The sequence below is a fragment of the Streptomyces kaniharaensis genome (genome assembly GCF_009569385.1).
Lineage (GTDB): Bacteria > Actinomycetota > Actinomycetes > Streptomycetales > Streptomycetaceae > Kitasatospora > Kitasatospora kaniharaensis.
This window is the reverse complement of record NZ_WBOF01000001.1, coordinates 4382844-4439248: the sequence shown is the minus strand read 5'-3', so window position 1 is coordinate 4439248 and position 56405 is coordinate 4382844. Positions and strand designations below refer to the sequence as shown.

The 56405-nt window shown below is 71.7% G+C and carries 55 protein-coding genes and 1 pseudogene (2 of these 56 cut by a window edge); 19 read left to right on the top strand and 37 right to left on the bottom strand.

What is annotated here, in order from left to right; translation table 11 throughout:
• A protein-coding gene (locus F7Q99_RS19900) for a hypothetical protein (RefSeq protein WP_326846907.1) crosses the window boundary here: on the bottom strand, positions 1–393 show its start. It extends 1296 nt beyond the left edge of the window; only the first 393 of its 1689 coding nucleotides appear in the window; its start codon is at positions 391–393; its stop codon lies off the left edge, out of view.
• A 289-nt stretch (positions 394–682) separates the two neighbouring features.
• Here F7Q99_RS19900 and F7Q99_RS19895 point away from each other — a divergent pair, with 289 nt between their 5' ends.
• Positions 683–2014: an MFS transporter gene (locus F7Q99_RS19895; protein ID WP_153463220.1), complete on the top strand. Its 1332-nt coding sequence runs from the start codon at positions 683–685 to the stop codon at positions 2012–2014.
• Between the two features lie 68 nt (positions 2015–2082).
• Here the strand turns inward: F7Q99_RS19895 and F7Q99_RS19890 are convergent, their stop codons facing one another.
• From F7Q99_RS19890 to F7Q99_RS19850, 9 genes are all read right to left on the bottom strand, one after another.
• Positions 2083–2739, bottom strand: a complete 657-nt coding sequence (locus F7Q99_RS19890) for a Uma2 family endonuclease (RefSeq protein ID WP_153463218.1) — start codon at positions 2737–2739, stop codon at positions 2083–2085.
• 122 nt (positions 2740–2861) lie between these two features.
• A complete protein-coding gene (locus F7Q99_RS19885; RefSeq protein WP_268267552.1) occupies positions 2862–3245 on the bottom strand; it encodes a metal-sulfur cluster assembly factor in 384 nt (127 codons plus the stop codon).
• Positions 3246–3266: 21 nt separating this feature from the next.
• The gene (gene sufU, locus F7Q99_RS19880) at positions 3267–3719 is read right to left on the bottom strand and encodes a Fe-S cluster assembly sulfur transfer protein SufU (protein ID WP_153463216.1); all 453 of its coding nucleotides are present in this window, start codon (positions 3717–3719) and stop codon (positions 3267–3269) included.
• 15 nt (positions 3720–3734) lie between these two features.
• Positions 3735–4997, bottom strand: coding sequence for a cysteine desulfurase (locus tag F7Q99_RS19875; RefSeq protein WP_326846906.1), 1263 nt, complete (start codon positions 4995–4997; stop codon positions 3735–3737).
• Entirely contained in the window at positions 4994–5758 is a 765-nt protein-coding gene (gene sufC / locus F7Q99_RS19870) for a Fe-S cluster assembly ATPase SufC (protein WP_153463214.1), read from the bottom strand. The genes F7Q99_RS19875 and sufC overlap by 4 nt, the downstream gene beginning before the upstream one ends.
• 6 nt (positions 5759–5764) lie before the next feature.
• Positions 5765–6082 (bottom strand): bifunctional 3-phenylpropionate/cinnamic acid dioxygenase ferredoxin subunit, encoded by a 318-nt coding sequence (locus F7Q99_RS19865; protein ID WP_153463212.1) that lies wholly within the window; start codon positions 6080–6082, stop codon positions 5765–5767.
• 5 nt (positions 6083–6087) lie between these two features.
• Positions 6088–7335 (bottom strand): Fe-S cluster assembly protein SufD, encoded by a 1248-nt coding sequence (gene sufD, locus F7Q99_RS19860; protein WP_153463210.1) that lies wholly within the window; start codon positions 7333–7335, stop codon positions 6088–6090.
• A 55-nt stretch (positions 7336–7390) separates the two neighbouring features.
• The gene (gene sufB / locus F7Q99_RS19855; RefSeq protein WP_153463208.1) at positions 7391–8806 is read right to left on the bottom strand and encodes a Fe-S cluster assembly protein SufB; all 1416 of its coding nucleotides are present in this window, start codon (positions 8804–8806) and stop codon (positions 7391–7393) included.
• A 9-nt stretch (positions 8807–8815) separates the two neighbouring features.
• A complete protein-coding gene (locus F7Q99_RS19850; RefSeq protein ID WP_407697809.1) occupies positions 8816–9667 on the bottom strand; it encodes a helix-turn-helix transcriptional regulator in 852 nt (283 codons plus the stop codon).
• A gap of 155 nt (positions 9668–9822) precedes the next feature.
• Between F7Q99_RS19850 and F7Q99_RS19845 the strand changes: the two genes are divergently transcribed.
• On the top strand, positions 9823–10749 hold the full coding sequence (locus tag F7Q99_RS19845; RefSeq protein ID WP_153463204.1) for an ABC transporter ATP-binding protein: 927 nt from the start codon (positions 9823–9825) through the stop codon (positions 10747–10749).
• A 77-nt stretch (positions 10750–10826) separates the two neighbouring features.
• On the top strand, positions 10827–11546 hold the full coding sequence (locus F7Q99_RS19840) for an ABC transporter permease (protein WP_153466424.1): 720 nt from the start codon (positions 10827–10829) through the stop codon (positions 11544–11546).
• Between the two features lie 72 nt (positions 11547–11618).
• Here F7Q99_RS19840 and F7Q99_RS19835 read toward each other — a convergent pair whose 3' ends face one another.
• A complete protein-coding gene (locus F7Q99_RS19835) occupies positions 11619–12326 on the bottom strand; it encodes an LAETG motif-containing sortase-dependent surface protein (RefSeq protein ID WP_153463202.1) in 708 nt (235 codons plus the stop codon).
• Positions 12327–12687: 361 nt separating this feature from the next.
• Between F7Q99_RS19835 and F7Q99_RS19830 the strand changes: the two genes are divergently transcribed.
• Entirely contained in the window at positions 12688–13659 is a 972-nt protein-coding gene (locus F7Q99_RS19830; RefSeq protein WP_326846905.1) for a COX15/CtaA family protein, read from the top strand.
• Positions 13660–13741: 82 nt separating this feature from the next.
• Here the strand turns inward: F7Q99_RS19830 and F7Q99_RS19825 are convergent, their stop codons facing one another.
• Entirely contained in the window at positions 13742–14080 is a 339-nt protein-coding gene (locus F7Q99_RS19825) for a hypothetical protein (RefSeq protein WP_153463200.1), read from the bottom strand.
• 72 nt (positions 14081–14152) lie between these two features.
• On the opposite strand from F7Q99_RS19825, the gene F7Q99_RS19820 reads away from it, so the two are divergent.
• Positions 14153–14794, top strand: a complete 642-nt coding sequence (locus tag F7Q99_RS19820; RefSeq protein ID WP_326846904.1) for a DUF2461 domain-containing protein — start codon at positions 14153–14155, stop codon at positions 14792–14794.
• A 54-nt stretch (positions 14795–14848) separates the two neighbouring features.
• Here F7Q99_RS19820 and F7Q99_RS19815 read toward each other — a convergent pair whose 3' ends face one another.
• On the bottom strand, positions 14849–15796 hold the full coding sequence (locus F7Q99_RS19815; RefSeq protein ID WP_326846903.1) for a heme o synthase: 948 nt from the start codon (positions 15794–15796) through the stop codon (positions 14849–14851).
• Between the two features lie 449 nt (positions 15797–16245).
• Between F7Q99_RS19815 and tkt the strand changes: the two genes are divergently transcribed.
• From tkt to pgl, 5 genes are all read left to right on the top strand, one after another.
• Positions 16246–18345 (top strand): transketolase, encoded by a 2100-nt coding sequence (gene tkt / locus F7Q99_RS19810; RefSeq protein ID WP_326846902.1) that lies wholly within the window; start codon positions 16246–16248, stop codon positions 18343–18345.
• A gap of 97 nt (positions 18346–18442) precedes the next feature.
• Entirely contained in the window at positions 18443–19579 is a 1137-nt protein-coding gene (tal, locus tag F7Q99_RS19805) for a transaldolase (RefSeq protein ID WP_153463194.1), read from the top strand.
• Between the two features lie 61 nt (positions 19580–19640).
• Positions 19641–21197 (top strand): glucose-6-phosphate dehydrogenase, encoded by a 1557-nt coding sequence (gene zwf / locus F7Q99_RS19800; RefSeq protein ID WP_153466421.1) that lies wholly within the window; start codon positions 19641–19643, stop codon positions 21195–21197.
• Entirely contained in the window at positions 21194–22270 is a 1077-nt protein-coding gene (gene opcA, locus F7Q99_RS19795) for a glucose-6-phosphate dehydrogenase assembly protein OpcA (protein ID WP_153463192.1), read from the top strand. Before zwf ends, opcA begins: the two co-directional genes overlap by 4 nt.
• The gene (pgl, locus tag F7Q99_RS19790) at positions 22267–23055 is read left to right on the top strand and encodes a 6-phosphogluconolactonase (RefSeq protein WP_153463190.1); all 789 of its coding nucleotides are present in this window, start codon (positions 22267–22269) and stop codon (positions 23053–23055) included. The genes opcA and pgl overlap by 4 nt, the downstream gene beginning before the upstream one ends.
• 71 nt (positions 23056–23126) lie before the next feature.
• On the opposite strand, the gene F7Q99_RS19785 is transcribed toward pgl, so the two are convergent.
• The 11 genes from F7Q99_RS19785 to uvrA form a co-directional block, all read right to left on the bottom strand.
• Positions 23127–23414 carry an RNA polymerase-binding protein RbpA gene (locus F7Q99_RS19785; protein WP_030308030.1) on the bottom strand — a complete coding sequence of 96 codons (288 nt, stop codon included), beginning with the start codon at positions 23412–23414 and terminating at the stop codon, positions 23127–23129.
• A 249-nt stretch (positions 23415–23663) separates the two neighbouring features.
• Entirely contained in the window at positions 23664–23900 is a 237-nt protein-coding gene (gene secG, locus F7Q99_RS19780; protein WP_326846901.1) for a preprotein translocase subunit SecG, read from the bottom strand.
• 87 nt (positions 23901–23987) lie between these two features.
• Positions 23988–24773 carry a triose-phosphate isomerase gene (gene tpiA / locus F7Q99_RS19775; RefSeq protein ID WP_153463188.1) on the bottom strand — a complete coding sequence of 262 codons (786 nt, stop codon included), beginning with the start codon at positions 24771–24773 and terminating at the stop codon, positions 23988–23990.
• A gap of 5 nt (positions 24774–24778) precedes the next feature.
• Positions 24779–25981 carry a phosphoglycerate kinase gene (locus F7Q99_RS19770; RefSeq protein WP_326846900.1) on the bottom strand — a complete coding sequence of 401 codons (1203 nt, stop codon included), beginning with the start codon at positions 25979–25981 and terminating at the stop codon, positions 24779–24781.
• 152 nt (positions 25982–26133) lie between these two features.
• The gene (gene gap, locus F7Q99_RS19765) at positions 26134–27138 is read right to left on the bottom strand and encodes a type I glyceraldehyde-3-phosphate dehydrogenase (RefSeq protein WP_326846899.1); all 1005 of its coding nucleotides are present in this window, start codon (positions 27136–27138) and stop codon (positions 26134–26136) included.
• Positions 27139–27447: 309 nt separating this feature from the next.
• On the bottom strand, positions 27448–28428 hold the full coding sequence (whiA, locus tag F7Q99_RS19760) for a DNA-binding protein WhiA (protein WP_153463186.1): 981 nt from the start codon (positions 28426–28428) through the stop codon (positions 27448–27450).
• A complete protein-coding gene (locus F7Q99_RS19755) occupies positions 28419–29519 on the bottom strand; it encodes a gluconeogenesis factor YvcK family protein (RefSeq protein ID WP_407697866.1) in 1101 nt (366 codons plus the stop codon). Before F7Q99_RS19755 ends, whiA begins: the two co-directional genes overlap by 10 nt.
• Positions 29520–29583: 64 nt before the next feature.
• A complete protein-coding gene (rapZ, locus tag F7Q99_RS19750) occupies positions 29584–30468 on the bottom strand; it encodes an RNase adapter RapZ (protein WP_195911269.1) in 885 nt (294 codons plus the stop codon).
• Positions 30469–30553: 85 nt separating this feature from the next.
• Positions 30554–32626, bottom strand: coding sequence for an excinuclease ABC subunit UvrC (uvrC, locus tag F7Q99_RS19745; RefSeq protein ID WP_153463182.1), 2073 nt, complete (start codon positions 32624–32626; stop codon positions 30554–30556).
• A 66-nt stretch (positions 32627–32692) separates the two neighbouring features.
• Positions 32693–33148: a Rieske (2Fe-2S) protein gene (locus tag F7Q99_RS19740; RefSeq protein ID WP_230210267.1), complete on the bottom strand. Its 456-nt coding sequence runs from the start codon at positions 33146–33148 to the stop codon at positions 32693–32695.
• Between the two features lie 100 nt (positions 33149–33248).
• Positions 33249–36170 (bottom strand): excinuclease ABC subunit UvrA, encoded by a 2922-nt coding sequence (gene uvrA, locus F7Q99_RS19735; RefSeq protein WP_326846898.1) that lies wholly within the window; start codon positions 36168–36170, stop codon positions 33249–33251.
• A gap of 267 nt (positions 36171–36437) precedes the next feature.
• Between uvrA and F7Q99_RS19730 the strand changes: the two genes are divergently transcribed.
• Together F7Q99_RS19730 and F7Q99_RS19725 are read left to right on the top strand one after the other, a co-directional pair.
• Positions 36438–37172: a maleylpyruvate isomerase family mycothiol-dependent enzyme gene (locus tag F7Q99_RS19730; protein ID WP_153463180.1), complete on the top strand. Its 735-nt coding sequence runs from the start codon at positions 36438–36440 to the stop codon at positions 37170–37172.
• A gap of 45 nt (positions 37173–37217) precedes the next feature.
• The gene (locus F7Q99_RS19725) at positions 37218–37871 is read left to right on the top strand and encodes an MBL fold metallo-hydrolase (protein WP_153463178.1); all 654 of its coding nucleotides are present in this window, start codon (positions 37218–37220) and stop codon (positions 37869–37871) included.
• A 63-nt stretch (positions 37872–37934) separates the two neighbouring features.
• Here F7Q99_RS19725 and F7Q99_RS19720 read toward each other — a convergent pair whose 3' ends face one another.
• On the bottom strand, positions 37935–38147 hold the full coding sequence (locus F7Q99_RS19720) for a hypothetical protein (protein WP_153463176.1): 213 nt from the start codon (positions 38145–38147) through the stop codon (positions 37935–37937).
• The gene (locus F7Q99_RS19715) at positions 38144–38314 is read right to left on the bottom strand and encodes a hypothetical protein (RefSeq protein WP_153463174.1); all 171 of its coding nucleotides are present in this window, start codon (positions 38312–38314) and stop codon (positions 38144–38146) included. Before F7Q99_RS19715 ends, F7Q99_RS19720 begins: the two co-directional genes overlap by 4 nt.
• A gap of 153 nt (positions 38315–38467) precedes the next feature.
• On the opposite strand from F7Q99_RS19715, the gene F7Q99_RS19710 reads away from it, so the two are divergent.
• The gene (locus F7Q99_RS19710; protein ID WP_326846897.1) at positions 38468–39259 is read left to right on the top strand and encodes a GntR family transcriptional regulator; all 792 of its coding nucleotides are present in this window, start codon (positions 38468–38470) and stop codon (positions 39257–39259) included.
• Positions 39260–39320: 61 nt separating this feature from the next.
• Here the strand turns inward: F7Q99_RS19710 and F7Q99_RS19705 are convergent, their stop codons facing one another.
• The 4 genes from F7Q99_RS19705 to zapE form a co-directional block, all read right to left on the bottom strand.
• Complete coding sequence (locus F7Q99_RS19705; protein ID WP_326846896.1) at positions 39321–40304, bottom strand: TerC family protein; 984 nt, start codon at positions 40302–40304, stop codon at positions 39321–39323.
• A gap of 207 nt (positions 40305–40511) precedes the next feature.
• The gene (locus tag F7Q99_RS19700; protein ID WP_326846895.1) at positions 40512–41090 is read right to left on the bottom strand and encodes a TerD family protein; all 579 of its coding nucleotides are present in this window, start codon (positions 41088–41090) and stop codon (positions 40512–40514) included.
• A gap of 289 nt (positions 41091–41379) precedes the next feature.
• The gene (uvrB, locus tag F7Q99_RS19695) at positions 41380–43476 is read right to left on the bottom strand and encodes an excinuclease ABC subunit UvrB (protein ID WP_326846894.1); all 2097 of its coding nucleotides are present in this window, start codon (positions 43474–43476) and stop codon (positions 41380–41382) included.
• A 36-nt stretch (positions 43477–43512) separates the two neighbouring features.
• Positions 43513–44595: a cell division protein ZapE gene (zapE, locus tag F7Q99_RS19690; protein ID WP_407697808.1), complete on the bottom strand. Its 1083-nt coding sequence runs from the start codon at positions 44593–44595 to the stop codon at positions 43513–43515.
• A gap of 78 nt (positions 44596–44673) precedes the next feature.
• Between zapE and F7Q99_RS19685 the strand changes: the two genes are divergently transcribed.
• From F7Q99_RS19685 to msrB, 4 genes are all read left to right on the top strand, one after another.
• Positions 44674–45465, top strand: coding sequence for a pyrimidine reductase family protein (locus tag F7Q99_RS19685; protein ID WP_153463170.1), 792 nt, complete (start codon positions 44674–44676; stop codon positions 45463–45465).
• Positions 45466–45592: 127 nt separating this feature from the next.
• Positions 45593–46054, top strand: coding sequence for an indole-3-glycerol phosphate synthase (locus tag F7Q99_RS19680; protein WP_326846893.1), 462 nt, complete (start codon positions 45593–45595; stop codon positions 46052–46054).
• Between the two features lie 154 nt (positions 46055–46208).
• Entirely contained in the window at positions 46209–47591 is a 1383-nt protein-coding gene (gene murC / locus F7Q99_RS19675; protein ID WP_153466416.1) for a UDP-N-acetylmuramate--L-alanine ligase, read from the top strand.
• 22 nt (positions 47592–47613) lie between these two features.
• Complete coding sequence (msrB, locus tag F7Q99_RS19670; RefSeq protein ID WP_153463166.1) at positions 47614–48024, top strand: peptide-methionine (R)-S-oxide reductase MsrB; 411 nt, start codon at positions 47614–47616, stop codon at positions 48022–48024.
• 61 nt (positions 48025–48085) lie between these two features.
• On the opposite strand, the gene F7Q99_RS19665 is transcribed toward msrB, so the two are convergent.
• The 7 genes from F7Q99_RS19665 to F7Q99_RS19635 form a co-directional block, all read right to left on the bottom strand.
• Positions 48086–49279: a cytochrome P450 gene (locus tag F7Q99_RS19665; RefSeq protein WP_195911117.1), complete on the bottom strand. Its 1194-nt coding sequence runs from the start codon at positions 49277–49279 to the stop codon at positions 48086–48088.
• The gene (locus tag F7Q99_RS19660) at positions 49276–49971 is read right to left on the bottom strand and encodes a GTP-binding protein (RefSeq protein WP_407697807.1); all 696 of its coding nucleotides are present in this window, start codon (positions 49969–49971) and stop codon (positions 49276–49278) included. The genes F7Q99_RS19665 and F7Q99_RS19660 overlap by 4 nt, the downstream gene beginning before the upstream one ends.
• The gene (locus F7Q99_RS19655) at positions 49949–50302 is read right to left on the bottom strand and encodes a DUF742 domain-containing protein (protein WP_153463164.1); all 354 of its coding nucleotides are present in this window, start codon (positions 50300–50302) and stop codon (positions 49949–49951) included. The genes F7Q99_RS19660 and F7Q99_RS19655 overlap by 23 nt, the downstream gene beginning before the upstream one ends.
• Positions 50299–50730, bottom strand: a complete 432-nt coding sequence (locus F7Q99_RS19650; RefSeq protein WP_326846892.1) for a roadblock/LC7 domain-containing protein — start codon at positions 50728–50730, stop codon at positions 50299–50301. The genes F7Q99_RS19655 and F7Q99_RS19650 overlap by 4 nt, the downstream gene beginning before the upstream one ends.
• A complete protein-coding gene (locus tag F7Q99_RS19645; protein WP_153463162.1) occupies positions 50727–52523 on the bottom strand; it encodes an ATP-binding protein in 1797 nt (598 codons plus the stop codon). Before F7Q99_RS19645 ends, F7Q99_RS19650 begins: the two co-directional genes overlap by 4 nt.
• A gap of 81 nt (positions 52524–52604) precedes the next feature.
• Positions 52605–53624, bottom strand: a complete 1020-nt coding sequence (locus F7Q99_RS19640) for an MBL fold metallo-hydrolase (protein ID WP_153463160.1) — start codon at positions 53622–53624, stop codon at positions 52605–52607.
• Positions 53625–53804: 180 nt separating this feature from the next.
• Positions 53805–54731, bottom strand: coding sequence for a GNAT family N-acetyltransferase (locus F7Q99_RS19635; RefSeq protein WP_153463158.1), 927 nt, complete (start codon positions 54729–54731; stop codon positions 53805–53807).
• A gap of 281 nt (positions 54732–55012) precedes the next feature.
• On the opposite strand from F7Q99_RS19635, the pseudogene F7Q99_RS19630 reads away from it, so the two are divergent.
• Positions 55013–56331 (top strand): annotated as a pseudogene (locus F7Q99_RS19630) (DUF692 domain-containing protein).
• 23 nt (positions 56332–56354) lie between these two features.
• Positions 56355–56405, top strand: partial view of a TIGR04222 domain-containing membrane protein gene (locus tag F7Q99_RS19625; RefSeq protein WP_153463156.1) — the 5' portion only. 1011 nt of this gene lie beyond the right edge of the window; the window shows 51 of its 1062 coding nt (coding positions 1–51); its start codon is at positions 56355–56357; its stop codon lies off the right edge, out of view.

The following is a 56405-nucleotide window of genomic DNA, read 5'->3' as shown; positions in this document are numbered from 1 at the left end:
CTCGGCCGGGGCGAGGCCGAGCAGCTGCGCCGCCGGGGCCCGGTCCGGGACGGTCAGGTCCCCGAACTCGTCCACCGCCCGGTGCGGGGCGGCCCACCGGGCAAGCTTCAGCGCGTACCCGAGCATCGGGACGGCCTTCGCCTGCTCGGCCAGCTCCCGCTCCGCGGGCAGCTTCACCGGCGGCACCAGGACCGCCGCGTCGTCCAGGTCCTCGTCGTCCAGTCCGTGCGCGGCGAACGCCCCGTAGAGGTCCTGGAGCTCCAGGTCGGCGGGCAGGACCGCGTCGGCCGCGCCCTCACCCGAAGCCCCTGCCTTCTTCCGACGTCGTCCGGCCATCGTTGCGCGCTCTCCCTCAGCCAGCGGTCCGCCCATCAGCTCCGCGTACCGATCCACGACCTCAGCGTATAGGCCGGGCACCCCCGATGCCCGGCCTCGAGGGGGCGCGCGCCGCAACCGTGCGCCCACCCCTTATCCTTCGCATTGGCGCCGTGCACACCCCGCGCGGGCCACCGGGCAACGAAGCCCCTCCCTCCTTGCCCTCCCGAGCGGCCAGGAGGGGCCCAAGAACACTCACCCGCTCCATCAGGGAGCCCGCACCGCGGCCACCACCACAGCGCCTCAGGACGGGCGCGCCGGCACACCCAGCCGCCCCGGTGGGGCCCAGCCACAGGAGACCCCTGAAATGGCGGACCTCTCCCCCGCCGGCCCCGGCCTGCGCACCGCGCAGCTCGACGGACGCCGACTGTCGGAGGCCCTGCTTCCCCTGGAGCTCGCGCCGCGCGCCCAGCTCCAGCTCTCCGCGATCAGCCGCTGGAACGCGATGCGCGGAGTCCGCGTCGGCCTGGTCGCCACCGCCCTGCTGCTCATGCTGATCGGTGCCAACCTGGCGACGCCGATCTACCCGCTGATCCAGCAGCGCCTGGCGCTGACCGCGATCGACACGTCGATCCTCTTCACGATCTACATCTTCGCGCTGGTCCCGGTGCTCGCCGTGGTCGGCCACTGGTCCGACCACCTCGGCCGGCGCGCCATGATCCTGCCCGCCGTGGCACTGGCTGCCGCCGGCGACGTCGTGTTCGCCACCGCCGGCAGCTTCTGGCAGCTCGCCGCCGGCCGGGCCGTCCAGGGCATCGCGGTCGGCCTGTCCACCGGCGCCGCCGGGGCCGCCCTCGGCGACCTGCTGCCGGACCACCCGACGCTGGCCGCCAAGCTCACCCTGGCCTGTTCCGCAGGCGGGGTCGCGCTCGGCCCGGTGGTCGGCGCCCTGCTGTCCGGCGGCTCCGACCCGCTGCTGACGCCGTTCCTGCTGCACGCCATCGCTCTGCTGGTGCTCTGCGTGCCGCTCGCCGTCGTCCACCCCCGGATGCCCGGCCGCAACCGTCCGCCGGCCTCGCCGCCGCGCATCACCACCCCGGCCCACCTGCGCCCGCAGCGCCTGGCCCTGCCGGTGACCGGCCGCCGCGAGTTCCTGCTCTCCTCGGCTGCCGGCTTCATCTCGTACGCGGTGTTCGGCGTCTACCTCAGCCTGGCCCCGGCCTTCAGCGCCAAGCTGCTGCACACCAGCTCCCACCTGACCGGCGCCGTCGTGGCGGCCCTGCTGCTCGGCTCCTCCGCGATCGCCCAGCTGCTCGTCCCGCCGACCTCCGACCGTCTGGTCATCGCCCTCGGCATGACGGGCCTCGCCAGCGGCCTGGGCCTGGTGGTCGCCGCCCAGTACACCGGCACGCCCGCCCTGCTGTTCATCGGCAGCGTCCTCGGCGGCGCCTGCCAGGGCGTCGCCTTCCGCTCGCTCTTCACCACCGCCGTCGCCGCGATGAACCCGGAGCGCCGGGGCTCGGAGCTCTCCTCGCTCTGGATCATCGTCTACCTGGGGAGCTCCCTCCCCATCGTGGGCGTCGGCGCCCTCGTCCAGCGCTACGGCCTCCTGCCCGCCGTCAGCGGCTTCGCGAGCCTCGCCGCCGTCCTCTGCGCCGCCCTGGCGGTCGCCGTGGCCCGCAAGCCCCGGACGGCCTGACCGGCACGAAGAACGCCGCGGCCCGGGACGGAGGTTTCCGTCCCGGGCCGCGGCGCATTCACCACGCTCTACGCCCACGGCTTCCATTTGTCGGTGCCGATCTCGACGTCGAAAGGCTTCGGCAACCGGACGGATTCGCCGAACTTCCATTCGCCCAGCACCTCGTAGGTACCCTCGCCCCGGTCCGGCTCGCCGAACAGGGTGACTCCGGGCTGCCGCGGGTCGCGGTCCACCAGCAGGTAGTACGGCACCCCGGTCCGCGCGCAGCCACTCCACTTGGTGGGCTTGACCTGTCGACCGAACATGGGGCGACGGTCGTGACGGGCGTTGGACGCCGAGGTCACCTCGACCACCATTCCGACGTCGTGCGGGTACAGGCGAGCAACATCCCCAGCCAGCGCCCGCTCTTCCACCTCGGCATCCACGATGACGAGATCCGGAACGTACGCGTCTCCGATCTCCACCAGGTCCAGATTGACCGTCTGAAGTGCCCGCCACGGGAAGGCCGGATCCGAGCCGCTGGCGAGGGTGAACCCTCGCTCGATGTGTGAGAGGAAGACCGCATGGGTAACTACCGGCGCCGGTGACACGACGATCTCCCCTCCGATCACCTCAACCCGCGTGCCGTCGTCCGGGAGCCGGAGATACTCCTCCAGTTCACCCCTGACCCACATGGCGTACGGCGAGTCAGGCAGGAGCAACTGCGCGAACGCAACTACCGACATGACTTCGCTCCCTCCGAGGTCGAGGCTCCAGCCTGGCCGCCTGCTCGCAGATATACCACTGCCGCGCGAACCTTTCCCCGAAGGAGCGGTTTGCGCGGCAGCAGGTTGACGGGTGACGTCCGTCAGACGTTGAAGCCGAGGGCGCGGAGCTGCTCGCGGCCGTCGTCGGTGATCTTGTCGGGGCCCCACGGCGGCATCCAGACCCAGTTGATGCGCAGGTCCTTCACCAGGCCGTCGGTGGCGGTCTTGGCCTGGTCCTCGATGACGTCGGTCAGCGGGCAGGCCGCCGAGGTGAGCGTCATGTCGATGGTGGCCACGTCCGACTCGTCGATGTGGATGCCATAGATCAGGCCGAGGTTGACGACGTCGATGCCCAGTTCGGGGTCGACGACGTCCATCAGGGCCTCGGTCAGGTCCTCGACCGAGACGGTGCCGGCCGTGGTGCCGACGATGCCGATCTGGCCGTCCTCCGCCGGGGCGGACGCGGGCTCGGTGGTGTCACTCATGGTCTGTCCTCCTCCGGGGGGTCAGTCGTTGACGGCGGGCTGCTGGGCCAGCGCCTGGGCGGTGGCGTCCTTCCAGGCCATCCAGCTGAGCAGGGCGCACTTGACCCGGGCCGGGTACTTGGAGACGCCGGCGAACGCGACCGCGTCCTCCAGCACCTCCTCGTCGCCCTCGGCCTGGCCCTTGCTCTGCATCAGCTCCAGGAAGGCCTCCTGGACGGCCTGTGCCTCACCCACGGTCCTGCCGACGACCAGGTCGTTCAGCACCGAGGCGCTGGCCTGGCTGATCGAGCAGCCCTGGGACTCGTACGACACGTCGGCGACCGTCGCGCCGTCGAGCTTCACCCGCAGGGTGATCTCGTCGCCGCAGGTCGGGTTGACGTGGTGCACCTCGGCGTCGCCGTCCCGCAGCCCCTTGCCGTGGGGGTTGCGGTAGTGGTCCAGGATGATGTCCTGGTACATCGAGTCGAGCTTCATGTCCTGCGCGTCCCGTCAGCCGAAGAAGTTCCGGACGTGGTGCAGGCCGTTGATCAGAGCGTCGACCTCGCCCGGCGTCGAGTACAGATAGAACGACGCCCGCGTGGTCGCCGGAATTCCGTACCGCAGGCAGACCGGCCGCGCGCAGTGGTGGCCGACGCGCACGGCGATGCCCTGCTCGTCCAGCACCTGGCCCACGTCGTGCGGGTGGATGTCGCCGAGGGTGAAGGAGATCGCGGCGCCGCGGTCGACGGCCGTGCGCGGGCCGATGATCCGCAGGTCCGGGACCTCCAGCAGGCGCTCGATGGCGTACGCGGTGATCGCGTGCTCGTGCGCGGCGATCTTCTCCATGCCGACGCCCTGCAGGTAGTCGATGGCCGCGCCGAGCCCGACCGCCTGGGCGATCGGCGGGGTGCCGGCCTCGAACTTGTGCGGCGCCGGGGCGTAGGTGGACGAGCCCATGGTGACGGTCTCGATCATCTCGCCGCCGCCCAGGAACGGCGGGAGGTCCTCCAGCAGCTCGTGGCGGCCCCAGAGCACGCCGATGCCGGTCGGGGCCAGCATCTTGTGGCCGGTGAAGGCGACGAAGTCGGCCTCCAGCGCCTGCACGTCCAGCACCATGTGCGGGGCGGCCTGCGAGGCGTCGATGACGACCAGCGCGCCGACGGACTGCGCCTTGCGGACGATCGCCTCGACCGGGTTGATGGTGCCCATCAGGTTCGAGACCAGGGTGAAGGAGACCACCTTGGTCTTCTCGGTGATCAGCTCGTCGATGTCGGAGAGGTCGAGCCGGCCCTCGTCGGTCAGCCCGAACCACTTCAGCTTCGCGCCGGTGCGCTGCGACAGCAGCTGCCACGGGACGATGTTGGAGTGGTGCTCCATCTCCGTGATGACGATCTCGGAGTCGGCGTCCACCCGGTACGGCTCGTCGGCCCAACCGAGCATGTTGGCCACGAGGTTGAGCGACTCCGAGGCGTTCTTGGTGAAGATCACCTCGTTGCGGCTCGGCGCGTTGATGAACGCCGCGACCTTGTCACGGGCGCCCTCGTAGAGGGCCGTGGCCTCCTCGGCGAGCACGTGCACGCCGCGGTGGACGTTGGCGTTGTGCCGCTCGTAGTAGGCGTTCAGGGCCTCCAGCACCTGGCGCGGCTTCTGCGAGGTGGCCGCGTTGTCCAGGTAGACGAGCGGCTTCTCCTCGTGCAGCAGGCGCTGCAGGACCGGGAAGTCCTTGCGGATCGTGTCGGTGTCGAGCAGGCCGGACAGCGGAGTGTGGGTCACTCGGAAGCGCCCCCCTTCACGTACGACTCGTAGCCCTCTGCCTCCAGCTTGTCGGCCAGCTCGGCACCGCCGGACTCGACGATGCGGCCGCCCGCGAAGACGTGGACGTAGTCGGGCTTGATGTACCGCAGGATGCGGGTGTAGTGGGTCACCAGCAGGGTGCCGACCTCGCCGGTCGAGCGGACCCGGTTGATGCCCTCGGAGACGATCCGCAGCGCGTCGACGTCCAGGCCGGAGTCGGTCTCGTCGAGGATCGCGATCTTCGGCTTGAGGAGCTCCAGCTGGAGGATCTCGTGGCGCTTCTTCTCACCGCCGGAGAAGCCCTCGTTGACGTTGCGCTCGGCGAAGGCCGGGTCCATCTGGAGGGCGGCCATCGCCTCCTTGACCTCCTTCACCCACAGGCGCAGCTTCGGGGCCTCGCCGCGGACGGCGGTGGCGGCGGTGCGCAGGAAGTTGCTCACCGAGACGCCCGGGACCTCGACCGGGTACTGCATGGCCAGGAAGACGCCGGCCTTGGCACGCTCGTCGACGGACATCTCCAGGACGTCCTCGCCGTCCAGCAGCACCGAGCCGCCGGTGACGGTGTACTTGGGGTGGCCGGCCAGCGAGTAGGCCAGGGTGGACTTGCCGGAGCCGTTCGGACCCATGATGGCGTGGGTCTCGCCCTGCTTCACGGTCAGGTCGACGCCCTTCAGGATCTCGCGCGGGCCGTTCTCGGCCTCGACGGAGACGTGCAGGTCGCGGATTTCAAGGGTTGCCATGTGTACTCAGGACTCCTGGTTGACGGAGACGAGCACATCGTCCCCTTCGATCTTTACGGGGTAGACAGCGACCGGCTTGGTGGCGGGCAGGCCGGACGGCTTGCCGGTGCGCAGGTCGAAGCTGGAGCCGTGCAGCCAGCACTCGATCATGCAGTCCTCGACCTCGCCCTCCGAGAGCGAGACGTTCGCGTGCGAGCAGATGTCGTTGATCGCGAACACCCCCTCGTCGGTGCGGACGACGGAGACCGGCACGCCGTTGAGGTCCACGCGCTTGGGCACGTCCTCCTGGAGGTCGCTCAGCGCGCAGGCACGGAGAAACGTCATCGGGATCAGACCGCCGCTTCCAGCTCGGCCTCGATCTTCTCCATGAGCTGGTCCTGGACCTCGGCCACGCCGATCTGCTGGAGCAGTTCGGCGAAGAAGCCGCGGACCACCAGGCGGCGGGCCTCGTCGGCCGGGATGCCGCGGGCCATCAGGTAGAACAGCTGCTCGTCGTCGAAGCGGCCGGTCGCCGAGGCGTGGCCGGCGCCGACGATCTCGCCGGTCTCGATCTCCAGGTTCGGGATCGAGTCGACCCGGGCGCCGTCGGTGAGCACCAGGTTCCGGTTGAGCTCGTAGGTGTCGGTGCCCACGGCGGCGGCGCGGATCAGCGCGTCGCCGACCCAGACCGCGTGCGCGTCCTGGCCCTGGAGGGCGCCCTTGTAGGCCACGTTCGACCGGCAGTGCGGCGTGTCGTGGTCGATCACCAGGCGGTGCTCCAGGTGCTGGCCGGCGTCGGCGAAGTAGAGGCCGAACATCTCGGCCTCGCCGCCGGGGCCCGCGTAGTTGACCCGCGGGTGGATGCGGACCACGTCGCCGCCGAAGGTGACGACGACGGACTTGAACGAGGCGTCCCGGCCGACCAGCGCGTTGTGCTGCGCGGCGTGCACGGCGTCGCGGTCCCAGTCCTGGACGGAGACGAAGGTGAGCTTGGCGCCGTCGCCGACGAGCAGTTCGACGTTGGCGGCGCGGGTGCCGGTGCCGGCGTGGTTCAGCACCACGACGGCCTCGGCGAACGGCTTGACGTCGATCACCACGTGGGCGAAGCGGACCCCGCCCTCGGCGCGCACGTCGATCTTGACGGGCTCGGTGAGCACCGCGTCCTTGGGCACGGTGACCACGAGGGCCTGCTCGAAGGCGCTGAACGCCTGGGCGGCGACCCGGTCGACCGGCTTACCGGCCTTGCCCAGGCGGGCGTCGTCGCGGCCGACGGTCTCGGCGGTGACGCCGTCCGGCAGCGTGAACTCGACCTTGTCCTCACCCCGTTCGCCCTGGGCGGCGGTGCCGTCGTGCAGCCCGCCGAGGCGGTGCAGCGGCGTGAAGCGCCAGTCCTCCTCGCGGCCGTGCGGCACCGGGAAGTCGTTCACGTCGTAGGACGGCTTGACCGCCACGCGCGCGTCGATCGGCTGCTGGACCGTGGCCCGGCCGGTGCCGGGCCCGGCGAGCTGCGCGCCCGCGCCGGCGGTGCCGACCTCGATCGAACCGGCGGTCGTGGAGCCGGTGGTGTTCACAGGGACATTAGAAGCCGTGTCAGCCATGGCTGTCGGGTAGCTCTCTTCCTCGAAAAGTCGGTGGGCGGTGGGTGGCCGGGGGTCAGCCGACCGCGCCCTCCATCTGCAGCTCGATCAGCCGGTTGAGCTCCAGCGCGTACTCCATCGGCAGCTCACGCGCGATCGGCTCGACGAAACCGCGGACGATCATCGCCATGGCCTCGGTCTCGGTCAGGCCGCGGCTCATCAGGTAGAACAGCTGGTCCTCGCTGACCTTGGAGACGGTCGCCTCGTGGCCCATGGACACGTCGTCCTCGCGGACGTCCACGTACGGGTAGGTGTCCGAGCGGGAGATGGTGTCGACCAGCAGCGCGTCGCACAGGACGTTGGACTTGGCGCCGTGCGAGCCCTCGCCGATCTCGATCAGACCGCGGTAGGAGGTCCGGCCGCCGCCGCGCGCCACCGACTTGGAGACGATGTGCGACGAGGTGTTCGGCGCCATGTGCACCATCTTGGCGCCGGCGTCCTGGTGCTGGCCCTCGCCCGCGAAGGCGATCGACAGGGTCTCGCCCTTGGCGTGCTCGCCCATCAGGTAGACGGCCGGGTACTTCATGGTGACCTTGGAACCGATGTTGCCGTCGACCCACTCCATGGTCGCGCCCTCGTACGCCACGGCGCGCTTGGTGACCAGGTTGTAGACGTTGTTCGACCAGTTCTGGATGGTCGTGTAGCGGCAGCGGCCGCCCTTCTTGACGATGATCTCCACGACCGCCGAGTGCAGCGAGTCGGAGGAGTAGATCGGCGCGGTGCAGCCCTCGACGTAGTGGACGTAGGCGTCCTCGTCGACGATGATCAGCGTCCGCTCGAACTGGCCCATGTTCTCGGTGTTGATCCGGAAGTAGGCCTGGAGCGGGATGTCGACGTGGACACCCTTCGGCACGTAGATGAAGGACCCGCCGGACCAGACGGCCGTGTTCAGCGCGGCGAACTTGTTGTCACCGGCCGGGATGACGGTGCCGAAGTACTCCTTGAACAGCTCCGGGTGCTCGCGCAGCGCGGTGTCGGTGTCCAGGAAGATGACGCCCTGCTGCTCCAGGTCCTCGCGGATCTGGTGGTAGACGACCTCCGACTCGTACTGCGCGGCGACACCGGCGACCAGGCGCTGCTTCTCCGCCTCCGGGATGCCCAGCTTGTCGTAGGTGGCCTTGATGTCCGCGGGCAGGTCCTCCCAGGACTCGGCCTGCTTCTCGGTCGAGCGGACGAAGTACTTGATGTTGTCGAAGTCGATGCCGGACAGGTCCGAGCCCCAGGTCGGCATGGGCTTCTTGCCGAACAGCTTCAGGCCCTTGAGACGCAGGTTCAGCATCCACTCGGACTCGTTCTTCTTCGCGGAGATGTCGCGCACGACGTCCTCGCTGAGCCCGCGCTTGGCCACGGCACCGGCGGTGTCCGGGTCGGCCCAGCCGTACTCGTACTTCCCCAGGCCCTCGAGCTCCGGGTGCGAAACGGTGTCAGTCATGCGAGCTTCCTAACGCGCGGACGCTGAATCTTCGGTGGACGTACCGGCAGTCGGCACGGCACCGGTGCCCGGGCCCGCGCTGCGCAGGGTGGGCGACGATGCGGCACCGGGTGCCGGCACATAGGTGGTGCAGACCCCGTCGCCGTGGGCGATGGTGGCCAGCCGTTGCACATGGGTGCCCAGGAGCTGGGAGAAGACCTCGGTCTCCGCCTCACAGAGCTGCGGGAACTGCTCGGCGATGTGCGCGACCGGGCAGTGGTGCTGGCAGAGCTGGGCGCCCGCCGGGGCCTTCGCCGCGGCCGACGGGACCCGCCGCACCGTGGCAGCGTACCCGTCCTCGCTCAGCGCCTGGGCGAGCGCCTCGGTGCGCTCCCCGGCCCCGGCCTGCCGCAGGGACTCCAGGTACTTCTCGCCCTGCTTGCCGAACCGGGCCCGGGCGAAGGCGGCGACCGCCTCCTCGCCCGCCTTGCCGCCGCCCACCGAGTCGGAGATCCAGCGCAGCGCGTCGGCCGCGAGCTGGTCGTACGCCTGGTAGAAGGCGTCCCGGCCGCCGTCGGTGAGGGCGAAGACCTTGGCCGGACGGCCCCGGCCGCGGCTGCCGTAGACCCGCTGCTCGCGGGACTCGACCAGGCCCGCGGCGGCCAGCCCGTCGAGGTGGCGGCGGACGGCTGCGGCGGTGAGGCCCAGCCGGCTCGCCAGGTCGGCGGCGGAGGAGGGGCCGTGGTCGAGGATCGACCGGGCGACCCGGTCGCGGGTGGCGCGGTGGCCGTCCAGCAGCACCTCGGCCGCCGTCACGGGCACGTCACAGCCGGGGGCCGACTCGGCCTCCTGCTGCATGGCGTGCTCGCTCATGTTTTTCACAACACCAGTGTTGCGTAATTGCTTCCGACAGGACAAGCCGTGACCCAGGCCTCACCCGTGGCATCTGTCACGCAGGCAAGCCTTACCTGACCTGCGGAAACGATCACGCAGGCCGGCGTCCGGCCGGATTGTTCGCCCCTCTTACACTCGCCGGTATGCACTCCGAACCCGCGGTCCAGATCGCCGGGCTGGTCAAGCGCTACGACGACAAGCCCGCGGTGGACGGCCTCGACCTCACCATCGCGCGCGGCGCGATCACCGCCGTCCTCGGCCCCAACGGCGCCGGCAAGACCACCACCATCGAGACCTGCGAGGGCTACCGGCGTCCCGACGCCGGCACCGTGCACGTCCTCGGCCTCGACCCGGTCGCCCAGAACGCCGCCCTGCGACCCCGGATCGGCGTGATGCTGCAGTCCGGCGGCGTGTACGCGGGCGCGCGCGCCGTCGAGATGCTGCGCCACACCGCCAAGCTTCACGCCCACCCGCTGGACGTCGACGCGCTGGTCGAACGCCTCGGCCTCGGCTCCTGCGGCCGGACCACCTACCGCCGCCTCTCCGGCGGCCAGCAGCAGCGGCTCGCCCTGGCCATGGCCGTGGTCGGCCGCCCCGAGCTGGTCTTCCTCGACGAGCCCACCGCCGGCCTCGACCCGCAGGCCCGCCGCGCCACCTGGGAGCTGGTCCGCGACCTGCGCCGGGACGGCGTCACCGTGGTCGTCACCACCCACCACATGGACGAGGCCGAGCAGCTCGCCGACCACGTCGCCATCGTCGACCGCGGAAAGGTCATCGCGAACGGCACCCCGGAGGAGCTGTGCCGCGGCGGCGCCGAGAACGCCCTGCGCTTCGACGGCCCGCCCGGGCTCGACCTCGGCCCGCTGCTCAAGGAGCTGCCCGAGGGCGCCACCGCCACCGAGACCTCCCCCGGCAGCTACCGCATCGAGGCGCCCGTCGACCCGCGGCTGGTGGCCACCGTCACCGGCTGGTGCGCGGCCTCCGGCATCCTGCCCGAGCGCCTGAGCGTGCAGCGCCGCAGCCTCGAAGACGTCTTCCTCGACCTGACCGGACGGGAGCTCCGCTCGTGAGCGAACGAAGTGAGGCAACCATCGGCGCCGTCACCACGGACTATTCCCCCGAGCCGGGCGCGGCGCCCGTCGGCCGGATGCTGCTCGCCCAGACCGCGTTCGAGACCAGGATGCTGCTGCGCAACGGCGAGCAGCTGCTGCTCACCGTGGTCATCCCGACGGTCCTGTTGGTGCTGTTCTCCGCCGTGGACATCGTCGCGGTGGACGGCCCCGGCAAGCGGGTCGACTTCCTGGCCCCCGGCCTGCTGGCGCTGGCCGTGATGTCCACCGCCTTCACCGGCCAGGCCATCGCCACCGGGTTCGAGCGCCGCTACGGGGTACTGAAGCGGCTGGGCGCCAGCCCGCTCCCCCGCTGGGCGCTGCTGACCGCCAAGACCGGCTGCGTGCTGGTCACCGAGGCGCTCCAGGTCGCGCTGCTGTCGGCGATCGCCCTGGCCCTCGGCTGGTCACCGCAGGGCGACCCGTTCTCCGTCGCCGCGCTGCTGGTCCTCGGCACGGCCGCCTTCTCCGGGCTCGGCCTGCTGATGGCCGGCACGCTCAAGGCGGAGGCCACGCTGGCCGCCGCGAACCTGGTGTTCATCCTGCTGCTGCTGGCCGGCGGGGTGATCGTGCCGCTGAGCAGGTTCCCGTCCGCCGTGCAGTCGGTGCTGGAGCTGCTGCCGATCTCCGCGCTCTCGGACGGCCTGCGGTCCGTCCTGCAGACCGGTGCCGGGGTGCCGTGGTCGGACCTCGGCATCCTGGCCGGCTGGGCCGTCCTCGGCCTGGCGGCGGCCGCCCGCTTCTTCCGCTGGGAGTAGTCCTCCGCACAACGCGCGGCGCCCCCTGGCCGGTTCGGGCCAGGGGGCGCTCGGCGTTCTTCCGGCGGTTCGTCAGCTCTGGTTGCCGCCACGGCGCTTGCGGGCGAGCAGGACGAGCGCGCCGCCGACCAGCAGCACGCCGCCGCCGACCGCCGCGATCATCGGGGTGGCGTCGCTGCTACCGGTCTGGGCGAGCACCGGGCCGCTGGTGGCGGGCACCGGGGCGGGGGTCCGGGCGGGGGTGGGCGTCACCGGCGGGGTCGGGGTGGCCGGCGGGGTGGTGCTCGGGGTCGGCGCCACGGTCGGCGTCGGCGTCGGGGTGGTGCTCGGCGTCGTCGTCGGGGTCGGCGTGGGCGTGGGGGTCCTGGTGGGCGTGGGGGTCCTGGTGGGCGTCGGCGTCGGCGTGTGGCACGGCTCGATCGTCTTCGTCTCGTTGATGTTCCAGTCCTTGTTCCCCGCGTCCTCGGTGGTCTTCACCACGAGGGTCGCCCTGACCGGCGCGGAGTGGTCCTTCACCGGGAAGGTGCCGTGGAACTCCTTCGGGAACGCCTTGTCGTCGAGCACCTTCTCGCCGTCGACGGTCAGGCTGACGGTGTTCTTCACGTCGCTCTTGTCGCTGTAGTTGACCAGATCGATCACGATCTTGTCGCAGGTCGCCTGCCACGTCGGCACGTGCGCCGAAGCGCTGCCGGCCAGGGCCAGGGGCAGCAGAATTCCGGCCGCTGCCGTACCGGCGAGTGTCGTCGCGCCTATCCCGAAGTGCCGCCGCTGTCGCGCCATGACGCTGTTCCCCTCCGAACGGTCTTGTGCAGCAGGCACGTTGAGTGGTTCGCGGGGGCCCGCTACAAGTGTCCGGGGGACTCTACCGGCACTCCCGCACCTCGCCACACCCCGCCGTACGACCGGATTCCGCCTGTCGGTCCCGCCTCGGACGTGCGTCACCAGCCCATCACGGCCGCCACCTCGCCCGACGCGGACTCGACAAACCCGAAGGAACTTCGTCACCCGACGGGAAAACAGCACTCCCGGCGATCACGTTCGATCACCGTGGCCACAGATTCGGTCGGCGACGAACTTCGCCCCGGTGTCCTGCCCGCGCCCCGCCCCAAGATCGCCTGTAAGGCCGCCTACGATTGACCCCGTGCCTAACCCCTTCTCCCTGCTCGCCGACCGCTGGCAGCCCTCCGCCGCCATGGTCCGGCGTGCCGCGTTCGCCGCGCTGGTGATGAGCGTGGTGATCGTCGTCACCGGCGGCGCCGTCCGGCTCACCGCCTCCGGCCTCGGCTGTACGACTTGGCCCCGCTGCACCGGCGACAGCCTCACGCCCACCCCCGAGATGGGCTTCCACGGCATCGTCGAGTTCACCAACCGGATGCTCACCTACGTGCTGAGCGCCGCCGTCGGCTGGGCGATCCTGGCCGCCCGCTGCCACCGGCCCTGGCGGCGCGGCCTGACCAAGCTCGGCTGGGCGCAGTTCTGGCTGGTGATGAGCAACGCCGTGCTCGGCGGCATCACCGTGCTGACCGGCCTCAACCCGTACACCGTGGCGCTGCACATGATCGCGGCGATGGCGCTGGTCTGGGTCGCGCTGCTGATGTGGGAGCGGTCCAAGGAAGGCGACGGCCCGTCGAAGCTCGCGGTGGCCCGGCCGATCCACCAGCTCTCGTACGTCCTGGTCACGGTCATCGGCCTGCTGGTCGCGGCCGGCACCCTGGTGACCGGTGCCGGCCACCACCCGGGCACGCCGAAGGACAACAAGATCGTCCCGCGCATCCCGATCGACTACGACCGCCTCGCCCAGTTCCACGCCGACTTCGCCATGGTCTCGGTCGGCATGGCCATCGCGGCGATCTTCGTCTTCGCCGCCGTGAAGGCCCCGCAGCCCGCCCGTGCCCGGGCCAAGGAACTGCTCGCCATCCTGCTCCTGCAGGGCGTGCTCGGCTTCGTCCAGTACTTCACGGACGCCCCCGAGCTCATGGTCGGCCTGCACATGCTGCTCGCCGCACTCACCTGGATCGCCGCCCTGCGCATCCCCCTCGCCCTGCGCACCCGCGAGGACGACGCGAGCGCCGCGCCGCTGCCGGTCCAGGCCCCGCAGGCCGCCTCGGTCTGACCCGGCACGCACGACGGCCCGGTTCCCCCGTCCGGAGGAACCGGGCCGTCGCCGTGTGAAGGACGGGCCGTGGGAGGCGCGGTCAGCCGCCGAGCTGGATCCCGGCCATCCGCTTCCACTCGTACGGGCCGGTCTTCACCTTGAGCGCCAGCTCGCCCTCGAAGTCGTCGTGCAGGGTCAGCCCGGCCAGCTCCGCGGCCCGGCGGCCGACCGCGTAGCTCGGGGCCACCTGGTCGCCCCAGGCGCCGTCCGCGCCGACCACGACGATCCGGGTGGCCACGGCGCCGACGTACTCGACGACCGCGTCGGCCCTGCCCCCGTGCTGCTGGGCGAAGCTGGTGAGGTTCTTGGCGATGCGCTTGGCACGGCGCTCGGTGCGGGCGTCCGGCGCGGCGGCGTTGGCGGTCTCTGCGCTGCTCATGACCGCATGCTACCCACCGGTATCGGCGATGGCGACGGGAGCGGGCTGTGCACCGGGCCACATACTGGAGGGGTGACCTTCCAAGGCTGGCCGGCCGAGGCGCTCGACTTCTACGAGCACCTGGAGGCCGACAACTCGAAGACCTTCTGGCAAGCCCACAAGGAGCAGTACGACGACGCCGTGCGCGCGCCGATGGAGCGGCTGCTCGCCGACCTGGAGCCGGAGTTCGGGCCGGGCAGGATCTTCCGCCCCAACCGCGACATCCGCTTCAGCGCCGACAAGTCCCCGTACAAGACGCACATCGGCGCGCACCTGGAGGCCGGCGGCTACGTCCAGCTCTCCGCCGACGGCCTGGCCTGCGGCAACGGGATGTACCAGCTCGCTCCGGACCAGCTGGAGCGCTACCGGGCGGCCGTCGCCGAGGACGTCAGCGGCGCCGAACTGGAGCGGGTGATCGCCCGGGTGGAGAAGGACGGCCCCCGGGTGTTCGGCCGGGACACCCTGAAGTCGGCCCCCCGCGGCTACCCCAGGGACCATCCCCGGATCGAGTTGCTGCGCCACAAGGGCCTGGTGGCCTGGCAGGAGTGGCCGCCCGCCAAGTGGCTGGGCACCCGCTCCGCCTACACCCGGATCACCGCCTTCCTGCGCGCCTCGCAGCCGCTCAAGGACTGGCTGGACGGCCACGTCGGCCCGTCCGAACTCCCCGCCCGCTGAACGCGCGAGAGCCCCGGTCCGCCGGACCGGGGCTCTTCTTCCATACTGCTGCGGCTACTTCACGAACGGGTCGATCGCCGTCACCACGAACAGCAGCGACAGGTAGGTGATCGACCAGTGGAACAGCCGCATCTCCTTCAGCTTCGCGCCCACGATCCCGGCCTTGGCCCGGGCGTACAGCGCGTGCGCCTCCCGCAGCCAGGCCGCGCCGAGCAGCACCGCGGCGACGGGGTACAGCCAGCTCATGTGCCCCAGCGGCCAGAGCGTCAGCGAGACCGCCACCATGACCCAGGAGTAGACGACGACCTGCTTGGCCACCGCCAGGTTGCCCTTGATCACCGGCAGCATCGGGACGCCGGCCCGCAGGTAGTCCTCGCGGACCTTCATCGACAGCACCCAGGTGTGCGGCGGGGTCCAGAAGAAGACCACCAGGAACAGCACCAGGGCCGACCACGACAGCGAGTTGGTGACCGAGGCCCAGCCGACGAACACCGGCATGCAGCCGGCGATGCCGCCCCAGACGATGTTCTGCGTGGTGCGCCGCTTGAGCCCCAGCGTGTAGACGAACACGTAGAACAGCAGCGCGCTCAGTGCGAGGCCCGAGGACAGCCAGTTGACGGTGAGGCCCAGCAGCAGCGTCGAGACGACCGCGAGCGTGATGCCGAACACCAGCGCCTCGCGCGGCGACACCATGCCGGTGACGATCGGCCGCCGCTCGGTGCGCGACATCACCGCGTCGATGTCGCGGTCGATGTACATGTTGAGGGCGTTGGCGCCGCCCGCCGAGAGGTAGCCGCCGACCACGACCTTCAGCACCAGCAGCATGTCCGGAACACCCTGCTGCGCCAGGAACATCACCGGCACGGTGCTCATCAGCAGCAGCTCGATGATCCGGGGCTTGGTCAGTGCGACGAAGGCGCCGACACGTGCCCCGAACGGCCGGCGCGCAGGAGTCGCCCCGGTGACCCCGGCGGGACGGGTTTCGACGGCGGTCACTAACACCCCAACTGAAGATGAATCTTCGCAGGCGTCCACGGAAACGAAGGTCCCGAATCGTCCGCTCTGCGCGTACCACGACACCATAGACGCTCCATATCTCCCCACCGGCTCCGGGGTCCCCCGGCGAGGCAGAACGCACACCCCTGGGTGAACCGACGAAGTCGGCCCGCTCGGCGCGCCTCCCTCGTCCTGCTCACCGGAGGGGCAGGGCACGATAAAACAGGAGAGTCTGGGACGAAACCACCCGCAACACTCTCGTGGGAATCGCCATACGCAAATCCCCGTTGTCCCGGCACGGAGGGTGAGCCCCGGCCCGGACGGTAGGCTCGCACGCAGAAGCGGGATCTACCCTCCGTGACCGGCACCACCCAAACGTCGGGACCACAGCGCCGTGGCCGACCCGGTCCCCTTCACGGGGTCACTCTTCACAACGGAAGGAGCCCTGAGACAGGGTGAGCACGACGCCGACGAACGAATTCGAGTGGTCCGAGCTGGACGAACGGACGGTGGACACGGCGCGCGTCCTGGCCATGGACGCCGTCCAGAAGGTCGGCAACGGACACCCCGGGACGGCCATGTCGCTGGCCCCGGCTGCGTACCTGATCTTCCAGCGCTTCCTGCGCCACGACCCGACCGACCCGTCCTGGGTGGGCCGTGACCGCTTCGTCCTCTCCCCCGGGCACACCAGCCTGACCCTCTACACCCAGCTCTACTTCTCCGGCTACGGCCTGGAGCTGGACGACCTCAAGGCCTTCCGGGTCGCCGGCAGCCGCACGCCCGGCCACCCCGAGCACGGCCACACCGCGGGTGTCGAGACCACGACCGGCCCGCTCGGCCAGGGCATCGCCAACGCGGTCGGCATGGCGATGGCCGCCCGCTACGAGCGCGGCCTGTTCGACCCGGACGCCCCGGCCGGCGAGTCCCCCTTCGACCACACCATCTGGGCCATCGTCTCCGACGGCGACCTGGAGGAGGGCATCTCCGCCGAGGCCTCGTCGCTGGCCGGCCACCAGAAGCTCGGCAACCTGGTCGCCCTCTACGACGACAACCACATCTCGATCGAGGGCGACACCGAGACCGCCTTCTCCGAGGACGTCCTCAAGCGCTACGAGGCGTACGGCTGGCACGTCCAGCGGGTCGCCCCGAAGGCGAACGGCGACATCGACGTGGCCGCCCTGGCCGACGCGCTGGCCGCCGCCAAGGCCGAGACCTCCCGCCCGTCGATGATCGCGATGCGCACGATCATCGCCTGGCCGGCGCCGAACGCCCAGGACACCGCCAAGGCCCACGGCTCCGCGCTCGGCGCCGACGAGATCGCCGCCACCAAGAAGGTCCTGGGCTTCGACCCGGAGAAGACCTTCGAGGTCAGCGACCACGTGATCGAGCACGCCCGCAAGGCGATCAAGCGCGGCAAGGTCGCCCGCGACCAGTGGCAGCAGTCCTTCGAGGCCTGGCGCGCCGCCAACCCGCACCGCGCCGCCGAGTTCGACCGCATCCAGGCCGGCGAGCTGCCCGAGGGCTGGAAGAAGGCCATCCCGTCCTTCCCGGCCGGCAAGGAGGTCGCCACCCGCAAGGCCTCCGGCGAGACCCTCAAGGCGATCGGCGCGGTGATCCCGGAGCTGTGGGGCGGCTCGGCCGACCTCGCCGAGTCCAACCTCACCACCATCGACGAGGAGAGCTCCTTCCTCCCCGAGGGCAACCCGCTGAAGACCGCCGGCCCGTACGGCCGGACGATCCACTTCGGCATCCGCGAGCACGCCATGGGCTCGACCATGAACGGCATCGCCCTGCACGGAAGGACCCGCGTGTACGGCGGCACCTTCCTGGTCTTCGCCGACTACATGCGCCCGGCCGTCCGCCTGGCCGCGCTGATGAAGCTGCCGGTCACCTACGTCTGGACGCACGACTCGATCGGCCTCGGCGAGGACGGCCCGACGCACCAGCCGGTCGAGCACCTGGCCTCGCTGCGGGCCATCCCGGGCCTGGCCATGGTCCGCCCGGCCGACGCCAACGAGACCGCCGTCGCCTGGCGCACCGTCGTCGAGCGGCAGACCACCCACCCCGGCCCGGTCGGCCTGGCGCTCACCCGCCAGAACGTCCCGACCTTCGACCGCGAGGTCTTTGCCTCCGCCGAGGGCACCGCAAAGGGCGGCTACATCCTGGCGGAGGCCGGCAACGGCGACCCGCAGGTGATCCTGCTCGGCACCGGCTCCGAGGTCCAGCTGGCCGTCAAGGCCCGCGAGGTCCTGGAGGCCGAGGGCATCGCCACCCGCGTGGTCTCGATGCCGTCCTTCGAGTGGTTCCAGGAGCAGGACCAGGCCTACCGCGACAGCGTGCTGCCGCCGTCGGTCAAGGCCCGGGTGTCGGTCGAGGCCGGCATCGCCCAGGGCTGGCGCGAGCTGGTCGGCGACCACGGCCGGATCGTCTCCCTGGAGCACTTCGGCGCCTCCGCCGACTACAAGGTGCTCTTCGAGGAGTTCGGCCTGACCGCCGAGCGCGTGGTGGCCGAGGCGCACAACGCCCTCCGCTCCCTCGAAGCCGTCAACCGCTGACGCCACTTGGGCCGGGCCCGCGACCCGCACGTCAACGGCCCGGCCCGGTCTGACGACCCACAGACTGACGAACGAAGAGAAGAAGGACTGAAGCACCATGACTGACGCACTGAAGCGCCTCAGCGACGAAGGCGTGGCGATCTGGCTGGACGACCTCAGCCGCGAGCGGCTCAACTCCGGCAACCTGGCCGAGCTGGTGCAGAACAAGCACGTGGTGGGCGTGACCACCAACCCGACCATCTTCCAGAAGGCCATCGGCGGCAACGGCGCCTACGAGGGCCAGCTGCGCGACCTCGCCGTCCGCAAGGTCACCACCGACGAGGCCGTCCGCATGATCACCACCTCGGACGTGCGCGACGCGGCCGACGTGCTGCGCCCGGTCTACGACGCCTCCAACGGCCGCGACGGCCGGGTCTCCATCGAGGTCGACCCGCGCCTGGCGCACGAGACCGCCGCCACCGTGGCCGAGGCCAAGCAGCTGTGGTGGCTGGTCGACCGTCCGAACGTCTTCATCAAGATCCCCGCCACCAAGGCCGGCCTGCCCGCGATCAGCGAGGTCATCGGCAAGGGCATCAGCGTCAACGTCACGCTGATCTTCTCGCTGGACCGCTACCGGGCCGTCGTCGACGCCTACCTGACCGGTCTGGAGACCGCCAAGGCCAAGGGCCTGGACCTCTCCCAGATCGAGTCGGTCGCCTCCTTCTTCGTCTCCCGCGTGGACACCGAGATCGACAAGCGCCTCGACAAGGTCGGCGGCGACGCCAAGGACCTGCGCTCCAAGGCCGCCCTCGCCAACGCCCGCCTCGCCTACCAGGCGTACGAGGAGGTCTTCGGCTCGGTCGACGGCAAGACCGAGGGCAGCGCCCGCTGGAAGGCCCTGGAGGCCGCCGGCGCCAAGCCGCAGCGCCCGCTCTGGGCCTCCACCGGCGTCAAGGACCCGGCCCTGCCGGACACCCTGTACGTCACCGAGCTGGTCGCGCCGGGCACCGTCAACACCATGCCCGAGGCCACCCTGGACGCCACGGCCGACCACGGTGTGGTCACCGGCGGCACCATCGTCCCCAACTACGCCGACGCCAAGGCCGTGATGGACGCCATCGCCGCCGCCGGCGTGGACTACGACGACGTCGTCCAGGTCCTGGAGGACGAGGGCGTGGAGAAGTTCGAGCAGTCGTGGACCGAGCTGCTCGACACCGTCTCCGCCTCGCTCACCGCGCACGCCGCCGAGAAGTGACCTTCCTGCTCACACAGCGCACGAAAGCGGAGCCCATCAAGTGAGCACTGATTTCCCCGAGTTGACGAACGAGTCGGACGCGGGCAACGCCCCGCCGGCGCCCGTCAACCCGCTTCGTGACCCCGCCGACCGACGGCTCCCGCGCATCGCGGGGCCGTCGGGTCTGGTCATCTTCGGGGTCACCGGCGACCTGTCCCGCAAGAAGCTGATGCCGGCGATCTACGACCTGGCCAACCGCGGCCTGCTGCCGCCGGGCTTCTCGCTCGTCGGCTTCGCCCGGCGCGAGTGGGAGGACGAGGACTTCGCCAAGGAGGTCCACGACGCGGTCAAGGAGCACGCGCGGACCCCGTTCCGGGAGGAGGTCTGGCAGCAGCTCGCCAAGGGCATGCGCTTCGTCCAGGGCACCTTCGACGACGACGACGCCTTCGACAAGCTCCGCCAGACCATCGAGGAGCTGGACAAGGCCCAGGGCACCGGCGGCAACTTCGCCTTCTACCTGTCCGTCCCGCCGAAGTTCTTCCCGACCGTCGTCCAGCAGCTCAAGAAGCACGGCCTGGCCGACCCTCCGCAGGGATCCTGGCGCCGCGCGGTGATCGAGAAGCCGTTCGGCCACGACCTGGAGAGCGCCCAGGAGCTCAACAAGGTCGTCCACGAGGTCTTCCCCCGGGACGAGGTCTTCCGGATCGACCACTACCTGGGCAAGGAGACCGTCCAGAACATCCTGGCGCTGCGCTTCGCCAACCAGATGTTCGAGCCGATCTGGAACCGCTCCTACGTCGACCACGTGCAGATCACCATGGCCGAGGACATCGGCATCGGCGGCCGGGCCGGCTACTACGACGGCATCGGCTCGGCGCGCGACGTCATCCAGAACCACCTGCTCCAGCTGATGGCGCTCACCGCCATCGAGGAGCCCGCGTCCTTCCACCCGAAGGCGCTGGTGGCCGAGAAGCTCAAGGTGCTCAGCGCCGTCAAGCTCCCGGCCGACCTCGGCAAGCACACCGTGCGGGCGCAGTACAGCTCCGGCTGGCAGGGCGGCGAGGAGGTGGTCGGCTACCTGGACGAGGACGGCATCAACCCGGAGTCCAAGACCGACACCTACGCGGCCATCAAGCTGGAGATCAACAACCGCCGCTGGGCGGGCGTCCCGTTCTACCTGCGCACCGGCAAGCGGCTGGGCCGCCGGGTCACCGAGATCGCGGTGGTCTTCCAGCGCGCCCCGTACCTGCCGTTCGACTCCTACGCGACCGAGGAGCTGGGGCAGAACGCCCTGGTCATCCGGGTCCAGCCGGACGAGGGCGTGACGGTGCGGTTCGGCTCCAAGGTGCCGGGCACCTCCTTCGAGGTCCGGGACGTCACGATGGACTTCGCCTACGGCGAGTCCTTCACCGAGTCCAGCCCGGAGGCGTACGAGCGGCTCATCCTCGACGTGCTGCTCGGCGACGCCAACCTGTTCCCGCGCCACCAGGAGGTCGAGCTCTCCTGGCAGATCCTCGACCCGATCGAGAAGTACTGGGACACCCACGGCAAGCCCGCCCAGTACCCGGCGGGGACCTGGGGCCCGGTCGAGGCCGACGAGATGCTCGCACGAGACGGCAGGAGCTGGCGCCGGCCATGAAGATCGACCTCACCAACACGACGTCCGGCAAGATCAACGCCGCGCTGATGGAGGCGCGCCGTGCCAGCGGCTCCACCGCCGCCGGCATGGTGCTCACCCTGGTGATCGTCACCGACGAGGGCAGCGCGTACGACGCCCTCAAGGCCGCCAACGACGCGTCCCGCGAGCACCCCTCGCGCACCCTCGCGGTGATCAAGCGCGCGGGGCGCTCGCCGCGGGCCCGCGCCGAGACCCGGCTGGACGCCGAGATCCTGGTCGGCTCGGACGCCGGTTCCGGCGAGACGGTCGTCCTGCGCATGCACGGCGAGCTCGCCGCGCACGCCCAGTCGGTCGTCCTGCCGCTGCTGCTGCCGGACGCCCCGGTCGTCGTCTGGTGGCCGGACAACGCGCCGATGCACCCGGCGCAGGACCCGCTGGGCTCGATCGCCCAGCGCCGCATCACCGACGCGGTCACCGCCGAGTCCCCGGTCGGCCAGCTCGCCCAGCGGGCCCAGAGCTACACCCCGGGCGACACCGACCTCGCCTGGACCCGGATCACCGGGTGGCGCTCGATGCTGGCCGCCGCGCTTGACCAGCGCCCGTCCCGGATCCTGTCCGCGGTGGTCGAGGGCGAGTCGTACAACCCCAGCGTGGAACTGCTCGGCCTCTGGCTGCACAACCGGCTGCACGTCCCGGTCGAGCGGGTCGTCACCGGCGGCCCGGGCATCACCGCGGTGCACCTGCGAACCAAGGACGGGGACATCACCCTGGACCGCCCGGACGGCCTGATGGGCACGCTCTCCATGCCCGGCTCGCCGGACCGCCAGGTGGCGCTCAAGCGGCGCGAGACCTCGGAGCTGATCGCCGAGGAGCTGCGCCGACTCGACCCGGACGACATCTACGCGTCGGCCGTGCGCACGCCCGTGGACCGGCTGCGCGAGCCCGCGAGCGCCGAGGTCGCGGCGGCCCACGAGGTCGCACACGCGGTCGCCGAGGCGGCCGTGGCCAACCCGACCCGGGTGACGTCCGACGGCGCGGAGAAGAAGCCCTCCACCCGGAAGGCCGCCAAGCGCAGCGCCGGGGACGGCGCATGACCAACGCCACCCCGCAGCTCGTCGTCCACCGCGACAAGGAGCTGATGGCCCAGGCCGCCGCGGCCCGGCTGATCACCCGGATCGTGGACGCCCAGGCCGCCCGCGGCACCGCCTCGGTGGTGCTCACCGGCGGCCGCAACGGCAACGCCCTCCTGGCCGCGATCGCCGCCTCCCCGGCGCGCGACGCGGTCGACTGGGCCCGGCTGGACCTCTGGTGGGGCGACGAGCGCTTCGTGCCCGCCGCGGACCCGGAGCGCAACGCCGTCCAGGCCCGCGCCGAGCTGCTGGACGCCGTCCCGCTCGACCCGGCGCGGGTGCACGAGATGCCCGCCTCGGACGGCATGGACGGCTCCGACGTGGAGGCCGCCGCCGCCCGCTACGCGCAGGAGCTGGCGAAGGCGGCCGGGCCGGGCGAGCGGCTCGGCGTCCCGGCCTTCGACGTGCTGCTGCTCGGCGTCGGACCGGACACCCACATCGCCTCGCTCTTCCCCGAGCACCCGGGCGTGCGGGAGACCGAGCTGACCGTGGTCGGCGTGCGCGGGGCCCCCAAGCCCCCGCCGACCCGGATCTCGCTCACCCTCCCGGCGATCCGGGCGGCCCGCGAGGTCTGGCTGCTGGCGGCGGGCGAGGACAAGGCGGGCGCGGTCGCGCTGGCCCTGTCCGGCCCCGGCGAGCTCCAGGCGCCCGCCTCCGGCGCGTACGGCCGCGGCCGCACCCTGTGGCTGCTGGACCGGGCCGCCGCGGAGCGGATCCCGCCGCAGCTGTACCCGCCGGCCTCGGCGTAGCGGTCCACAACGCCGAAGGGCGCCACCGTCGTTGACGGTGGCGCCCTTCTCGGCTTCGGTGCCCGGATTGCTCAGATCTCGCCGCGCAGCTTGGCCAGCGCCTCGGCGAGGATCGCCTCGCCGTCGGCGTCGGTGCGCCGCTCACGGACGTAGGCGAGGTGGGTCTTGTACGGCTCGTTGCGCGAGGGCGCCGGCGGGTTGTGCTCGTCCTGTCCGGCCGGGAAGCCGCAGCGCGGGCAGTCCCAGGTGTCCGGGATGACCGCCTCGGCCGCGAAGCTGGGCCGGGTCTCGTGCTTGTTGGCGCACCAGAAGGAGATCCGGTTGCGCGGGGCGGACTCGCCGCGCTCCGCCTCGCCCATCGGGCCCGCTCCGACCCTGCTGCCACGGATGGCATTGCCACTTGCCACGGTCTGACTCCCTGCGTGCTGGTACGCCGACCCGCCGCGGTGCGCGTCGGTGGCGAAATTCGTCCTAGTGTAAGCAGGAGTTAAGGGTCCGCCACCATCGCCTCCGCCCCGACCGTCCCAGGATAGGCGCTCGGACGACGGGGCGTCAGGGTTACGTCGGCTCCGGGTACCGGCTCGTCGTGGCTCGGTACCGGCTCGGTGCTACTTCTGGTACTTGAGCAGCAGGCCGAGGACGATGATGCTGGCGAACCAGCCCAGGCCGACCACGATGGTGATGCGGTCCAGGTTGCGCTCGGCCACCGCGGAGCCACCGCCGGTCGACATCGCGCCCCCGCCGAACATGTCGGACAGGCCGCCGCCCTTCCCCTTGTGCAGCAGCACCAGGAGGATCATCAGCAGACTGAAGATGATCAGGGCAATCGAGAACCCGATAACCACGACGGGACCAACTCTCTCGTATCTTCGGCGAAGGGGCCGGGCCGCGTACGGCGGTCCGGCCCCAAAGCCTACGTTGCTGCGGCGGCGTTAGCCTACTGCCTGCTCACGGTAGCGCACGATCTTGACGAACTCGTCGGCGTCCAGCGAGGCACCGCCGATCAGGCCGCCGTCGATGTCGGCCTTGGCCATCAGGCCGGCGGCGCTCGACGCCTTGACCGAACCGCCGTACAGCACGCGGACCTTGTCGGCCAGCTCGGCGTCGTACAGCTCGGCGATCCGCCCGCGGATGGCGGCGCAAACCTCCTGCGCGTCCTCCGGGGTGGCCACCTCGCCGGTGCCGATCGCCCAGACCGGCTCGTAGGCGACCACGACGGACTCGGCCTGCTCGGCCGGGATGTCCGCGAGGGCGCCGTCCAGCTGGGCCAGCGTGTACTCGACGTGGGTGCCGGCCTTGCGGATCTCCAGCGGCTCGCCGATGCACAGGATCGGGGTGATCCCGGCCCGGTAGGCGGCCTTGACCTTGGCGTTGACGATCTCCTCGTTCTCGCCGTGGTACTGGCGGCGCTCCGAGTGGCCGATCACCGCGTAGGTGCATTTGAGCTTGGCCAGCATCGGGCCGGAGACCTCGCCGGTGTAGGCACCGGAGTCGTGCTGCGAGATGTCCTGCGAGCCGTACTTGATCTTCAGCTTGTCGCCGTCGACCAGGGTCTGCACCGAGCGCAGGTCGGTGAACGGCACCAGGACGGCGACCTCGACGGCCTCGAAGTCCTTGTCGTTCAGCGCGAAGGTCAGCTTCTGGGTGTGCTGGATGGCCTCAAGGTGGTTGAGGTTCATCTTCCAGTTACCCGCCATGAGCGGGAGACGGTCAGTCATTGCTTTCAGCCTTCCAGGGCGGCGAGACCGGGGAGGGTCTTGCCCTCCAGGTACTCGAGGCTCGCGCCACCGCCGGTCGAGATGTGCCCGAACTTCGTCTCGTCGAAGCCCAGGATGCGGACGGCCGCGGCGGAGTCGCCGCCGCCGACCACGGTGAACGCGTCGCTGTCGAGCAGCCCCTGCGCGACGGCCTTGGTGCCGTTCGCGTAGTCCGGGTGCTCGAAGACGCCCATCGGGCCGTTCCAGAACACGGTCCTGGCGTCGGCCAGCTTCGCCGCGTACAGCTCGCGGGTCTTCGGGCCGATGTCCAGGCCCTCCTGGTCGGCCGGGATCTTGTCCGAGTCGACGAGCTCCGGGTTGGCCGGGGCCTTGGTCTTGAGGTCCGGGAAGTCCGCCGACACCAGGACGTCCACCGGCAGGACGAACTCGACGCCGCGCTTCTCGGCCTCCGCCAGGTACTCCAGGCAGACCGGGATCTGGTCCGCCTGCAGCAGCGAGATGCCGACCTCGTGGCCCTTGGCCTTGAGGAAGGTGTACGCCATGCCGCCGCCGATCAGGATCCGGTCGGCCTTCTTCAGCAGGTTGTCGATGACGCCGAGCTTGTCGGAGACCTTGGCGCCGCCGAGCACGACGACGTACGGACGCTGGACGTCCTCGGTGAGCTTCTTCAGCACACCGACCTCGGTGGCGATCAGGTCGCCGGCGGCGTTCGGCAGCAGGGCCGGCAGGTCGTACACCGAGGCGTGCTTGCGGTGCACGGCACCGAAACCGTCGCCGACGTAGAGGTCGGCGAGGGCGGCCAGCTGCTCGGCGAAGGCCTTGCGCTCGGCGTCGTCCTTGCTGGTCTCGCCGGCGTTGAAGCGCAGGTTCTCCAGCAGCACGACCTCGCCGTCGGCCAGCGCGGCGACGGCGGCCCGGGCGCTCTCGCCCACGGTGTCGGTGGCGGCGGCGACCGGCCTGCCGAGGATCTCGCCGAGCCGGACGGCCACCGGCGCGAGCGAGAACTGCGGGTCGGGCTCGCCCTTCGGGCGGCCGAGGTGGGAGGCGACGACGACCTTCGCACCGCGCTCGACGAGCTTGGCGATGGTCGGGGCGACGGCGCGGATCCGGCCGTCGTCGGTGATCTGGTCGCCGGCCAGCGGGACGTTCAGGTCGGCGCGGACGAACACGCGCTTGCCGGCGACGTCGAGGTCTTCGATGGTCTTCACGGGTTCTTCGGACTCCTGGGGAGATGGTCGGTGCGCAGGGAGGCGGCACGGCGCAGGGGCCGCCTGAAGACGAGGGAATGTAGAGCGAGGGCCCGGATGGCAGTGTGCGCCAGCCGGGCCCTCGCCCCTATCTCACGTCAGCTCCCGCTGCGTCAGAGCTGGCCGCCGACGAGGGTGGTCAGGTTGACGAGGCGGTTCGAGTAGCCCCACTCGTTGTCGTACCAGCCGAGCACCTTGACCTGGTTGCCCTGGACCATGGTGAGCTGGGCGTCGAAGATGCAGGAGGCCGGGTCGTTGACGATGTCCGACGAGACGATCGGGTCCTCGGTGTAGGCCAGGATGCCCTTGAGCGGGCCCTCCGAGGCCTTCTGGAACGCGGCGTTGACCTCGTCCTTGGTGACCTCGCGCTCCAGGGTGACGACCAGGTCCGTGATGGAGCCGGTCGGGACCGGGACGCGCAGCGAGGTGCCGTCCAGCTTGCCCTTCAGCTCCGGCAGGACCAGGGCGGTCGCCTTGGCGGCACCGGTCGAGGTCGGGATGATGTTCTGCGACGCGGCGCGGGCGCGGCGCAGGTCCTTGTGCGGGAAGTCCAGCGTCACCTGGTCGTTGGTGAACGCGTGGACGGTGGTCATCAGGCCCTTGACGATGCCGAAGCTCTCGTTCAGCACCTTGGCCATCGGCGCCACGCAGTTGGTGGTGCAGGAGGCGTTGGAGATGATCGTGTGGTTGGCGGCGTCGTACTTGTCGTCGTTGACGCCCATCACGATGGTGACGTCCTCGTCGGTGGCGGGCGCCGAGATGATGACCTTCTTGGCACCGGCGGCGATGTGCTTCTTCGCGGCCTCGGCCTTGGTGAAGATGCCGGTGGACTCGACGACGATGTCGGCGCCCAGGGCGGCCCACGGCAGGTTGGCGGGGTCACGCTCGGCGGTGACCTGGAAGGTCTTGCCGTCGACGGTGATGCTGTCCTCGGTGTGCGAGACCGTGCCCGGGAAGGTGCCCAGGGTGGTGTCGTACTTCAGCAGGTGAGCCAGGGTCTTCGTGTCGGTCAGGTCGTTGACACCGACGATCTCGATGTCCGCGCCCTGGGCCTTGACCGCTCGGAAGAAGTTGCGGCCGATGCGGCCGAATCCGTTGATGCCTACCCGGATCGTCACGAACCGATCTCCTCGTTAGGTACGCCGGAGCTAAGCCGACGGGGGTGAGATTTGGGAAGTCCCCGACCGCCTATGACCCTACCCCTCCCGGGCCTGGGAGGGCACATCGCACCGATTCGCCAGACTTGGCGTGGCGCGTCCTAAACGCGATTTCCGGCCTTCCGTCCTTGGACCGGCGGGCAGTTGGTACGGGGGCAGTGGTCCCTACCAATCCGGGCGCGCCGGAACGCCGTCCGCGGCTTCCGGACACGGCCGCGGCCGGTGCCCGGAATCCGGACACCGGCCGCAGATCGCTCACGGAGCGTGACGTCAGTTGAGCGCCATCTCGTCGGTCAGATTGGCCTCGGTGCTCGGCAGGCCGAGCTCGGAGGCGCGCTTGTCGGCCATCGCCAGCAGGCGGCGGATCCGGCCGGCCACCGCGTCCTTGGTCAGCGGCGGGTCGGCGAGCGCGCCCAGCTCCTCCAGCGAGGCCTGCTTGTGCTGCATCCGCAGCTGGCCGGCCGCGGCCAGGTGCTCGGGCACCTCCTCGCCGAGGATCTCCAGCGCGCGGGCCACCCGGGCGCCGGCCGCCACCGCGGCCCGGGCCGAGCGGCGCAGGTTGGCGTCGTCGAAGTTGGCCAGCCGGTTGGCGGTGGCCCGGACCTCGCGCCGCATCCGGCGCTCCTCCCAGGCGAGCACCGACTCGTGCGCGCCGAGCCGGGTCAGCAGCGCGCCGATCGCGTCGCCGTCGCGGATGACCACCCGGTCCACACCGCGGACCTCGCGGGCCTTGGCGGGGATGCCGAGCCGGCGGGCCGCGCCGACCAGGGCGAGGGCGGCCTCGGAGCCGGGGCAGGTGATCTCCAGCGAGGAGGAGCGGCCGGGCTCGGTGAGCGAGCCGTGCGCCAGGAAGGCGCCGCGCCAGGCCGCCTCGGCGTCGCAGGTCGCCCCGGAGACGACCGCCGGGGGCAGGCCCCGGATCGGGCGCCCGCGGCCGTCCACCAGTCCGGTCTGGCGGGCGAGCAGCTCGCCGTCCTTGACCACCCGGACGACGAAGCGGCTGCCGCGCCGCAGACCGCCGGGGGCCATCACCACGAGGTCGGAGGAGTGCCCGAAGATCTCCAGGAGGTCCTTGCGCAGCCGCCGGGCCGCCGCACCCGTGTCGAGTTCGGCCTCGATCACGATGCGGCCGCTCACGATGTGCAGCCCGCCTGCGAATCGCAGGATCGCGGACACCTCCGCCTTGCGGCAGCACGCCCGGGTGACCGGGAGCCGGCTGATCTCGTCCTTCACCGCTGGAGTCATCGCCATGGCCCGATCCTTCCATGTGTCCGGAAAATCCGGTCGTACGCTGCCGCCAACAGCTCCGGGTCGTGTCGCGGGGTGCCGTCGGTGCGGGCGACACGGCCGAGCACCAGGGCGGCGCCCATCCGCTCGGCGGCCTTCTCCAGACCTTCCAGGTCGGCCTGGCCGAAGGCGCCGCCGGTGACGGCCCGCTCGTCCACCAGGATCGCATCCACGGCGAGGTCGGGAGCGTGATCGGCGATGACCTCCAGGTGGCGCTGCGGGGTGAAGCCCTCGGTCTCGCCGGGCTGGGGGGCCAGGTTCAGGGTGAGCAGGCGGCGGGCGCGGGTCTGGACGAGCGCCTTGGCCAGATCCGGCACCAGCAGGTGCGGGAGCACGCTGGTGAACCAGGAGCCGGGTCCGAGCACCACCCAGTCCGCCTCCCGGACCGCCGCGACGGCCTCCGGGACGGCCGGCGGCTCGTCGGGGAGCAGCCGGATCGACTGCACGGTGCCGGGGGTGACCGCGACGTCGGCCTGGCCGCGGACGGCCGTCACCTCGCCGGGGCGGGCCGGGTCGTGGCCGCGGACGCTCGCCTCGATGTCCAGCGGCACGGCCGACATCGGCAGCACCCGGCCCTGGACGTTCAGCAGCCGGCCGACCCAGTCCAGGGCGGCCACCGGGTCGCCGAGCTTCTCCCAGAGGGCGACGATCAGCAGGTTGCCGACGGCGTGGCCGCCGAGCTCGCCGCTGCCGGTGAAGCGTTGCTGGATCACCTCGGACCAGGTGCGGCCCCAGTCGTCGTCCCCGCACAGCGCCGCCAGCGCCTTGCGCAGGTCGCCGGGGGGCAGTACGCCCAGCTCGGCGCGGAGCCGGCCGCTGGAGCCGCCGTCGTCGGCGACGGTGACGACGGCGGTCAGGTCGCTGGTGAGCCGGCGCAGCGCGGACAGCGAGGCGGACAGGCCCTGGCCGCCGCCGAGCGCGGTGATCCGGGGGGCCGGGTTGGCCCGGGCGGCGGGGCTGCTGCGCGGTCGGCTCGGCGCCGGGGTCCGTGCCGGGCCCCCCGACCGATCGCCGGACCTGTGCTGCGGCTGCCACCCGGGCACGTATCCCGACACACCCACCTCGCGTTCCTGTTCGCCCGCCGCCGGCCCGGCCGGCGGCCCGGCGGGGAGGAGGCGGTTACTCCCGTCCCATGTCTCGGTGGACCAGCACCGTCTCCACGCCGTCGGCGATGAGACGCTTGGTCAGGCGCTCGGACATCGCGACGCTGCGGTGCTTGCCACCGGTGCAGCCTACGGCAAGCGTCATGTAGCGCTTCCCCTCCCGGCGATACCCCTCGGTGACGACGCGCAGGAGCTCGGCGTAACCGTTCAGGAACTCGTTGGCACCGGGCTGCTGGAACACGTAGTCGGCGACGTCGGCGTCGGTGCCGGTACGGGCGCGCAGCTCGGGCACCCAGTGCGGGTTGGGCAGGAACCGGCAGTCCACCACGAGGTCGGCGTCGACCGGCAGGCCGTACTTGAAGCCGAAGGACATCACGGTGGCGCGCAGCTCGGGCTCGTCGTGGTCGGCGAACTGGGCGTCCAGCTTGGCGCGCAGCTGGTGCACGTTGAGGTTGGAGGTGTCGATCACGAGGTCGGCCTCGCCGCGCAGGTCGCGCAGCAGGTCGCGCTCCTGGGCGATGCCGTCGACGATCCGGCCGTCGGCCTGGAGCGGGTGCGGGCGGCGCACGCTCTCGAAGCGGCGGACCAGGGCCTCGTCGGAGGAGTCCAGGAAGACGACCCGCAGCCGGACGCCGCGCTTCTCCAGCTCGTCGAGCGAGGTGAGCAGTTCGTCGAAGAACTGGCGGCCGCGGACGTCCACGACGACGCCGATCCGGGCGACGTTGCCCTGGGAGCGGGCGCCGAGGTCGACCATGGTCGGGATGAGGGCCGGGGGCAGGTTGTCCACCACGAACCAGCCGAGGTCCTCCAGGCACTTGGCGGCGGTGGAGCGGCCGGCTCCGGACATGCCGGAGATGATCACCAGCTCCGGCGCGTTCTCGGCCACGTCTGACACGGTCACTTCGGTTCCCCGCTCTCGGTCTTTCTGCTGGGGAGCACGCGCATGGCGCGGTCGCGCCGGGCCGGCTGACGGACGGCGTCGGCCGTCATGGCGTCTCCTGGGATGGTGCGGTCGTGGGTGCTGCGGCCACCGGCGTGGCGGCCTGGTCGGCCCCGTCCTCGATGATCTCGCCGGTCGCGGTGTTGACCGCGGGTGCGGCGGGTGTACGGGACGACAACGCCGCCGCAACAGTCTCCGCCGTCCGGCGTCCGATGCCGGGTACGGCGCAGAGTTCGTCGACGGTGGCGGCGCGGAGCTTCTTCAGCGAGCCGAAATGCTTGAGCAGCGCCTGGCGGCGAGTCTCGCCGAGCCCCGGGACGGAGTCCAGTTCCCCGGCGGTGAGTCGCCTGGAACGCTTGCTGCGCTGGTAGGTGATCGCGAAGCGGTGGGCCTCGTCGCGGACGCGCTGGAGCAGGTAGAGGCCCTCGCTGCTGCGCGGCAGCACGACCGGGTCGTCCTCGCCGGGCAGCCAGACCTCCTCCAGGCGCTTGGCGAGGCCGCAGAGGGCGACGTCGTCGATGCCGAGCTCGTCCAGGGCCCGCTTGGCGGCGGCGACCTGGGGCTGGCCGCCGTCGACGACGAGCAGTTGGGGCGGGTAGGCGAAGCGGCGCGGGCGGCCGCCCTCATCCCGTGTTGCTGTCGGGTCGATCGCGCCGGCCGGGGCGCCTTCGGCCGCGGCGCCCGGGTCGTCGGCCTCGGGGACGACCCACTCGCCGGTCTGCTCGCGCTCCTGGAGGTAGCGGCGGAAGCGCCGGCCGATCACCTCGTGCATCGAGCGGACGTCGTCCTGGCCCTCGAATCCCTTGATCTGGAACCGCCGGTACTCGCTCTTGCGTGCCAGGCCGTCCTCGAAGACGACCATCGAGGCGACCACGTCCTCGCCCTGGAGGTGGGAGATGTCGAAGCACTCGATGCGCAGCGGGACGGAGTCCAGCTCCAGCGCGTCGGCGATCTCCTGGAGGGCGCGGCTGCGGGTGGTGAGGTCGGAGGCGCGCTTGGTCTTGTGCAGCGCCAGCGCCTGCTGGGCGTTGCGCTGCACGGTGGCCATCAGGTCCTTCTTGTCGCCGCGCTGCGGGATCCGCAGGTCGACCTGGCTGCCCCGGAGGCCGCAGAGCCAGTCCTTGACCGGGTCGGCCGGGTCGGGCAGCGAGGGGACCAGCACCTCGCGCGGGACGGACTCGCTGCCCCCGCCGTAGAGCTGCTGGAGGGCGTGCTCCACGAGGCCCGCGGTGTCGACGTCCTCGACCTTGTCGGTGACCCAGCCGCGCTGGCCGCGCACCCGGCCGCCGCGGACGTGGAAGATCTGGACGGCGGCCTCGAGTTCGTCCTCGGCGACGGCCAGCAGGTCGGCGTCGGTGGCGTCGGCGAGCACGATGGCGTTCTTCTCCATCGCGCGCTTGAGGGCGCCGATGTCGTCGCGCAGCCGGGCCGCCTTCTCGTACTCCATCTCCGCGGCGGCCTCCTGCATCTGCTCTTCCAGCCGGCGCAGGTAGTTGCCGGTGCGCCCGGCCATGAAGTCGCAGAAGTCCTCGGCCAGCGCCCGGTGTTCGTCCGCCGAGACCTTGCCGACGCAGGGCGCCGCGCACTTGCCGATGTAGCCGAGCAGGCAGGGCCGGCCGACCTGCCGGGCGCGCTTGAACACGCCGTTGGAGCAGGTGCGGACGGGGAAGACGCGCAGCATCAGGTCGACCGTCTCGCGGATCGCCCAGGCGTGCCCGTACGGACCGAAGTAGCGCACGCCCTTCTTGTGCGCCCCGCGCATCACCTGGACCCGCGGGAACTCCTCGTCGAGGGTGACGGCGAGCTCCGGGTAGCTCTTGTCGTCGCGGTACTTGACGTTGAACCGCGGGTCGAACTCCTTGATCCAGGAGTACTCCAGCTGGAGCGCCTCGACCTCGGTGGCCACCACCGTCCACTCGACCGACGCGGCGGTGGTGACCATCGTCGCGGTGCGCGGGTGCAGCCCGGCCAGGTCCTGGAAGTAGGACGACAGGCGCGGGCGCAGGCTCTTGGCCTTGCCGACGTAGATGACCCGGCCGTGGGCGTCGCGGAACCTGTAGACGCCCGGCGAGGTCGGGATCGCGCCCGGAGCCGGGCGGTAGGTGCTCGGGTCAGCCATGGCTCCACCGTACCGAGTCGGGCCGGGGCCGCGGAGGGGAGATCAACTGGTCGGAGATCAACTGCTTCAGCTCGGAGTCACCTTGAGGTTCCCGCCCTCGACCGTGACGGTGTAGGCGGGCAGCGGGGTGGGGGCCGGGCCGTCCTGCACGGCGCCGTCGGTGATGGCGAACCGGCTGCCGTGGCACGGACACTGGATCTGCTGGTTCTTCACCTGGTCGACGATGCAGCCGGCGTGGGTGCACTTGGCGCTGAACGCCTTGTACTGCCCGGCGGTCGGCTGGGTCACGACGATCCGCTGCTCGCGGAAGACCTTGCCGCCGCCCTCCGGCACCGCCGAGGCCGGGCCGAGGTCCACCGGGCCCTTGGCGGCGCCGCTCGCGCCGGAGGAGCCGGCGGACGAACCGCAGCCGGTGACCGCCACGGTGCCGCCGGCCGCCAGGACGGCCGCGGCGCCGCACAGCAGGGTGCGGCGGGAGGTGGCGGGGCTGCTCTCGGGGCCCTCTGGCATGGGTGCGGACATCGGTGCGCTCCTGCGGTTTCGGCTGCTGCGTGGGACCACGGAAGTCTATGCGGCACGGCGCCCACCGCTCCCGGGCGCGGGAGCGGTGGGCGCCCTGGGGCTACTTCTTCGCCGCGGCGGCGGCCCGCTTGCGCGGGGCGCGGGCCCTGGCCGGAGCCGGGACGACCGGGGCGTCGGCGAAGTCGCCCGGGAGGATGTCCCGGAGGAACTTGCCGGTGTGGCTCTCCGGGACGGCCGCGATCTGCTCCGGGGTGCCCTCGGCGACCACGGTGCCGCCGCCGGAGCCGCCCTCGGGGCCCATGTCGACGATCCAGTCGGCGGTCTTGATCACATCGAGGTTGTGCTCGATGACGATCACCGTGTTGCCCTTCTCGACCAGCCCGCTGAGCACCTTGATCAGCTTGCTGATGTCCTCGAAGTGCAGGCCGGTGGTGGGCTCGTCCAGCACGTAGACCGTCCGCCCGGTGGAACGCTTCTGCAGCTCCGACGCGAGCTTGACGCGCTGCGCCTCGCCGCCGGAGAGCGTCGGCGCGGACTGGCCGAGACGGACGTAGCCGAGGCCGACGTCGTTGAGCGTCCTGAGGTGGCGGGCGATCGCCGGGACGGCCTCGAAGAAGGCAAGCGCCTCCTCGATCGGCATGTCCAGCACCTCGGCGATCGACTTGCCCTTGTAGTGCACCTCCAGCGTCTCCCGGTTGTACCGGGCGCCGTGGCAGACCTCGCACGGCACGTAGACGTCCGGCAGGAAGTTCATCTCGATCTTGATGGTGCCGTCGCCCGAGCAGTTCTCGCAGCGCCCGCCCTTGACGTTGAAGGAGAACCGGCCGGGCAGGTAGCCGCGGACCTTGGCCTCCTGGGTCTCCGCGAAGAGCCGGCGGACGTGGTCGAACACCCCGGTGTAGGTGGCCGGGTTGGAGCGCGGCGTGCGCCCGATCGGCGACTGGTCGACGTGCACCACCTTGTCCACCAGGTCGGTGCCGGTGATCCGGGTGTGCCGGCCGGGCACGCTGCGGGCGCCGTTCAGCTCCCGGGCGAGGTGGGTGTAGAGGATGTCGTTGACCAGCGTCGACTTGCCGGAGCCGGAGACGCCGGTGATCGCCGTGAAGGTGCCGAGCGGGAAGCCGACCGTGACGTCCTTGAGGTTGTGCTCACGGGCGCCGTGGACGGTCAACTGGCGCTTGCCGTCCCGCTCGCGGCGGGCCGCCGGGATCGGGATGGACCTCTTGCCGGACAGGTACTGGCCGGTCAGCGACTCCTTGTTGCCGAGCAGCTGCTTCAGCGAGCCGGAGTGGACCACCTTGCCGCCGTGCTCGCCGGCGCCCGGGCCGATGTCGACCACCCAGTCCGCGGTCTTGATGGTGTCCTCGTCGTGCTCGACGACGATCAGGGTGTTCCCGATGTCGCGCAGCCGCACCAGCGTCTCGATCAGGCGGTGGTTGTCCCGCTGGTGCAGGCCGATGGACGGCTCGTCCAGCACGTACAGCACACCGACCAGGCCGGAGCCGATCTGGGTGGCCAGCCGGATGCGCTGGGCCTCGCCGCCGGACAGCGTGCCGGCCGCGCGGTTGAGCGAGAGGTAGTCCAGGCCGACGTCGACCAGGAAGCGCAGCCGCTCGTTGACCTCCTTGAGGACCCGCTCGGCGATCTGCTTGTCCCGGTCGTTCAGCTTCATCGCACCGAGGAACTCGGCGCAGTCGCTGATCGACATCGCCGAGACGTCGGCGATCGAGCGGCCCTCGACGGTGACCGCGAGCACCACCGGCTTGAGCCGGGTGCCGTCGCAGGTCGGGCAGGGCACCTCGCGCATGTAGCCCTCGAAGCGCTCGCGGCTGCTGTCGCTCTCCGCCTCGGTGTGCCGGCGCTGGATGAACGGGACGGCGCCCTCGAAGCCGGTGCTGTACGAGCGCTCGCGCCCGAAGCGGTTGCGGTAGCGCACCTGCACCTGGTGCTTGTGCCCGTACAGCAGCGCCTTCTTCGCGCGGGCCGGCAGCCCGGCCCACGGGATGTCGGTGCGGAAGCCCAACTCCTCGGCGAGCGCGTCGATCAGGCGCTGGAAGTACTCCTTGGCGTGGCCGGCCGACCACGGATGGATGGCGCCCTCGTCGAGCGAGCGCTCCGGGTCGGGGACGACCAGCTCCGGGTCCACCTCCATCCGGTTGCCGAGGCCCGAGCAGTCCGGGCAGGCGCCGAACGGCGAGTTGAAGGAGAACGAGCGCGGCTCCAGCTCCTCGAACGACACGTCGTCGTACGGGCAGTAGAGGTGCTCGGAGTACATCCGCTCGCGCTCCGGGTCGTCCTCCGGGAGGTCGACGAAGTCGAGCACGACCATGCCGCCGGACAGCCGCAGGGCCGTCTCCACCGAGTCGGTGAGCCGCCGCTTGGCGCTCTCCTTGACGGTCAGGCGGTCGACGACCACCTCGACGGTGTGCTTCTCCTGCTTCTTGAGCTTCGGAGGCTCGGCGAGGTGGATCGTCTCGCCGTCGACCCGGGCGCGGGAGTAGCCCTTGGACTGGAGGTCGGCGAAGAGGTCGACGAACTCGCCCTTGCGCTCGCGCACCACCGGGCTGAGCACCTGGAAGCGGGTGCCCTCGGCGAGCTCCAGCACCTTGTCGACGACCGCCTGCGGCGACTGCTTGGCGATCGGCCGGCCGCAGTGCGGGCAGTGCGGCTTGCCGATCCGGGCGAACAGCAGGCGCAGGTAGTCGTAGACCTCGGTGATCGTGCCGACGGTCGAACGGGGGTTGCGGTTGGTGGACTTCTGGTCGATCGAGACGGCCGGGGAGAGGCCCTCGATGAAGTCCACGTCGGGCTTGTCCATCTGCCCGAGGAACTGGCGGGCGTACGAGGACAGCGACTCGACGTAGCGGCGCTGGCCCTCGGCGAAGATCGTGTCGAAGGCGAGCGAGGACTTGCCGGAGCCGGAGAGGCCCGTGAAGACGATGAGGGAGTCGCGGGGCAGGTCGAGCGAGACGTTCTTGAGGTTGTGCTCGCGAGCACCGCGGACGATGAGGCGGTCGGCCACTGCTTCTGGCGCCTTTCTCCGGTGCGAGACGGCTTGCGGTGAGAGTGAGTGCTTCTTCCAGGATGCGGCAGCCAGCCTATAGCTCAGACGTTCGAATCTCGACTTTGTCCAGTGGAGTCCACCCGATCGAGTGAGAGCGATCTCCGGACCGTCCGCACCCGGACCGAAAAAGGCCTGCTCAGGGCTCGGGTTCGGCGGTAGCGTCGGCTGGTCAACGAGCGAAGCCCCCGCGGGCAACGCGCCGTCTCCCACAGAAGGCCCGATTCGATGACCGACCCGCAGTCCGCCGCCGCGTCCGCCGCCCGGTACCTGGCCCTGGTGGAGGAGAGCACCCGGAACCTGCTGCAGACCGTCTCCGAACTCAAGCCCGAGGCCGTCGCCGAGCCCTCCGCGCTCCCCGGCTGGACCCGCGGCCACGTGCTGGCCCACATCGCCCGCAACGCCGACTCCCTGGTCAACCTGCTGAACGGCGCCCGCACCGGCACCGACATCCCGCAGTACGCCAGCAACGAGGTCCGCGACCAGGACATCGAGCGCGACGCCCCCCGCCCGGTGGACGTCCACCTCGCCGACCTGGAGGCCAGCCACGAGCGCTTCGCCGCGGCCGCCGCCCTGCTGCCCGCCGAGGCCTGGACGGCCGACGTGCGCCACCGCACCGGCTACGTCTTCCCGGCTTCCGACATCCCCTGGAAGCGCCTCGCCGAGGTCGCGTACCACCACGTCGACCTGGACGCCGGCTACACCCCCGCGCAGTGGCCGGAGGCGTTCGCCGTCACCGAGTTCCGCCGCCTCGCCACCAAGCTCGCCGGCACCGACCTGCCCGCCGTCGAGCTGATCGCCGACGACACCGACGACCGCGGTCTGATCGGCACCGGCGAAAACGCCCTGACCGTCCAGGGCCCGGTCCGCACCCTGCTCGCCTGGCTCTCCGGCCGCTCCGACGGCGAGGGCCTGCGCCGCACCCCCGGGACCGCGCTCCCCCAGCTTCCCCCGCTGGGCTGACGGCGCGAGGATGATCCCAGGACCGACACAACGAGGAGCGGACGGATGACGTACCACGGAGCGGTCAAGGTCGGCGGGCCGCCGGACGTGCGCGAGCTGGCCCACCTGATCATCACCAAGGTGGCCGTCGGCCCGTACGACAACAACGCCTACCTGCTGCGCTGCCGGGCCACCGACGAGCAGCTGCTGATCGACGCGGCCGCCGAGGCGCCGGTGCTGCTGGAGACCGTCGGCGACGAGCTGGCCACCGTGGTCACCACCCACCGGCACCACGACCACTGGGGCGCGCTCGCCGAGGTGGTCGCCACCACAGGGGCCCGGACGGCCGCCGGGGAACACGACGCCGAGGGCATCGACGTCCCCACCGAGCTGCTGCTGAAGGACGGCGACAAGCTGCTGGTCGGCCAGGCCGAGCTGACCGTCCGACACCTGGTCGGCCACACGCCCGGCGCGATCGTCCTGATCTACGACGACCCGCAGGGCCACCAGCACGTGTTCACCGGCGACTGCCTCTTCCCGGGCGGCGTCGGCAACACCTGGGGCGACCCGGAGGCCTTCAGGACCCTCTTCCGGGACGTCAACGAGAAGATCTTCGACGTCCTCCCGGACGAGGCCTGGGTCTACCCCGGCCACGGCAACGACACCACGCTCGGCGCCGAGCGCCCCCACCTGGACGAATGGCGCGAACGCGGCTGGTGACGGAGTCCGGGCTGGCCGGCTCCCGCCGGAGCCGACCAGCCCGGAAGTCGGCGGCGTTCACTATCAGCCGCCCGAGAGATGCCGAGCGCACGCACACAACGGCTCCATGCAGAGGCACACCAGGACGACGGCGCCGGACACCTCCCGGATACCGCCGGGACAGGCCCAGTGCGCATCCAGCTGGCACTCGGCGCTGACGTAGCGCCCGGCTTTGCCCACGTCGAAGCGGATCACGATGCCGGTCGGCGTGTCCGGCCGGCGGGCGGCAGCGGTCACGACCAGGCCCCCGTGTCGATCATGTTGAAGTCCTCCAGCTCGACCCAGACGATGACCTCGCCGGTGGCATCGGTGGAGCCCCATTCACAGCCCGACCGGAGGATGTCGAGCATCTCGGTCCATTGCATGGACGAGGTGTCGGCAGGTGCGGTCGTCGAGAGCCGCACGCGACCGGTTCTCCCTTTGCTGAGTCGCACGGGCGCCCCGGCAGCCTGAGTGAGAGCAGCCCTGAGAAGGCTTGTGCGCATGCTGATCTGCACCGAAGTCCCCCTATCGGCACGGCGAAATCGTATCGATAGAGTAGCGCCGAGCGCGTTACGGTGTCAGCCGCAACGCACTGTTGGGAGCGAGGAGGCCGAGGCGTGAGCGATACGCCCTCTTACCTGCATGTCGCGGACGCGCTGCGCGGCCACATCACGTCCCGGCGGCTTCAGCCAGGCGATCGAATGCCGTCCATCAGTGCGCTCCAGCGCGATCACGGCGTCTCGACCGGTGTGATCCAGCGGGCATATGCCGTGCTGATCGACGAAGGGCTCGTGCTCGCACGCCCGGGCGCCGGTTACTACGTCAAGTCCCAGGAGCCACCGGCCGTTCTCGTACGGCGCCAGCGCGGGGCGCCCGGCGACGGATCACCGACGGAGGCCACCCTCGCCCGGCAAGGAGTGGTCGGGACCTGGCGGCACGAGTCGCAGCCTCGTGCCGCGGACGCCCGGATCGCGGCCCGACTGGAGATCCAGCCCGGCGATCCGGTGATGCACACCGGCTACGTCTACCTGGCCGACGGCGAGCCGGCCCAACTGGCCGAGAGCTGGGAGCCCATGGCGATCACCGGCGGAAGCCTGATCGTCCTGCCGGAGGCCGGTCCGCATGCCGGAATCGGCGTCGCCGACCGGATGGCGCTCATCGGCATCGAGGTCGGCGTGCCGGTCGAGCGCGTCACCGCCCGCCAGGCCAGCCGGTCCGAGGCCCAGACGCTCGGCGTCGCGCCCGCCGTGCCGGTGATGGCGATCGAGCGCACCTACTACGACCAGGCCGCTGGCCGCCCCGTCGAGACCGCCGACATCGTGCTGCTCGGCTCGCGCTGGGTCGCCGAGTACGGTCGGCGCCCGTAGGACTGAGCCCCGCCGCCGGATGACGAATCCGGCGGCGGGGCCCCAAGTCGTGCCGTCCCGATCAGGCGTCGAGCTTCGCGGGCTCGTGCTCGGCCTGCTCCTGCCGCTTCTTCGAGGCCGTCAGGCTGGTCACCGTGGTGACGGCCAGCACGACCACGATGAAGCCCAGCGAGAACGGGATGCCGATCTCCGGGACGTGCGCGCCGGTCTCGTGGGCGGCGTGCAGGACGAGCTTCACGCCGATGAAGCCGAGAATCACCGACAGGCCGTACGACAGGTGGACCAGCTTCTTCAGCAGGCCACCGATCAGGAAGTACAGCTGGCGCAGGCCCATCAGGGCGAAGGCGTTGGCGGTGAAGACGACGTACGGGTCCTGGGTCAGGCCGAAGATGGCCGGGATCGAGTCCAGCGCGAACAGGACGTCCGTGGTGCCGATCGCCAGCATGACGATCAGCAGCGGGGTCATCAGCCGGCGGCCGTTCTCCCGGACGAAGAGCTTCGTCCCGTGGTACTTGTCGGTCGACGGGAAGCGCCGCTCGATCGACTTGAGCAGGCGGTTCTCCTCGAACTCCTCGTCCTCGCCGTCGGCCCGGGCCTCCTTGATCAGCTTCCACGCCGTCCAGACCAGGAAGCCGCCGAAGACGAAGAACACCCAGGAGAACTGGGCCACCAGGGCCGCACCGCCGGCGATGAACGCCCCGCGCAGCACCAGCGCGATGATCACGCCGAACATGAGCACGCGCTGCTGGTAGACCTTGGGCACCGCGAACTTGCCCATGATCAGGATGAACACGAAGAGGTTGTCGACGCTGAGCGACTTCTCGGTGATGTAGCCCGCGAAGAACTCACCGGCCGGCTGCCCGCCGGAGTGCCACCAGAGGAAGCCGCCGAAGAGCACCGCCAGTACGACCCAGACCGCCGTCCAGATCCCGGCCTCCCTGATCGAGACCTCGTGCGGCTTGCGGCCCCCGATGAAGAAGTCCGCCACGATCAGGGCGATCAGCACACCGATCGTGGCGGCCCACATGGCTACGGAAACGTCCACTGCTGCTCCTCCGGCAGGTAGGCGAGACGGTCATCGTCACTGCCGGAGGTCTCTTCCGCCCGCCGGGCTGCACCCGGTACGGACCAGCGCCCCGGGGCGCCGCGACGGGCACCCGTGATGACGGGACGACTGCAAGGGGAATACTCCCCTCCGCTGCCGTCGAGAGTAACAGCGGGGCCAAGTAAAGGCAAAGAAGGTAAAGGCCTCCTACAGGTGCGGCTCGATCGCCGGGAGCAGGTCCTGGAAGGTCCGCCCCCTGGCCGGCGCGCCGATCGCCTGCATCTCCCAGCCGCCGGCGCCGTCCCGGACCACCTTCGCCATGATCTGGCCGGTGTGCGGGCCTCCCCCGGCCAGCTCGTAGCGGGCCAGCTCCACCCCTGTCGTCTCGTCCACCAGCCGGCAGTGCGCGTTCCGCACCTCGGCGAAGGTCTGACCGGTGTACGAGCTCACCGTGAACACCACCTGGGTGATGTGCGCCGGCACGTGCAGCAGGTCCACCAGGATCGCCTCGTCGTCGTCCGCGCCCGAGCCGCCCTCCAGGTTGTCCCCGGTGTGCCGGACGGAGCCGTCCGTGCTCTCCAGGTGCTGGAAGAACACCACGTCGGACGGCGTCCTCTCGGCGTACAGCAGCGCCGAGGCGTCCAGGTCGATCTTCCGGGTGCGGCTGCCGAACAGGCCCCGCTTGGGCGCGGCCTGCCAGCCGAGCCCCATCCGGACCACGGTCAGCGCGCCGCCCGAGCCCTTCTGGAGACTGACCCGCTGACCCTTGGCAAGGTTCACCGACACGACGTTGTCCTCTCTGCCCGGCCACGCGGTCGGCCCCGCGCGGCTCCCCGGTGGAACACCCCGTCGCCGTCCCCCGGCTGAGGCCCCCTATTCCCGGGCTCGCCACCCCGTCCCGGGCGTGCGATGCCGCAGGCCAGCCTATGGCCTGCGGCACCCCTGACCCCCACGCGTTCGCCGCTTTATGACAAGGCTGAGACACCGCCGGGCTTGACCGGTGTCATTCCGGCCACGCCCGGCAGTACCCGCAGCGGAATCTCGGAGCGGCGACTCGGAGCGGCGACTGGTCGCGTCAGGCCACACCCGCCTCCCGCATCTGCCGCAGCTCCTTCTTCAGCTCCTTCACCTCGTCGCGCAGCCGTGCCGCGACCTCGAACTGGAGGTCCGCGGCGGCCGCGTGCATCCGGTCGGTCATCGACTGGATCAGCTCCGCCAGCTCGGCGGCCGGCAGGCTCTCGCCCTGCTTGCGCTCGATGCCCAGGGCCGGCGTCGGGGCCTTGCCGCCCTTCTGGCCGGCGCCGCGGTAGCCGGTGGAGAGCAGCTCGTCGGTGTCCACGTCCTCGCGGGCGAGGGTGTCCAGGATGTCGCCGATCTTCTTCCGCAGCGGCTGCGGGTCGATCCCGTGCTCCTTGTTGTAGGCCTGCTGCACGGCCCGGCGGCGATTGGTCTCCTCGATCGCCCTCTCCATCGAAGGGGTGATCCGGTCCGCGTACATGTGCACCTGGCCGGAGACGTTACGGGCGGCGCGCCCGATCGTCTGGATCAACGAGGTGCCCGAGCGCAGGAAGCCCTCCTTGTCGGCGTCCAGGATCGCCACCAGGGACACCTCGGGCAGGTCCAGGCCCTCGCGGAGCAGGTTGATGCCGACCAGCACGTCGTACTTGCCGGCGCGCAGCTCGCGCAGCAGCTCCACCCGGCGCAGGGTGTCCACGTCGCTGTGCAGGTACCGGACCCGGATGTCGAGGCCGAGCATGTAGTCGGTGAGGTCCTCGGCCATCTTCTTGGTCAGCGTGGTGACCAGGACGCGCTCGTCCCGCTCCACCCGCTTGCGGACCTCGTGCACCAGGTCGTCGATCTGGCCCTCGGTCGGCTTGACGATCACCTCGGGGTCGATCAGGCCGGTCGGGCGGATGATCTGCTCGACCTGGCCGTCCCCGCGGGACAGCTCGTACGGGCCCGGGGTGGCCGACAGGTACACCGTCTGACCGGTCCGCTCCAGGAACTCCTCCCACTTCAGCGGGCGGTTGTCCATCGCGGACGGCAGCCGGAAGCCGTGTTCGACCAGGGTGCGCTTGCGCGAGGCGTCGCCCTCGTACATCGCGCCGATCTGCGGGACGGTGACGTGCGACTCGTCGATGACCAGGAGGAAGTCCTCCGGGAAGTAGTCCAGCAGGGTGTTCGGCGGGGAGCCGGGCTCGCGGCCGTCGAAGTGCATCGAGTAGTTCTCGACGCCCGAGCAGGTGCCGATCTGGCGAAGCATCTCGATGTCGTAGGTGGTGCGCATCCGCAGCCGCTGGGCCTCCAGCAGCTTGCCCTGCTTCTCCAGCTTGCCGAGCGTCCCCTCCAGCTCCTTCTCGATGCCGACGATCGCCCGCTCCATGCGCTCGGGGCCGGCGACGTAGTGCGAGGCGGGGAAGACGTAGACCGACTCGTCCTGGCTGATGATCTCGCCGGTGAGCGGGTGCAGGGTGTACAGCGCCTCGATCTCGTCGCCGAACATCTCGATCCGGACGGCGAGTTCCTCGTAGACAGGGAAGATCTCGATGGTGTCGCCGCGCACCCGGAAGGTGCCGCGGGTGAAGGCGACGTCGTTGCGCGCGTACTGGATGTCGACGAAGCGGCGCAGCAGCACGTCCCGGTCGATCTCCTCGCCGACCTTGAGCGGCACCATCCGGTCGACGTACTCCTGCGGCGTGCCGAGGCCGTAGATGCAGGAGACGGAGGCGACCACGACCACGTCCCGGCGGGTGAGCAGCGAGTTGGTCGCGGAGTGCCGCAGCCGCTCGACCTCCTCGTTGATCGAGGAGTCCTTCTCGATGTAGGTGTCCGTCTGCGGGACGTACGCCTCGGGCTGGTAGTAGTCGTAGTACGAGACGAAGTACTCGACCGCGTTGTTCGGCAGCAGCTCGCGGAACTCGTTCGCCAGCTGCGCGGCCAGCGTCTTGTTCGGCGCCATCACCAGGGTGGGCCGCTGCAGCTTCTCGATCATCCAGGCCGTGGTGGCCGACTTGCCGGTACCCGTGGCACCCAGCAGGACGACGTCCTTCTCCCCGCCCGTGATCCGCCGCTCCAGCTCGGCGATCGCCGCCGGCTGGTCCCCGTTGGGCTGGTAGGGACTGACGACCTCGAAGGGCGCCACTGACCGCTCAATACTCGTGATGGGTCGCACGAGTCCACCGTACGACCCACCACGGACAAGCGGTGCCTACTTCGCGCTGTCGCGGGCGAGGGCGACGAGGCGGGAGATGGCGCGGAGGTACTTCTTGCGGTAGCCGCCGCGGAGCATGTCCTCGGGGAAGACCTGGTCGAAGGGGATGCCGGAGGCGGTGATCGGCAGTTCGCGGTCGTACATGCGGTCGGCGAGGACGACCAGGCGCAGGGCGGTGGACTGGTCGTCGACCTGGCGGACGCCGCGCAGGCAGACGGCGGTCACGTCGTCCAGCATGGCGCCGTAGCGGCTGGGGTGGACGGCGGAGAGGTGGGCGAGGAGGGCGTCGAAGTCGTCGAGGGAGGCGCCGGTGGTGCGGGCGGCGACGGCGTCGACGGTCTCGTCGGGGTAGGGCGGCGGGGCGTCCGGGAGGCCGCGGTGGCGGTAGTCCTGGCCGTCGATCCGGGTCGGACGGAAGTGCGCGGACAGGCCCTGGATCTCGCGCAGGAAGTCGGCGGCGGCGAAGCGGCCCTCGCCCAGCTTCTCCGGCAGGGTGTTCGAGGTGGCGCACAGCTTGACGCCGGCGTCGACCAGGCGGCCGAGCAGGGTGGAGACCAGGACGGTGTCGCCCGGGTCGTCGAGCTCGAACTCGTCGATGCAGAGCAGCGTGTGCCCGGAGAGGGTCTGGACGGCCTGCTGGAAGCCGAGCGCGCCGACCAGGTTGGTCAGCTCGACGAAGGTGCCGAAGGCCTTGGGGCCGGGGGCGGTGTGCCAGAGCGAGGCGAGCAGGTGGGTCTTGCCGACGCCGTAGCCGCCGTCGAGGTAGACGCCGGCCGGGCCGGTGGGCGCGGGGGCGCTGCGACGGAACCAGCTGCGCTTGGGCGCGGAGCCGTTGCCTCCGCCGAGGGTGCCGGCGAACTGCTCCAGGACCTGGACGGCCTCGTACTGGCTGGGCTGGTTCGGGTCCGGAATGTACGTCCCGAAGCTCACGTCGGCGAACCGGGGCGGCGGGACCATCTCGGCGACCAGCCGCTCGGCGGGCACGACGGGACGGCGGTCGGTGAGCGCGATCGGGGAGCCGGCCGCGCTCGCGGCGGCTATCGGCTCGGTCGCGGTGGCGGAGTGGGGAGCTGCGGGCACGTTAGTAGAGGGTACGCCTGGTCCCGAAGCCCCCGGGACGGGCCACCGGCGGGCGACTCCCGGTGGAAGACTGGCGGTATGCAACTGTTGATCAGCCCGTTGGGCGAGCCGGTCGCCGACCCGTCCTCGCTGGAGTCGCTCGCCGCTGTCTACGCGTACCCCGACCAGGTGAACCGGGGCCGCCCGTGGCTGCGCGCGAACATGGTGGCCGGGCTGGACGGCGGGGCGAGGCTCGACGGCCTGTCCGAGGGCCTCTCCGGGGACGCCGACAAGCGGATCTTCGGGGTGCTGCGGGCGCTGTCCGACGTGGTGCTGGTGGGCGCGGAGACGGTCCGCGCGGAGGGCTACCGGCCGGGCCGGGCCCGGGCCGAGTTCGCGGCGGCGCGGGCGGCGGCCGGGCAGGCCCCGGCCCCGGCGATCGCGATCGTGAGCCGGTCGCTGGCGCTGGACCTGAGCGCTCCGCTGTTCACCGAGCCGCTGGTCAGGACGGTGGTGATCACCACCGCGGACGCCCCGGCCGAGCGCCGCCGCGCGGTGGCCGAGGTGGCCGACGTCGTCCTGGCCGGGGAGGGCTCGGTGGACCTGCGGGCGGCTGTGGCCGCGCTGGTGGAGCGGGGCTGGACGCGGTTGCTGAGCGAGGGCGGCCCGCGGCTGCTGGGACAGCTGGCGGCGGAGGGCCTGCTGGACGAGTTGTGCCTGTCGCTGGCCCCGTTGATCACGGGCGGCGACGCGCCGCGCATCATCCACGATGCGCAAATGCCTGACGCGCAGCGGATGCGGCTGGTCTCATTGATCGAGCAGAAAGGATTCCTTTTCACCCGTTACCTGCGTCACCTGCGTCCGGATGACCCCGTGACCCCCGGAGAGTGATCCCGTTCCCCTTGGGGGCCTTTCGTCCGCGCGGCCCGCGTGCCGGGCGAGCAGCGGGCCGAAGGCCTCCGCGGGCACGGGGAATGCGATGCCGGGGCCCGGGGGCCGGCCAGTGGAAGGGACTCACGTGTTCAAGACGGTACTGATGATCGAAAAGGCGCTCTCCGACGCGGACGTGGAGCTCGTCACCACGCTCCACAGCGACGAGAAGGTCTCCTTCGTCGTCCTGATGCAGCCGCGCGGCAAGCAGGACGAGCTGCTGCGGGCGCTGGACGACGTCGCCCTCGGCCACCTCGACAAGGTGGTGCACGAGCACGACGAGTCCGAGACCGGGCCGACGGTGGCGACCGAATCGCTCGAACACAGCCTGCGCCACCTGCGCCAGGCCGGCGCCGAGGCGGTCGGCGAGCTGGTCGAGGACAAGCCCCTGGACCGGCTGCGCGCCGTGGTCGAGGAGCACCGGGCGGACGAGGTGGTGGTGCTCACCTCCCCGCACTTCGTGGAGGAGTTCTTCCACCGCGACTGGGCCTCCCAGGCCAGGCACAAGGTGGGAGTCCCGGTGCTCCGGCTGTTCGCCAGCGACTCCTGAGCCGACCCGCACGTGGTGCAGAATCGTCCTTGCGGCCCGCCCGCGAGGACGATTCGCTGTCGTCCGCCTGTCCACCATCCCTCCTTGCCCGCCACCGGGCGGGAGGGGCCCATCGCCCGTACGGAGCCCCGCCTTGAACGACGCCGCGCACGACCTGCACGCCCCGCACTTCATCGGCATCGGCGGCGCCGGGATGTCCGGGCTGGCGAAGATCCTCGCGGTGCGCGGCGCCAGCGTCTCCGGCAGCGACTCCAAGGAGTCCGAGACCGTCCTCGCGCTGCGCGCCCTCGGCGCGACCGTGCACGTCGGCCACGCCGCCGAGCACGTGCCGGACGGCACCAGCAGCGTGGTCGTCTCCAGCGCCATCCGCGCCGACAACCCGGAGCTGGCCGCGGCCCGCGAGCGCGGCATCCCGGTGGTGCACCGCTCCGACGCGCTGGCCGCGCTGATGGGCGGGCGCCGGGCGCTGGCGGTGGCCGGCACCCATGGCAAGACCACCACCACCAGCATGCTCGCCGTCGCCCTCGGCGAGCTGGGCCTCGACCCGTCCTACGCGATCGGCGGCGACCTCGACGCGCCCGGCTCCAACGCCCACCACGGCACCGGCGAGATCTTCGTCGCCGAGGCCGACGAGAGCGACCGCAGCTTCCATAAGTACGCGCCCGAGGTGGCGATCGTGCTCAACGTGGAGCTGGACCACCACGCCAACTACGCCTCGATCGACGAGATCTACGAGTCCTTCGAGACGTTCGTCGGCCGGATCACCCCGGGCGGCACGCTGGTCGTCTCCGCCGACCACGACGGCGCCCGGGAGCTGACCTCCCGGGTGATCGACCGCGCGGGCCTGAACGTGGTCACCGTCGGCGCCGCCGAGGACGCCGACGTCCGCGTCCTGTCGGTCGTCGCCCGCGGCATGACCAGCGAGGTCACCGTCCTGCTGGACGGCTCGAAGCTGACCTTCACCGTCTCGGTGCCCGGCCGCCACTACGCCCACAACGCGGTCGCCGCGCTGGCCGCCGGCGTCGCGCTGGGCGTCCCGGCCGCGGACCTGGCCAAGGCGCTCGGCGCCTACACCGGGGTGCGCCGCCGGCTCCAGCTCAAGGGCGAGGCGGGCGGCGTCCAGGTGATCGACTCCTACGCCCACCACCCGACCGAGATGACCGCCGACCTGGAGGCGATCCGCGAGGCGGCCGAGGGGCGGGTGCTGGTGGTCTTCCAGCCGCACCTGTTCAGCCGCACCCAGCAGCTCGCCGAGGAGATGGGGCAGGCGCTCGCGCTCGCCGACGCCTCGGTGGTGCTGGACATCTACCCGGCCCGCGAGGACCCGATCCCGGGCGTGACCAGCGAGCTGATCATCGACGCCGCCCGCCGGGCCGACGCCGACGTCACCGCCGAGCACGACTTCGCCGCCGCTCCCGCCGTGCTGGCCGGCCTCGCCCGCCCGGGCGACCTGCTGCTCACCATGGGCGCGGGGGACGTCACCAACCTCGGCCCCGAAATTCTGAAGCACCTCGCGAACGTTGCCTCGAACGTCTGACGTACGCCGACCGGGAGCCGTGATGAGCTACGAGATCGAGAAGACCGAGGCCGAGTGGCGGGCCCAGCTCTCTCCGCAGGAGTACCGCGTGCTCCGCGAGGCGGGCACCGAGCGTCCGTTCACCGGCGAGTACACCGACACCAAGACCGTCGGCGTCTACAGCTGCCGGGCCTGCGGCGCCGAGCTGTTCAGCTCCGAGACCAAGTTCGACAGCCACTGCGGCTGGCCCTCGTACTACGCGCCGCTGGCCGAGGACCGGGTCGAGTACATCGAGGACAACTCGCTCGGCATGCGCCGGGTCGAGGTGCGCTGCGCGCGCTGCGGCGGGCACCTGGGCCACGTCTTCGAGGGCGAGGGGTACGGCACGCCGACGGACCAGCGTTACTGCATCAACAGCATCTCGCTGACGCTCAGGCCGGCCGAGAGCTCCTGATCGCCGGACCGAACGGCCCGGGCATCCGTCCTGCGGACGCCCGGGCCGTCGTGCTGCCCGGTCAGCGGGCGACGGGGGCGAAGCGGACCGGGAGGTGGACCAGGGCGCGGTGGAACGGGCCCGGGCGCCAGAGCAACTCCTGGGCCGGCATGCCGAGTTCGAGATCGCTGAGGCGACTGGTCAGCTGCTCGATCGCGGTGATCGCGATCAGCAGGGCAGGGTCCCGGGCCGGGCAGGCGTGCGGGCCGGCCGCCCAGGCCAGGTGGGCGCTCTCGCCGCTGCGCAGCTCGGAGCCGTCGGTCGGCGGCGCGGCCTGGGAGTTGGCCGCCGCGTAGGAGACCAGCACCAGCGAGCCGGCCTTGATCTCGCGGCCGTGGAAGGTGACGTCGTACCGCGGGTAGTGGGCGGAGAGGTTGGCCAGCGGCGGCTCGTGCCACAGCACCTCGTCGATCGCCTGGTAGGCCGTCATCGCGCCGCCGAACAGCGAGCCGGCGTAGCGGGCGTCGGTGAGCAGGCGCAGCAGGGCGTTGCCGATCAGGTTGGTGGTCGGTTCGTGCCCGGCGATCATGGTGAGGGTGATCTGCCGGATCACCTCCTCGTCGTTCAGCCCGGCCGGGTGGGTGACGAACCAGGAGGTGAGGTCGCGCCGGGGGCGCTCGCGGCGTTCGGCGACCATGGCGCTGACCACGGCGACGAGGTCCCCGTACGCGGCGACGGCCTTCTCGGTGGACTCGATCATCTCGGAGATGCCGGCCACCAGCCGGGCGCTGTGCTCCTCGGGCACGCCGAACCAGGTGTTGAAGACGAACACCGGCAGCTGGCGAGCGTACTCGGCGATCAGGTCGGCGGTGCCGGCCGACTCGAAGCGGTCGATGAGCTGGTGGGCGACCTCGGCGACGCGACGCTGGAGCACGTGCGGTTCGAGCAGCGCGAGGCCGGTCGTGATCACCGAGCGGTAGCGGTCGTGCACCTCGCCGTCGCTGAACAGGGCGGTGGGACGGTAGCCGAGCACCACCAGGAGCGGGGAGTCCGGCGGGGCGGTCTGCTGCCAGGCGCGGGAGTCCTTGGAGAAGGTGTCGGTGTCGCGCAGGAGGTCGAGCGCGGCCCGGTAGTCGGTGACCAGCAGGGCCTCGACGCCGGGGGCGAGCTCCACCGGGGCGATCGCGCCGTAGCGGCGCAGCCGGTCGTACACGAGGTGCGGGTCGGCGGCGAAGACCGGGCCGTGGATCGGGATCGGGCGGGTCTCGGTGGTCACGGCTGCTCCAGGGCGACAGCGGTGTCAGGGGCGTCGGCGGCTTCTGCGGTACCGGCGGCGTCGGGGCCGGCGGGCAGGCCGTCCAGGACGTGCTCGGTGAGCGCGATCAGCGCGTCGAGGCTGGCGCCGCGTTCACGGGCGTCGCAGAGCACCAGCGGGGTGTCGGGGTGCAGGTCGAGGTGGGCGCGCAGGATCTCGACCGGGTGGACGGGTGCGTCCGGGAAGCAGTTGACGGCCACCGCGTAGGGCAGGCCCTGTTCCTCGATCATGTCCATGATCTCGAAGGAGTCGGCCAGCCGGCGGGTGTCGGCGAGCACCAGGGCGCCGAGGGCGCCGCGGGCGATGTCCTGCCAGAGCGGGAAGAAGCGGCGCTGGCCGGGGGTGCCGAACATGTAGAGGACCACGTTGCCGGGCAGGGTCAGCCGGCCGAAGTCGACGGCGACCGTCGTGGTGGTCTTCTCCGGCAGGTCGGCGAGGCCGTCGACCGGGCGTCCGGTCTCGGTCATCGCCTCCTCGGTGTGCAGGGTGGCGATCTCCGAGAGGGTGCGGATGAGCGTCGTCTTGCCGACCCCGAAGGGGCCGGCGACCACGACTTTCATCAGCGTCTGGTCCCGGTCGGGCAGGTAGCCCACCCGGCTGGGCCGGTCGGCCGGGCCGCCGGGGCCCGGGTCACCGGAGCGTGCGGAGTCCAACGAGGAGCCTCTCGACGATGGAGCGGTCGGTCTGCTGGGCGCGCGGGATCGGTGCGCGGGCGTTCAGGCAGCCCGCCTCGACCAGATCGGCCGCGAGGAAGACGGTGGCGCTGACCGGCAGGCGCAGGTGCGCGGCGGCCTCCGCCACGGTCAGCGCGCCGGGGCGCAGCAGTTCCCAGAGCCGGGTGTGTTCGTGTTCCAGCCCCTGCGGCGGTGCGGCGGCGGCGGCGTACAGCACGGTCAGCCGTTCGAAGCCGGCGGTGCCGGGGCGGGTGCGGCCGCCGGTGGCCAGGTAGGCGGGCACCATCCGCCTGCGGGGTACGGCGGTCATGACCGGGGGGTGCCGTCCGGGCGGCGGGGCGGGCTCGCGAGCGCGCGGCCGAGGGCGGCGACCTGTACCTGCATCTGGTAGGCCACGTTGCCGAGTTGGGCGTCGGTCGAGGTGAACACGGCGAGCGAGGTGTTCTCCCCGGCCGGGACGACGATGGCGTAGCCGAGGTCGGACTCGACCACGGTCTGGGCCAGCCGGGGCTGCGCGGTGTCGGTGAAGGCGGTGGTGAACGCGCGGGCGGCGGCGTGGACGGTGGCGGTCATGGCGGCGACCCGTTCGGCGGAGGCGCGGCCGAGGCCGTCCGAGGCGCCCTCGACGAGGCCGTCCCCGGTGGCGATGACCGCGTGCAGCACCCCCGGGAGCTCCAGCAGCGGGGTCAGCACCCACGAGATCTCGTCGGTGGCGGTCGGGCTGGGCGTGCTGCTCACTGCTCGGCTCCTTCGGGGGTCGGGGCGGCGGGGCTGTGGCTGGACGCGCCGGGCTCGCCGGTCGTGCGGACACCGGGCGCGCCTTCACGGGCGGCCTGTGCCACGGCGGCCCGGCCGTCGCCGGTGCCCTGCTGGAGCGCCCGCCAGTGGGCGGCGGCCCGCTCGGGCGTCCGGGCGGACTGCTCGGCGGCCGCAGCCGGCCGGTGCTCGGCGGTACGGGCGGGGGCGTCGGCGGGCCCGGCCGCGGGTTCGGCGAGCGGCTGGCGGCGGCGCCGGCTGGGCAGGCCGCTGCCGTCGCCGGCCCGTCCGGCCGTGGTGGACGGCACGACGTGCATGGCGGGTGCGGGGTGCAGGCCGGCCTGGTGCTGCGGGCCGGTCTGGTGGTGCCGGTCGGCGAGCACGGGCAGGCCGGAGTCCTCGTCGGCGTCGCGCATCGGCGGGACGGCCTGGACGGTGGGCGCGGGGGCCGGTCCGGCGCCGGCCCGCAGCGGCAGCGGGGCGAGTACCGAGAGCGGCTGCTCGTCGTCGACGACGGTCACCAGCGCGGCCGGGATGCGCAGGATGGTCCGCATGCCGCCGTACGGCGAGGGCTCGATGTGGCAGGCGAAGCCGTACTGGCGGGCGAGCTTGCCGATCACCGCGAAGCCGGTCTTGGGCGGGTTGCCGAGCTCGGTGAGCAGCACCTGGGGCGGGCCGGCGAGCAGCCGGCGGGCGCGGCGCAGCTGGTCGTCGTCCATGCCGATGCCGCTGTCGTCGATGATCACCAGTGCGCCGCGGCCGCCCTGCTGGACGGTGACCGGGATGTCGGTCTCGGGGTGCGAGTAGGCGGTGGCGTTGGCGAGCAGTTCGGCGAGGGTGATGGCGAGCGGCTCGGCGGCCCGGGCGACCACGGCGAGCCGGTTGTCCCGCAGGTGGTTGGCGACCTTGATCCGGGCGTAGCCGGGCACCCGGGAGAGTGCGCCGACGACGACCTCGGCGAGCGGGGAGTCGGTGCGCGCCAGGCCCGGCCACGCCTCGCAGAGCACGGCGACGGTCTGAATCCGGCGCAGCGCGACCTCGTTGCGGAAGTCGACCTCCAGCAGCCGGGGGTCGTCGTTGTCGTCCTGGAGCTGCTGGACCAGGCTCTGGATCTGGTAGAGCAGCGTCTGGATCTTGGAGGTGGCGCCGCGCATGGCGGCGCGGGCGGCGGCGTCGACCCGTTCGCGCTCCTCGGTGACGGCGGCGACCGTGGCGTCCAGCACCGCCTGGAGCGCCTCGACGGCCTCCGGGCCGACGACCGGGGCGGCGAGCGGACCGGACACCGGGGCGTGGGCGTGGCCGAGCCGCACCGCCGTGGCCGGCACCCGCTCGTCGGCGAGGTGGCGGATCTCGGCGAGCAGCGCGGCGGCGTGCTCCTCGGCGGCGGCGAGCCGTCGCTCGGCCTCGGCGGCCCGGGTGTCGAGGGCGGCGGCGCGCGCGTCGGCCGTGCGGGCGGCGTCCTGCGCCTCACGGGCGGCGTCCTCGGCGGCCCGCGCGCGATGCTCCGCCTCGCGGGTGCGCTCCTCGGCGGCCCGGTAGCGGACCTCGGCGTCGTCGGCGGCCTCCCGGGAGCCGATCTGCAGCTCACGCAGCTGGAACTCGGCGCGGGCCAGCCGGCCCTCGGTGGCCCGGATGCGCTGCTCCGCCTCCTGGGCGCGTTCCTCGGCGACCGTCGCCCGGGTCGCCGCCCCGGCCCGGCTGCGGGCCAGCAGGCCCGCCGTCACGGCGGCGGCCACCGCCAGGGTGCCCAGCACGATCAGCGCGATCTGCGTCATAGGTGTCCTCGGTGTCCTCGGATGTCCTCGGGAGTTCCTCGCAGGCTGGCGGGTGCCGGGCCGCCGGGCCCGGGCCCCGGGTCAGGCGCGGTAGCCGACGTCGGGGAAGAGGCGCCGGGCGTGGGCGGCGTCCTCGGCGATCTCGCGGGCCACCACGGCGACCTGGGTCATCGCCTCCAGGACGTTCGGCGCCTCGCTGCCGTCCAGGTGCCGGTACTCGGCCGCGACGGTGAGCACCAGCCGTTCGGGCAGGCCGAGTTCGGGGTGGCGCTGCTCGGCGATGACCCGCCGGGCGGCGTCCAGCGCGGGGATTCCGGCGGCGTGCAGGGCATGGGCTCGCTCGCGGACGTACTCCAGGTACGCGATGTGGGCGCGGACGCCGTCGCGGTCGAGGACCGGCCCGTGGCCGGGGACGATGATCCCGGCGCCGGTGGCGAGGATCCGCTCGCAGGCGGCGATGACGTTCTCCAGCGGCCCGGCCCAGTGCGACGGGTGGTCCCCGGGCTGCTCGGGCGTCGAGCCGAAGATCACGTCACCGGCGAACACGGTGCTCTGGCGCGGCAGATGGACGATCAGGTCGCCGCCGGTGTGGGCCGCGGGCAGGCTGGTCAGCTGCACCGGGTACTCCCCCACCCGCAGCTCCAGCTCGCCGGTGAAGACGGTGTCCGGGTGCACCGGCTCGGTGGCGGACCAGTCGAACCGGCCGAAGTGCTCCTGGAGGTAGCCGCCGATCGGGGAGGCCGGGTCGCTGCCCGCGACGAGCGCGTGCTGCTGCTTGGGGGTGGGCTCGTAGTGGATGTGCTCCAGCGCCTCGCGGGTGGAGATGACCTCGGCGTCCGGGACGACGCCGGCGCCCCACAGGTGGTCGCCGTTGGCGTGCGTGACGATCACCCGGTCGACGGTGACCCCGTCGGCCAGCAGCCGCCGGCTCGCGGCGAGGAACTCCGAGGCCAGCACGGGGTCGTAGGGGGTGTCGATCCAGAGTGCGGTCGTCGCCGAGGCCAGCAGCCCGCAGTTGGCCAGGCCCCAGCCCCGCTTCGGGGGGAGCCACACGTGGAGGTCCTCGGCGATCGCGCTCACGTTGGCGCGGTTGATCGTCATGGGCGTGATTATGCCCACGATGTGTCAGGAGCGGGGCAAAACCGTTGCGATCGTTGAGAGTTCCTGCCCCGAACGGTCCCGAACCGTCCGGATTCGCACCCCTGGTCGAGACCAATCGTCTCACGAGCCGGGACGGTCCGTGGACGGGTCGAACGAACCGCCCGCGGGCACCCGGTGCCGTCAGCCGTTCAGCCGCTTGATGCCTTTGAACTCCCCGGCGCAGCGCTCGTAGCCGAGCCAGGCGTTGACCGCGAGCATCGGCGCGTTGGTCGCGTCGTTGGCGGTGTACGCCGACCGGTAGCCCGCCGCCGCGGCCAGCCGCAGCGATTCCCGCTTGGCCAGCTTGCTCAGCCCGCGGCCGCGGAACTCCCGGCGGCAGGCGGTGAACGCCGACCAGTAGCGGTCCACGCCGTCCGTCTGCGCCATGGTGAACGCGGCCGGCTCGCCGTCCACGACGGCCACCACGGAGAGCGCCTTGTCGAGGTCGGGCCGGCTCCACACGCCCCGCCGCCAGTCCTCGAACTCGGTGGCGTCCATCACCACTTCGCCGGGCTCGTCGCGGCTCGCGTCCTCCTCGACCACGAACAGCGGGCGCGGGTCCGCCGCCCAGTCGCTCGCCGGGCGCAGCTCGACGCCGGCCGGCAGCGGGAGCGCCTCCGGCAGGGGCAGCGTCAGGTCACGCTCGGAGAACTGCGCCTCCCGCCCGATCGTGAAGCCCCTGGCCCTGGCGAAGGCCAGCGATCCGGGCGCGTCGTCCACCCAGGCGTGCACCTCGGTGGCGCCGTGCTCGGTGAGGTGCCGCTCGGCCGCCGCGAGCAGGCCGGTGAACGCGCCGCGCCGCCGGAACCGCGGCAGCACGCTGCCGTTGGCGTAGCCGACGCCCTCGGTCGTCGTCCCGACCGCCAGCGCACAGCGGACCGAGCCGACCACCTGGCCGTCCAACTCGGCGACGAAGGTGCGGAAGTGCTCGCCGGGCAGCTCCAGGGCGTTCAGCCAGACCAGCGCCTCGGCGGTCATCACCAGGTGTTCGCGCCCGGCCCGGTGGGCGGCGCACGCGGCTTCGGCGTCGTCGGGGCGGAAGTCACGGATCGTCAGTGTCGTCGTCATGGCTTCTCACGGTAAGGGCGCCGGGCGCCTGGCCGCCTCCGGATTTCCCCGCTTTCCCTCGGTTGTCGCCACCCCCACCTGCGACGATGCCTCCGGCAAGGCGCTAGAGTCCGTGATCACCGGGCCGACAAGCTCAAATAATGCTCTGAGAAGACCGGGTGAGGCTTGGCAGCCACCCCGCCCGGGGACATCCTCAGCAGCACGGCCCACGGGCGGTCCCGGCGACGGCGCCCGCACCACCCGACGGCCTTCCCACCCAGCCCTCCGAAGGGGGCGTATCGATGACTTCCCCTGCACTGAACCTGCCCGCGCGGGCGGCCACCGGTGCCGCCGCCGCACCCCGGCTCGGGGTCGGCCTCGGCTGGCGCGGCGAGATCGACACCGTGGTGGAACGCCAGCCCGGCCTGGACTGGGTCGAGGTCGTCGCGGAGAACGTCTGCGCCGACCACCTGCCCGACTCCCTGACGATCCTGCGCGCCCGCGGTGTCACCGTCGTCCCGCACGGCGTCTCGCTCGGCCTCGGCGGCGCCGACCGGCCCGATCCGGACCGGCTCGCCCGGCTCGCCGGGACGGCCGCCGCGCTCGGCTCGCCGCTGGTCACCGAGCACCTGGCGTTCGTCCGGGCCGGCGGCCTGGAGGCCGGCCACCTGCTGCCCGTACCGCGCTCCCGGGACGCGCTGCGGGTGATCGCCGAGAACGTCCGGATCGCCCAGGACCAGCTCCCGGTGCCGCTCGCGCTGGAGAACATCGCCGCCCAGCTGGCCTGGCCGGACGACGAGCTGACCGAGGGGCAGTTCCTCGCCGAACTCGTCGAGCGCACCGGCGTCCGGCTGCTCGTCGACGTCGCCAACCTGCACACCAACCGGGTCAACCTCGGCCTCGACCCGGCCGCCGAACTCGACCGCCTGCCGCTGGAGGCGCTCGCCTACGTGCACGTCGCGGGCGGCACCATGGTCGACGGCGTCTGGCACGACACCCATGCCCACCCGGTCACCGAACCGGTGCTGGAAGTCCTGGCCGAACTCTGCGCGCGGGTCCGACCGCCCGGCGTCCTGCTCGAACGCGACGCCGACTTCCCGCCGCCCACCGAACTGGCCGGTGAACTGGACGCCATCCGCCGGGTGCTGGAGGGGAGCACCCGCGCATGACCGACCTCCTGCCGGAAGACCGGGACCTGGCCGCCGCCCGTGCCGAACTGGCGCGCCGCCAGGAGGAGTTGCTGGCCGCGCTGGTGGCCGGCGGACCCGTCCCACCCGGCTTCGACCCGGCGCAGGTCCGCGCCCAGTCCACCGGCCTCGCCGCCAAGCGGCGGGACACCGTCGCCCGCGTCGCCGCCGAACTGCCCCGCCTGCTCGGGACGCGGTACGGGCCGCTCTTCCTCGCCTACGCCCGCACCAACCCGCAGACCGGCGGCTACCGCGCCGACGCCCGGGCCTTCGCCGCGTGGGCGCTCACCCACGCCCGCCCGCTCGCCGGCGCCGACCGCCGGGCCCTGGAGCAGTGGCTCCACCAGGCGCCCACCCGGGCACCCGGCCCGCTCGCCCGGCTGCGCCGGGCCCTGCGGCGCCAGGACCGTCCGCTGGCGCCAGAACCTTCCTGACGCACACTTCGGGGGAACCGCCCATGTGGCACAACACCTACTTCATCATCCCGGCCGTCCTCCTGGTGGCCGCC

Excerpts from the sequence above, each read along its gene's own strand:
- F7Q99_RS19895 (WP_153463220.1), top strand. The coding sequence starts at position 683 with ATGGCGGACCTCTCCCCCGCCGGCCCCGGCCTGCGCACCGCGCAGCTC.
- F7Q99_RS19890 (WP_153463218.1), bottom strand. The coding sequence starts at position 2,739 with ATGTCGGTAGTTGCGTTCGCGCAGTTGCTCCTGCCTGACTCGCCGTAC.
- F7Q99_RS19885 (WP_268267552.1), bottom strand. The coding sequence starts at position 3,245 with ATGAGTGACACCACCGAGCCCGCGTCCGCCCCGGCGGAGGACGGCCAG.
- sufU (WP_153463216.1), bottom strand. The coding sequence starts at position 3,719 with ATGAAGCTCGACTCGATGTACCAGGACATCATCCTGGACCACTACCGC.
- sufC (WP_153463214.1), bottom strand. The coding sequence starts at position 5,758 with ATGGCAACCCTTGAAATCCGCGACCTGCACGTCTCCGTCGAGGCCGAG.
- F7Q99_RS19865 (WP_153463212.1), bottom strand. The coding sequence starts at position 6,082 with ATGACGTTTCTCCGTGCCTGCGCGCTGAGCGACCTCCAGGAGGACGTG.
- sufD (WP_153463210.1), bottom strand. The coding sequence starts at position 7,335 with ATGGCTGACACGGCTTCTAATGTCCCTGTGAACACCACCGGCTCCACG.
- sufB (WP_153463208.1), bottom strand. The coding sequence starts at position 8,806 with ATGACTGACACCGTTTCGCACCCGGAGCTCGAGGGCCTGGGGAAGTAC.
- F7Q99_RS19845 (WP_153463204.1), top strand. The coding sequence starts at position 9,823 with ATGCACTCCGAACCCGCGGTCCAGATCGCCGGGCTGGTCAAGCGCTAC.
- F7Q99_RS19840 (WP_153466424.1), top strand. The coding sequence starts at position 10,827 with ATGCTGCTCGCCCAGACCGCGTTCGAGACCAGGATGCTGCTGCGCAAC.
- F7Q99_RS19835 (WP_153463202.1), bottom strand. The coding sequence starts at position 12,326 with ATGGCGCGACAGCGGCGGCACTTCGGGATAGGCGCGACGACACTCGCC.
- F7Q99_RS19825 (WP_153463200.1), bottom strand. The coding sequence starts at position 14,080 with ATGAGCAGCGCAGAGACCGCCAACGCCGCCGCGCCGGACGCCCGCACC.
- tal (WP_153463194.1), top strand. The coding sequence starts at position 18,443 with ATGACTGACGCACTGAAGCGCCTCAGCGACGAAGGCGTGGCGATCTGG.
- opcA (WP_153463192.1), top strand. The coding sequence starts at position 21,194 with ATGAAGATCGACCTCACCAACACGACGTCCGGCAAGATCAACGCCGCG.
- pgl (WP_153463190.1), top strand. The coding sequence starts at position 22,267 with ATGACCAACGCCACCCCGCAGCTCGTCGTCCACCGCGACAAGGAGCTG.
- F7Q99_RS19785 (WP_030308030.1), bottom strand. The coding sequence starts at position 23,414 with ATGGGCGAGGCGGAGCGCGGCGAGTCCGCCCCGCGCAACCGGATCTCC.
- tpiA (WP_153463188.1), bottom strand. The coding sequence starts at position 24,773 with ATGACTGACCGTCTCCCGCTCATGGCGGGTAACTGGAAGATGAACCTC.
- whiA (WP_153463186.1), bottom strand. The coding sequence starts at position 28,428 with ATGGCGATGACTCCAGCGGTGAAGGACGAGATCAGCCGGCTCCCGGTC.
- uvrC (WP_153463182.1), bottom strand. The coding sequence starts at position 32,626 with ATGGCTGACCCGAGCACCTACCGCCCGGCTCCGGGCGCGATCCCGACC.
- F7Q99_RS19740 (WP_230210267.1), bottom strand. The coding sequence starts at position 33,148 with ATGTCCGCACCCATGCCAGAGGGCCCCGAGAGCAGCCCCGCCACCTCC.
- F7Q99_RS19730 (WP_153463180.1), top strand. The coding sequence starts at position 36,438 with ATGACCGACCCGCAGTCCGCCGCCGCGTCCGCCGCCCGGTACCTGGCC.
- F7Q99_RS19725 (WP_153463178.1), top strand. The coding sequence starts at position 37,218 with ATGACGTACCACGGAGCGGTCAAGGTCGGCGGGCCGCCGGACGTGCGC.
- F7Q99_RS19685 (WP_153463170.1), top strand. The coding sequence starts at position 44,674 with ATGCAACTGTTGATCAGCCCGTTGGGCGAGCCGGTCGCCGACCCGTCC.
- msrB (WP_153463166.1), top strand. The coding sequence starts at position 47,614 with ATGAGCTACGAGATCGAGAAGACCGAGGCCGAGTGGCGGGCCCAGCTC.
- F7Q99_RS19655 (WP_153463164.1), bottom strand. The coding sequence starts at position 50,302 with ATGACCGCCGTACCCCGCAGGCGGATGGTGCCCGCCTACCTGGCCACC.
- F7Q99_RS19645 (WP_153463162.1), bottom strand. The coding sequence starts at position 52,523 with ATGACGCAGATCGCGCTGATCGTGCTGGGCACCCTGGCGGTGGCCGCC.
- F7Q99_RS19640 (WP_153463160.1), bottom strand. The coding sequence starts at position 53,624 with ATGACGATCAACCGCGCCAACGTGAGCGCGATCGCCGAGGACCTCCAC.
- F7Q99_RS19635 (WP_153463158.1), bottom strand. The coding sequence starts at position 54,731 with ATGACGACGACACTGACGATCCGTGACTTCCGCCCCGACGACGCCGAA.